At 41.7% G+C, this 57,671-nt stretch carries 55 protein-coding genes, 1 tRNA gene and 1 pseudogene (2 of these 57 running past the window's edge); 28 read left to right on the top strand and 29 right to left on the bottom strand.

Translation table 11 applies throughout. The annotated features are described in order from the left end of the window. Together ppc and AACU25_RS21490 are read left to right on the top strand one after the other, a co-directional pair. Positions 1-929: the 3' end of a phosphoenolpyruvate carboxylase gene (gene ppc / locus AACU25_RS21485; RefSeq protein ID WP_096579105.1), read on the top strand. The gene continues 2,134 nt to the left of window position 1, outside the view; only the last 929 of its 3,063 coding nucleotides appear in the window; the start codon falls outside the window, past its left edge; the stop codon is at positions 927-929. A 309-nt stretch (positions 930-1,238) separates the two neighbouring features. Next, a complete protein-coding gene (locus AACU25_RS21490; RefSeq protein WP_096579107.1) occupies positions 1,239-1,493 on the top strand; it encodes a hypothetical protein in 255 nt (84 codons plus the stop codon). Positions 1,494-1,624: 131 nt separating this feature from the next. Here the strand turns inward: AACU25_RS21490 and AACU25_RS21495 are convergent, their stop codons facing one another. Then, the gene (locus AACU25_RS21495; protein WP_096579109.1) at positions 1,625-1,831 is read right to left on the bottom strand and encodes a hypothetical protein; all 207 of its coding nucleotides are present in this window, start codon (positions 1,829-1,831) and stop codon (positions 1,625-1,627) included. Between the two features lie 145 nt (positions 1,832-1,976). Here AACU25_RS21495 and AACU25_RS21500 point away from each other — a divergent pair, with 145 nt between their 5' ends. From AACU25_RS21500 to AACU25_RS21510, 4 genes and pseudogenes are all read left to right on the top strand, one after another. Next, complete coding sequence (locus AACU25_RS21500; RefSeq protein ID WP_096579111.1) at positions 1,977-2,231, top strand: hypothetical protein; 255 nt, start codon at positions 1,977-1,979, stop codon at positions 2,229-2,231. Next, positions 2,228-2,533 carry a plasmid stabilization protein gene (locus AACU25_RS21505; protein ID WP_096579113.1) on the top strand — a complete coding sequence of 102 codons (306 nt, stop codon included), beginning with the start codon at positions 2,228-2,230 and terminating at the stop codon, positions 2,531-2,533. Before AACU25_RS21500 ends, AACU25_RS21505 begins: the two co-directional genes overlap by 4 nt. Before the next feature lie 413 nt (positions 2,534-2,946). Beyond that, positions 2,947-3,069 (top strand): annotated as a pseudogene (locus tag AACU25_RS37085) (helix-turn-helix domain-containing protein); the annotation flags it as partial. Between the two features lie 39 nt (positions 3,070-3,108). Continuing rightward, positions 3,109-4,170 (top strand): NB-ARC domain-containing protein, encoded by a 1,062-nt coding sequence (locus tag AACU25_RS21510; RefSeq protein ID WP_479688191.1) that lies wholly within the window; start codon positions 3,109-3,111, stop codon positions 4,168-4,170. Positions 4,171-4,700: 530 nt separating this feature from the next. Here the strand turns inward: AACU25_RS21510 and AACU25_RS21515 are convergent. Together AACU25_RS21515 and AACU25_RS21520 are read right to left on the bottom strand one after the other, a co-directional pair. Then, positions 4,701-5,171: a hypothetical protein gene (locus tag AACU25_RS21515; protein WP_339382055.1), complete on the bottom strand. Its 471-nt coding sequence runs from the start codon at positions 5,169-5,171 to the stop codon at positions 4,701-4,703. Positions 5,172-5,300: 129 nt separating this feature from the next. Then, on the bottom strand, positions 5,301-5,690 hold the full coding sequence (locus tag AACU25_RS21520; RefSeq protein ID WP_096579117.1) for a hypothetical protein: 390 nt from the start codon (positions 5,688-5,690) through the stop codon (positions 5,301-5,303). A gap of 225 nt (positions 5,691-5,915) precedes the next feature. Here AACU25_RS21520 and AACU25_RS21525 point away from each other — a divergent pair, with 225 nt between their 5' ends. Continuing rightward, positions 5,916-6,221, top strand: a complete 306-nt coding sequence (locus tag AACU25_RS21525) for a small RNA NsiR4-regulated ssr1528 family protein (protein WP_045872302.1) — start codon at positions 5,916-5,918, stop codon at positions 6,219-6,221. A 207-nt stretch (positions 6,222-6,428) separates the two neighbouring features. Further along, on the top strand, positions 6,429-6,713 hold the full coding sequence (locus AACU25_RS21530; protein ID WP_096579119.1) for a DUF427 domain-containing protein: 285 nt from the start codon (positions 6,429-6,431) through the stop codon (positions 6,711-6,713). Positions 6,714-6,850: 137 nt separating this feature from the next. Here AACU25_RS21530 and AACU25_RS21535 read toward each other — a convergent pair whose 3' ends face one another. The 9 genes from AACU25_RS21535 to alr form a co-directional block, all read right to left on the bottom strand. Further along, on the bottom strand, positions 6,851-7,429 hold the full coding sequence (locus AACU25_RS21535) for a Crp/Fnr family transcriptional regulator (RefSeq protein WP_411863263.1): 579 nt from the start codon (positions 7,427-7,429) through the stop codon (positions 6,851-6,853). Positions 7,430-8,485: 1,056 nt separating this feature from the next. After that, entirely contained in the window at positions 8,486-8,923 is a 438-nt protein-coding gene (locus tag AACU25_RS21540) for a TOBE domain-containing protein (protein WP_045872298.1), read from the bottom strand. 602 nt (positions 8,924-9,525) lie between these two features. Then, a complete protein-coding gene (locus AACU25_RS21545) occupies positions 9,526-12,600 on the bottom strand; it encodes a hybrid sensor histidine kinase/response regulator (protein ID WP_096579121.1) in 3,075 nt (1,024 codons plus the stop codon). Positions 12,601-12,707: 107 nt separating this feature from the next. Next, positions 12,708-15,536, bottom strand: coding sequence for a methyl-accepting chemotaxis protein (locus tag AACU25_RS21550; protein ID WP_096579123.1), 2,829 nt, complete (start codon positions 15,534-15,536; stop codon positions 12,708-12,710). A 61-nt stretch (positions 15,537-15,597) separates the two neighbouring features. Beyond that, positions 15,598-16,095: a chemotaxis protein CheW gene (locus AACU25_RS21555; protein WP_096579125.1), complete on the bottom strand. Its 498-nt coding sequence runs from the start codon at positions 16,093-16,095 to the stop codon at positions 15,598-15,600. Positions 16,096-16,099: 4 nt separating this feature from the next. Further along, a complete protein-coding gene (locus tag AACU25_RS21560) occupies positions 16,100-16,477 on the bottom strand; it encodes a response regulator transcription factor (protein WP_096579127.1) in 378 nt (125 codons plus the stop codon). 73 nt (positions 16,478-16,550) lie between these two features. Beyond that, on the bottom strand, positions 16,551-17,633 hold the full coding sequence (locus AACU25_RS21565) for a response regulator (protein ID WP_096579129.1): 1,083 nt from the start codon (positions 17,631-17,633) through the stop codon (positions 16,551-16,553). Positions 17,634-18,583: 950 nt separating this feature from the next. Further along, a tRNA-Leu gene (locus AACU25_RS21570) sits at positions 18,584-18,665 on the bottom strand. Positions 18,666-18,863: 198 nt separating this feature from the next. Beyond that, positions 18,864-20,051, bottom strand: coding sequence for an alanine racemase (gene alr / locus AACU25_RS21575; protein WP_096579131.1), 1,188 nt, complete (start codon positions 20,049-20,051; stop codon positions 18,864-18,866). 471 nt (positions 20,052-20,522) lie between these two features. Between alr and AACU25_RS21580 the strand changes: the two genes are divergently transcribed. The 4 genes from AACU25_RS21580 (at position 20,523) to AACU25_RS21595 (ending at position 24,987) form a co-directional block, all read left to right on the top strand. Then, positions 20,523-21,020: an HNH endonuclease gene (locus tag AACU25_RS21580; RefSeq protein ID WP_096579133.1), complete on the top strand. Its 498-nt coding sequence runs from the start codon at positions 20,523-20,525 to the stop codon at positions 21,018-21,020. Positions 21,021-21,810: 790 nt separating this feature from the next. Further along, entirely contained in the window at positions 21,811-23,094 is a 1,284-nt protein-coding gene (locus AACU25_RS21585) for a DHH family phosphoesterase (RefSeq protein WP_096579135.1), read from the top strand. A gap of 149 nt (positions 23,095-23,243) precedes the next feature. Further along, positions 23,244-23,738, top strand: a complete 495-nt coding sequence (sixA, locus tag AACU25_RS21590; protein WP_096579137.1) for a phosphohistidine phosphatase SixA — start codon at positions 23,244-23,246, stop codon at positions 23,736-23,738. Between the two features lie 112 nt (positions 23,739-23,850). Continuing rightward, positions 23,851-24,987 (top strand): citrate synthase, encoded by a 1,137-nt coding sequence (locus AACU25_RS21595; protein ID WP_096579139.1) that lies wholly within the window; start codon positions 23,851-23,853, stop codon positions 24,985-24,987. On the opposite strand, the gene AACU25_RS21600 is transcribed toward AACU25_RS21595, so the two are convergent. Next, on the bottom strand, positions 24,984-25,211 hold the full coding sequence (locus AACU25_RS21600) for a hypothetical protein (protein WP_190445987.1): 228 nt from the start codon (positions 25,209-25,211) through the stop codon (positions 24,984-24,986). The genes AACU25_RS21595 and AACU25_RS21600 overlap by 4 nt on opposite strands. A gap of 496 nt (positions 25,212-25,707) precedes the next feature. On the opposite strand from AACU25_RS21600, the gene nuoH reads away from it, so the two are divergent. From nuoH to AACU25_RS21635, 7 genes are all read left to right on the top strand, one after another. Then, the gene (nuoH, locus tag AACU25_RS21605) at positions 25,708-26,826 is read left to right on the top strand and encodes an NADH-quinone oxidoreductase subunit NuoH (RefSeq protein ID WP_045872286.1); all 1,119 of its coding nucleotides are present in this window, start codon (positions 25,708-25,710) and stop codon (positions 26,824-26,826) included. Positions 26,827-26,949: 123 nt separating this feature from the next. Next, a complete protein-coding gene (ndhI, locus tag AACU25_RS21610) occupies positions 26,950-27,534 on the top strand; it encodes an NAD(P)H-quinone oxidoreductase subunit I (protein WP_045872285.1) in 585 nt (194 codons plus the stop codon). A gap of 122 nt (positions 27,535-27,656) precedes the next feature. Further along, positions 27,657-28,307 (top strand): NADH-quinone oxidoreductase subunit J, encoded by a 651-nt coding sequence (locus tag AACU25_RS21615; protein ID WP_096579143.1) that lies wholly within the window; start codon positions 27,657-27,659, stop codon positions 28,305-28,307. Positions 28,308-28,357: 50 nt separating this feature from the next. Further along, on the top strand, positions 28,358-28,663 hold the full coding sequence (nuoK, locus tag AACU25_RS21620; RefSeq protein WP_006199065.1) for an NADH-quinone oxidoreductase subunit NuoK: 306 nt from the start codon (positions 28,358-28,360) through the stop codon (positions 28,661-28,663). Positions 28,664-28,669: 6 nt separating this feature from the next. Continuing rightward, positions 28,670-29,590: an NAD(+) kinase gene (locus tag AACU25_RS21625; RefSeq protein WP_096579145.1), complete on the top strand. Its 921-nt coding sequence runs from the start codon at positions 28,670-28,672 to the stop codon at positions 29,588-29,590. Between the two features lie 578 nt (positions 29,591-30,168). Then, on the top strand, positions 30,169-30,960 hold the full coding sequence (locus AACU25_RS21630) for a GNAT family N-acetyltransferase (RefSeq protein WP_096579147.1): 792 nt from the start codon (positions 30,169-30,171) through the stop codon (positions 30,958-30,960). A gap of 259 nt (positions 30,961-31,219) precedes the next feature. After that, the gene (locus tag AACU25_RS21635) at positions 31,220-31,843 is read left to right on the top strand and encodes a TenA family protein (RefSeq protein WP_096579149.1); all 624 of its coding nucleotides are present in this window, start codon (positions 31,220-31,222) and stop codon (positions 31,841-31,843) included. A gap of 110 nt (positions 31,844-31,953) precedes the next feature. On the opposite strand, the gene AACU25_RS21640 is transcribed toward AACU25_RS21635, so the two are convergent. The 3 genes from AACU25_RS21640 to AACU25_RS21650 form a co-directional block, all read right to left on the bottom strand. Next, positions 31,954-32,691 (bottom strand): intradiol ring-cleavage dioxygenase, encoded by a 738-nt coding sequence (locus AACU25_RS21640; RefSeq protein ID WP_096579151.1) that lies wholly within the window; start codon positions 32,689-32,691, stop codon positions 31,954-31,956. A gap of 77 nt (positions 32,692-32,768) precedes the next feature. Beyond that, positions 32,769-33,407: a hypothetical protein gene (locus tag AACU25_RS21645; protein ID WP_096579153.1), complete on the bottom strand. Its 639-nt coding sequence runs from the start codon at positions 33,405-33,407 to the stop codon at positions 32,769-32,771. Between the two features lie 337 nt (positions 33,408-33,744). Next, positions 33,745-34,086 carry a hypothetical protein gene (locus AACU25_RS21650; protein WP_096579155.1) on the bottom strand — a complete coding sequence of 114 codons (342 nt, stop codon included), beginning with the start codon at positions 34,084-34,086 and terminating at the stop codon, positions 33,745-33,747. A 161-nt stretch (positions 34,087-34,247) separates the two neighbouring features. Here AACU25_RS21650 and AACU25_RS21655 point away from each other — a divergent pair, with 161 nt between their 5' ends. Further along, positions 34,248-34,919 (top strand): response regulator transcription factor, encoded by a 672-nt coding sequence (locus AACU25_RS21655; protein ID WP_045872435.1) that lies wholly within the window; start codon positions 34,248-34,250, stop codon positions 34,917-34,919. Here the strand turns inward: AACU25_RS21655 and AACU25_RS21660 are convergent. Continuing rightward, positions 34,829-35,329: a coiled-coil domain-containing protein gene (locus tag AACU25_RS21660; protein WP_190445988.1), complete on the bottom strand. Its 501-nt coding sequence runs from the start codon at positions 35,327-35,329 to the stop codon at positions 34,829-34,831. The genes AACU25_RS21655 and AACU25_RS21660 overlap by 91 nt on opposite strands. 129 nt (positions 35,330-35,458) lie before the next feature. On the opposite strand from AACU25_RS21660, the gene AACU25_RS21665 reads away from it, so the two are divergent. The 5 genes from AACU25_RS21665 to AACU25_RS21685 all read left to right on the top strand — a co-directional run bounded on the left by AACU25_RS21665 (position 35,459) and on the right by AACU25_RS21685 (position 41,900). Beyond that, positions 35,459-36,964: a sensor histidine kinase gene (locus tag AACU25_RS21665; protein WP_321206858.1), complete on the top strand. Its 1,506-nt coding sequence runs from the start codon at positions 35,459-35,461 to the stop codon at positions 36,962-36,964. A 155-nt stretch (positions 36,965-37,119) separates the two neighbouring features. Beyond that, on the top strand, positions 37,120-38,553 hold the full coding sequence (locus AACU25_RS21670; protein ID WP_096579159.1) for a BCD family MFS transporter: 1,434 nt from the start codon (positions 37,120-37,122) through the stop codon (positions 38,551-38,553). Between the two features lie 173 nt (positions 38,554-38,726). After that, positions 38,727-39,533: an inositol monophosphatase family protein gene (locus AACU25_RS21675; protein WP_096579163.1), complete on the top strand. Its 807-nt coding sequence runs from the start codon at positions 38,727-38,729 to the stop codon at positions 39,531-39,533. 733 nt (positions 39,534-40,266) lie between these two features. After that, positions 40,267-40,845, top strand: a complete 579-nt coding sequence (locus AACU25_RS21680; protein WP_096579165.1) for a hypothetical protein — start codon at positions 40,267-40,269, stop codon at positions 40,843-40,845. Between the two features lie 98 nt (positions 40,846-40,943). After that, positions 40,944-41,900 carry an MDR/zinc-dependent alcohol dehydrogenase-like family protein gene (locus AACU25_RS21685; RefSeq protein ID WP_096579167.1) on the top strand — a complete coding sequence of 319 codons (957 nt, stop codon included), beginning with the start codon at positions 40,944-40,946 and terminating at the stop codon, positions 41,898-41,900. A 165-nt stretch (positions 41,901-42,065) separates the two neighbouring features. Here the strand turns inward: AACU25_RS21685 and ilvD are convergent, their stop codons facing one another. The 7 genes from ilvD to AACU25_RS21720 all read right to left on the bottom strand — a co-directional run bounded on the left by ilvD (position 42,066) and on the right by AACU25_RS21720 (position 46,897). After that, positions 42,066-43,754, bottom strand: coding sequence for a dihydroxy-acid dehydratase (gene ilvD / locus AACU25_RS21690; protein WP_096579169.1), 1,689 nt, complete (start codon positions 43,752-43,754; stop codon positions 42,066-42,068). A gap of 204 nt (positions 43,755-43,958) precedes the next feature. After that, positions 43,959-44,294: a XisI protein gene (locus tag AACU25_RS21695; RefSeq protein ID WP_096579171.1), complete on the bottom strand. Its 336-nt coding sequence runs from the start codon at positions 44,292-44,294 to the stop codon at positions 43,959-43,961. Positions 44,295-44,341: 47 nt separating this feature from the next. Beyond that, on the bottom strand, positions 44,342-44,677 hold the full coding sequence (locus tag AACU25_RS21700; protein ID WP_096579173.1) for a XisI protein: 336 nt from the start codon (positions 44,675-44,677) through the stop codon (positions 44,342-44,344). Continuing rightward, positions 44,665-45,081, bottom strand: coding sequence for a XisH family protein (locus tag AACU25_RS21705; RefSeq protein WP_096579175.1), 417 nt, complete (start codon positions 45,079-45,081; stop codon positions 44,665-44,667). The genes AACU25_RS21700 and AACU25_RS21705 overlap by 13 nt, the downstream gene beginning before the upstream one ends. Positions 45,082-45,302: 221 nt before the next feature. After that, the gene (locus AACU25_RS21710; protein ID WP_096579177.1) at positions 45,303-45,737 is read right to left on the bottom strand and encodes a hypothetical protein; all 435 of its coding nucleotides are present in this window, start codon (positions 45,735-45,737) and stop codon (positions 45,303-45,305) included. A 178-nt stretch (positions 45,738-45,915) separates the two neighbouring features. Beyond that, positions 45,916-46,182, bottom strand: a complete 267-nt coding sequence (locus AACU25_RS21715) for a hypothetical protein (protein ID WP_190445989.1) — start codon at positions 46,180-46,182, stop codon at positions 45,916-45,918. Between the two features lie 334 nt (positions 46,183-46,516). Next, positions 46,517-46,897 (bottom strand): endonuclease domain-containing protein, encoded by a 381-nt coding sequence (locus tag AACU25_RS21720; protein WP_096579180.1) that lies wholly within the window; start codon positions 46,895-46,897, stop codon positions 46,517-46,519. A 2,448-nt stretch (positions 46,898-49,345) separates the two neighbouring features. On the opposite strand from AACU25_RS21720, the gene AACU25_RS37090 reads away from it, so the two are divergent. Beyond that, positions 49,346-50,878 (top strand): CHAT domain-containing protein, encoded by a 1,533-nt coding sequence (locus AACU25_RS37090; RefSeq protein ID WP_479688192.1) that lies wholly within the window; start codon positions 49,346-49,348, stop codon positions 50,876-50,878. Here AACU25_RS37090 and AACU25_RS21730 read toward each other — a convergent pair. From AACU25_RS21730 to AACU25_RS21745, 4 genes are all read right to left on the bottom strand, one after another. Next, positions 50,875-51,204 (bottom strand): hypothetical protein, encoded by a 330-nt coding sequence (locus tag AACU25_RS21730; RefSeq protein WP_321206843.1) that lies wholly within the window; start codon positions 51,202-51,204, stop codon positions 50,875-50,877. The genes AACU25_RS37090 and AACU25_RS21730 overlap by 4 nt on opposite strands. 182 nt (positions 51,205-51,386) lie before the next feature. Next, positions 51,387-51,668 (bottom strand): hypothetical protein, encoded by a 282-nt coding sequence (locus AACU25_RS21735; RefSeq protein WP_096579186.1) that lies wholly within the window; start codon positions 51,666-51,668, stop codon positions 51,387-51,389. Between the two features lie 138 nt (positions 51,669-51,806). Continuing rightward, positions 51,807-52,856, bottom strand: coding sequence for an ABC transporter permease (locus AACU25_RS21740; protein WP_096579188.1), 1,050 nt, complete (start codon positions 52,854-52,856; stop codon positions 51,807-51,809). A 98-nt stretch (positions 52,857-52,954) separates the two neighbouring features. After that, the gene (locus tag AACU25_RS21745; protein ID WP_096579190.1) at positions 52,955-53,473 is read right to left on the bottom strand and encodes an adenine phosphoribosyltransferase; all 519 of its coding nucleotides are present in this window, start codon (positions 53,471-53,473) and stop codon (positions 52,955-52,957) included. 440 nt (positions 53,474-53,913) lie between these two features. On the opposite strand from AACU25_RS21745, the gene AACU25_RS21750 reads away from it, so the two are divergent. After that, entirely contained in the window at positions 53,914-54,540 is a 627-nt protein-coding gene (locus AACU25_RS21750) for a DUF3038 domain-containing protein (protein WP_096579192.1), read from the top strand. Continuing rightward, complete coding sequence (locus tag AACU25_RS21755) at positions 54,537-56,066, top strand: DUF4335 domain-containing protein (protein ID WP_096579194.1); 1,530 nt, start codon at positions 54,537-54,539, stop codon at positions 56,064-56,066. Before AACU25_RS21750 ends, AACU25_RS21755 begins: the two co-directional genes overlap by 4 nt. A 94-nt stretch (positions 56,067-56,160) precedes the next feature. Here AACU25_RS21755 and AACU25_RS21760 read toward each other — a convergent pair whose 3' ends face one another. Next, positions 56,161-57,671, bottom strand: the 3' portion of a protein-coding gene (locus tag AACU25_RS21760; protein ID WP_096579196.1) for a transglycosylase domain-containing protein. It continues 760 nt past the right edge of the window; only the last 1,511 of its 2,271 coding nucleotides appear in the window; the start codon falls outside the window, past its right edge — the gene reads right to left on this strand; the stop codon is at positions 56,161-56,163.

The following is a 57,671-nucleotide window of genomic DNA, read 5'->3' on the forward strand; positions in this document are numbered from 1 at the left end:
CAGCTTACGAAGCGATTTTAGCCCAACCAGGTCACAGCATTAATGGCAGAATCAAAATTACGGAACAAGGCGAAGTTTTAGCTTCTAAATATTCGCTGCTGGACTTGGCTTTGTACAATCTGGAAACTATCACCACGGCTGTAATTCAAGCTAGCTTGCTGCGGACAGGTTTCGATGACATCGAACCTTGGAATGAAATAATGGAAGAACTAGCAGCGCGATCGCGTTCTCATTATCGGGCTTTGATTTATGAGCAACCCGATTTTATTGACTTCTTCCACCAAGTAACTCCCATCGAAGAAATTAGCCAGTTGCAAATTAGCTCTCGTCCAGCGCGTCGCCCATCGGGTAAGAAAGATTTAAGTAGCTTGAGAGCAATTCCTTGGGTATTTAGTTGGACACAAACGAGATTTCTACTGCCTTCCTGGTATGGTGTCGGTACAGCACTGCAAGAATTTTTGCAAGCTGAACCAGAAGAACACTTAAAATTGCTGCGTTACTTTTACGTTAAGTGGCCGTTCTTCAAGATGGTGATTTCTAAAGCAGAAATGACCTTAGCAAAAGTAGATATGCAAATGGCACAGCATTACGTTCAAGAGCTATCTAATCCGGAAGATAAACCGCGATTTGAGAAAGTTTTTGAGCAAATTTCTAGCGAATATTATCTCACCAAAGATTTAGTGTTAAAAATTACTGGACACAGTCGCTTATTAGATGGCGATCCAGTGTTACAGCGTTCTGTGCAGTTACGCAATGGCACGATTGTACCTTTAGGGTTTATCCAAGTCTCTCTACTGAAACGCCTCCGCCAATCACGCAATACTGCCCCATCCGGTGTAATTCATTCCCGTTACAGTAAAGGTGAGTTGCTGCGCGGCGCATTGTTAACTATTAACGGTATTGCAGCAGGGATGAGAAATACAGGCTGATTTGGTAGTTGAGTCAAAAGTCAAAAGTCAAAAGTCAAAAGTCCAGAGTAGTTTGGCTTTTGACTTTTGAGCAAATAATTTATAATTCGTAATTCGTAGTTCTTAATTCATAATTACGGACAAAATTAATAATTGATTCATGCGAGTTTCAAGGCTCTAACTTTTAGTTATGAAAAACCTCGAGAGACGTAGAATTATATTCTAAGTTTCTGAATAAAGGAGATTAATTACGAATACGTAGGGGCGAAGCGGCTACCCGCAGGGTATTAGTAATTATGAATTAGAGCACAGCGATTTGAGCTTTAATATATGGTTAAAAATAGAATTTTAATTTGTACTTTAGTAGCGTTATCATCCGGATTTTTTGGCGGTTACATTAGTGGACAACTCACCCTGATGCTACATAGTCAAAAGTGCCAAAACCAAAATTGGGCTTTCAAACAAATATGTAACACTTGGGTAACACCAGGCGCAATTTGGCAAGGTAGCACTACTGGGTTGTGGGTAGGCTCAATTTTAGGTGCATTTGTTGGGGGTTTAGCAACAAACCAAAATCGTACTTAACCTAAGGTTGAGATGAGGAAAGGGAAAGGTAGCAATTCGGCGATGCGTTACGCTGCGCTAACGCATCCTACATAATTGGCGATCGCTCACAACTATCTCAGCTATGAGTGATCGCCTCTTGATCAATGGTTTTATTGTCCACTTCCTGGTTTGCAATCTGCAAAACCTAATGCTTCCGTATCCACGAAACTAGCGATCGCCATTTCAATGACGGCTTCGATTGGATACTCAATTTCAGTAGCACGAGTAATTAGAGCTGCTTGTATCCTCTCTAGTAAACGTCCTAAAATAACTTCGGCATCAGTACTTGTAAGTTGCTCTTGAAGTTTAGCTGACATAAGTTCACCTTTCTGGCGGAATTTGGACATTGTCAGAAGGTTCGGTAGCTCTCAGATATCTCAACTATGAGCGATCGCTTATGCAAATCCAGCTAAAAGAGCGATCGCTATAATAAAACCAGTATCACGCTCGGAAAAATCAACAATGTCCATTACACTCGATCTGCCACCGAAAATTGAGGCGCTGCTGCGACAACGTGCCCAAAGTACCGGACAAGATATTTCGCAATTGGCGATCGCAGTTCTGACTTTAGGGCTGAGTTTGGAAGATAATGATTTTTTTGAGGCTTTAAAGGGAATTCAACGCGGGCTTGATGATTTTGAACAAGGACAATTTTCGAGTTTAGAGGACTTTATTGCTGAACAAAACCAAAAATATGGATTATCTCTGGAAGCATGACCTACCGCATTGATTTCTCTAGTGTTGCGAAAGCCGAAGCGGATGCTGCTTTCTTAAGTTTTTCTCAGTTTACTACAGCCGATCGCGCCCAAACCTGGTATCAAGGGCTAATTGACGCAATAGTTTCTCTACAAGAAATGCCTCGGCGCTGTTCCATCGCTCGTGAGGATGCTTTCTTTAGCCAAGAAATTCGTCAACTTCTTTACGGGCAAGGAAAACAAACCTATCGCACCACGGTTAGAATTCTCCACCTTCATCATGCAGCACAGAAGACAATCGGTGAGCCGGAAGTAGCGGATTGATCATCTTGGCTTCAATTCATAACATACCTTGAGCGATGGCACTAGTCTTAAAAATTCAGCAATCGCTTACAACTATCCCAACTATGAGGGATCGCTTCTTGAACTCATGCTGAAATTGCGATCGCTCCTGATTTCATTTTGAATTGCGATCGCATCAAGGCTAGGTTAACGCTACAAACCCAACTTTGTACCTTGAGCGATCACACTAGCCTCAAAAATTCAGCGATCGTTCACAACTATCTCCAGCTTAGGCGATCGGTAATTCAGAAATTCGGAGATGCAGTATTTTCACCGCTAACACATCCTACAAGATCGGTGATCGCACTACGGTGATCAGCAATCATACTACCAAGGAATATTGAAATAACCTATATTGACATTGTCCTGTCGTTTGATGCCTAAACTGGGACTACGATCGCATTGCCGAGCGCTCGCGCTATTCCATTAACTACTTACAGCGAGATACTGGCCCTAAATTCTGGAAGCTTTTGAGTGATGCTTTGGATCGCAAAGTTAACAAAACAAATCTGCGCGGCATTCTTACCCAACTTAATGCACCCATCCCTAATTGCCAACTGCAAAAACAACCTTCCGTAGATTGGGGTAAGGCACCAGATGTTTCTAGCTTCTGCGGTCGTGAGGAAGAGATAAAAAAGCTGACTCAGTGGATAATTGAAGAACGCTGTCGCTTAATTGCCTTGGTGGGAATGGGCGGTATTGGTAAAAGTGCTTTAGCTACCAAAGTCTCTCAATTGGTACAAGCAGACTTTGATTTTGTAATTTGGCGCAGTCTCCGCCACGCTCCACTTTTAGAAACTTTGTTGGCTGAACTAGTACCTTTCCTTTCCCAGCAGCAAGACATCCAAGCTAAACCAGAACGGTTACTATACTGGCTGCGGACTCATCGCTGTTTAGTGATTCTTGATAATCAAGATACTCTCTTACAACCAGGTCAGCACGCTGGCAATTATCAACCAAATTTCCGCAATTATAGTGAATTATTTCATTTACTGGGGGAATCGAGTCATCAAAGTTGTATTTTACTGACTAGCCGTGAAAAATCTGCGGAAGTCGCATTATTTGCAGATTGGAATGGCAGAGTGCGATCGCTGTTTTTGAAAGGTTCCTGCGAAGCATCCCTAGCATCAATTGACTCGAAGGGATTGGTGGGAAGTGAGGCTGAAAAACACTATTTGTGTGAATTGTATTATTGCAATCCCCTGGCATTAAAAATGGTAGCTACCTCAATTCAGAGTTTGTTTGATGGGGCAATTACCACCTTTTTGCAAACAGAAACTCCAATATTTAATGGGATTCGTCGTTTACTCGATCAGCAATTTCAGAGATTATCGCCCTTGGAACAGATCATTATGTATTGTTTGGCGATTAATCGAGAATGGACTGCGATCGCCCAACTGCAAGCAAATATTGTGCCTGCTGTTTACCGTGCTAGCCTGCTGGAATCCCTGGAATCGCTGACCTGGCGCAGTTTAATTGAAAAGCGATCGGGCGAATATACTCAACAGCCGGTGATTATGGAATATGTCACAGATTGTTTAATTCGACAGCTTGCCACTGAATCAATAACGGTACAAACGTCATTTTTCAATAGACATATTCTAAAACTCACAAACTAATATTTACAAGGCTTTGAGACCAAACATTGCAGACTTTTTTTCAACGTCACAATCAGCATTTGATATGGTTATCGATACTTGAGATTTCAAAGATATAATACTCTAATGAATGCGATCGCCTCATTGCAGAAACCCGCATAATTAAATATTTAGTTATTGAAAAATGAATGCGACAGATTGTAGGGGTAAGGCATTGTCCATACGTGTCAACTTAATGTGAAACCCGCTCTTGTGCAAGGTTTCGCCCTCACCCCCAGCCCCTCTCCCACAGGGAGAAGGGAGCAAGAGATTTAGTTCCCCTTCTCCTGCGGGAGAAGGGGTTAGGGGATGAGGGCGCGAGGTATTTGTACAACGCCCGCCCTATATAGCTTTAAGCTTAAGTTGACACAGGTGGGCATTTTCCATTGGTGTCAACTTAATGTGAAACCCGCTTGGTTGCAATGTTTCGCCCTCACCCCCAGCCCCTCTCCCACCAGGAGCTACGGTGTACACACAAGTACTATCTGTAAGGGTAAAAAATATTTGATACATCAATCATGACTTTTCAAACATCCTCTGAGAATAGCCACTATTGAGTTGAGGAAAGCCGCTATTGAATTGAGAATAGCCACTATTGAGTTGAGGAAAGCCGCTATTGAGTTGAGGAAAGCCGCTATTGAGTTGAGGAAAGCCACTATTGAGTTGAGGAAAGCCGCTATTGAGTTGAGGAAAGCCGCTATTGAGTTGAGAATAGCCACTATTGAGTTAAGGAAAGCCGCTACTGAGTTGAGAATAGCCACTATTGAGTTAAGGAAAGCCGCTATTGAGTTGAGAATAGCCGCTACTGAGTTAAGGAAAGCCGCTACTGAGTTGAGAATAGCCGCTAATGAAATAGCCCTGGGGATTAAGGGCAGGGCCGTTTCATTCGTAAGGATATGTATTTTGTCAATATGATTGGCGATAAATATCAGGGCAAAAGTCATAAATTCTTGACCATGTTGATGCCTAATATTGAATGCCAAGCTTATTTTTCATCTCCTGAACTCTTGCATTTTCAGGACTTTTAGGGAATGAAACGGCCCTGGGATTAAGGGGGGTAAAACCCGGATCTCAAAATAACTCCGATTTGTGTGTACACCGTAGGTCATCAACTATGGACTATCAGTTGATGCAGTAGGCGCTTGCAAATTACTCACGTTTTTCCAAGAATGGGTACTCGTGTCAAAACAGCACCATTTTGCACTTTTGGGTTCTTGGTAGCAAAATAAAGTGCGGTCTTGACCATCCAGGTAGTCAGTTAAATAATAGACAATGCCTCGAAAAGGATAAGTTTTGCGGCTGAGTCGTTTAGCTACCGCTTGATTGGGACATTCAACCACGAAAACCGGTTTTCCATCCAGGTGCGCCAAAGAGAAGATACACATCCGCAAAATGGCTCTGAGCCAACTTTCAGAATTGTCAAAGTAATCATCTATGATTTTGTTAGTCAGAGCTTGTTCAAGGGTACGGTCTTTATTTTGGGGAGTTTGGGCTTCAGACATAGCATCACCTATTAGCTACACCGATGGTTTGAGATTAAACCAAAATATTGAAAAGTGACAAGGGTATAGGCAATTATTGTCTCTGTCCCCTTGTATCCCTTGATTAACACTGTCTCTTGTGAAATGCCAAGCGTCAAGCACTCCCTAAGACAGAGAACACCTACGCAATTTTTGGGAGTGAGCATGACTGGTAAAATATACTCATAGCTTTATGAGCGAATTGTCATGCCTGCTGAAACTAATGAAGTAAATCAAACAACCACTGGTGCTGATGCTATTGACGTAGCGATCGCAAAGGGAATTGATTTTGATGGTTCTCCTATTCCTACTGCCAAGCTGGAACTATACAACAAAGTCATGGCTCTAGAGGCAAATAGACAGCGTAGCGGCGTATCTAATACCATGCGATCGCGTATTGTCAGAATTGGGGCGAAGCACATTCCCCAAGCAGAACTCGACACCTTGCTCACAGAAGCTGGTTTTGCACCTTTGAAAGAAAAAGAAATTGCCTTTTTTTACGGCGGTAAGTAGTATATCTGCTGAATCTATCCTGTCTTTGTTAACTTGCTAGGCTAACAAGGACAGGTATTTTTAGGTGTTAAAAAATGATTGCGACAGATGGATCGCCCAAAAGCGCAATCAATTTAAAATCCTATAAATACTCTAAATGCTCTCGGCAAGCAAAAAAACTAGTTAGCAATCATAATGTATTTGTCTAGTTAATCACTAAACTTACTTATGCCGAAAGCAATTTGGAATGGAGCAACTCTAGCCGAGAGCAATCAAACTATTGTTGTAGAAGGTAACCATTACTTTCCACCTGACGCTATTAACAAGCAGTACTTTCAAGAAAGTAATACCCACACTACTTGTCCGTGGAAAGGCGTTGCTAGTTACTATAGTGTTGAAGTTGATGGGCAAGTTAATCAAGACGCAGCTTGGTACTATCCCAACGCCAAAGAGAGAGCTAAAAATATTGAAGGCTATGTTGCCTTCTGGCGTGGTGTCAAAGTCGAAGCCTAGTCAAGATTAATTTCTAGTTTATTCCTGAAATTTTTTGTTTTTCAGGTTATTTACACAAGCCAGCCAGCCATAATTCTACTGTTTTTATTGGTGGTTGATTAATATCAACCACCAGAATAGAGACATAATTTGTGGATTCATTTGTTTAGTAAACGCAAAATAATTTGGCGCTTTTGACGTAACAGCAATCCCTCCTCTTCAAACTGCTGTAAAAGTCTGGTTACTGTGACTCTAGTTGTATTCAGTACCTCTGCCATTTCTTGATGAGTGGCATTCAGGTCTATTAGTGTACCCTCTTCTACATCACGACCAAATTTTGTACTTAACCACACCAAAAATTGCCACAACCGCAGATACATCGGTTTACAATGCACTATACTTAGCAGTTCTTCTGCCTGTTGAATGTGAGAAAGTAACGCTTCCACATCTTGATACCAGAGATGAGGTGGCACAATACTTACTTCTACACTAGTCAAACATTCAATTTGGTAAGGCTTCACTTTAGACAATGGAGAACCGATTAAATCACCAGACCCCCAATAACCTAAAGTAATAAATGTTCCGTCTTCACTCCAGGTTAAGGTACGAACTGCACCACGTTCGATTCGCCACAATATATCGTTGCGTGGTGGTATCATTTCGCGCTTTGTAAATAAGCGATGAGGTATTTGTTCTTTGAGAACAGAGTTATACGACAAGTTGGCGGAAGACATCATAAGTACATCTTGGTAGAAAAAAGTGTGTAGTTGCTTGAGTACTGATCGGAATTATCTCAGATGCAAGAATTGACTTAGATTAAATTAATACTTGCAATTACAGCAGCAAAGGCAGATTTATCACAGATATCATCTATGTGTAAATATCGGGATAGTGGGGATAACCATAGTTAATGTCTAGTTACCCATGACACTCAAGTAAATCAATACCTATGCCTTTCTTATGAGATGGGGCGAAATTTATAAAAATTATTTACAAGATAGTATGCATATTATGAAAATATTTGCAATAGTAGCTTATACTCCAATACAGTTCAGTTAAGCTCATTAGGGATTGATTTATCACTTATCAAAGAAGCCAACTCAATTGGGGGATTCTCCCCCAAACCCCCGATTGGGTGACGGTTGCGTCCCCCAAACCCCCTCCAAAATGATTGTTCTGTTTTTTTTGTTGAGTAACTAGTTTTTTGGTTTTGTGATCAATTAATTTTCTGAACTGTATTTGCTTATACTCTTCTATATAAATCTGTACTTATACAAGTGCGCTAATTAGTATAAAAAAACACTCAATGTAAATTTACATGAGTGTGGTAATTAAAAATGGGTAATAGTTAAGAGGAAACAGAAAATTCCCTTATTAAAAGTTAGTCTCCTTGTCCCCTCTGCTCCAATACTGCTCGGTTAAGAATTTTCAACTCTTAATTTTGTTTGGGGAAAAGGTGAAAGGGTAAGGGTTAAAGGTTTTTTCTTACCCCTTTTCCCCTTCCCCTTTTGCCCTTAACCGACAAGTATTGCCCTCTGCTCACGCCAGTTGCTACAAAGGGGAGGCAGCCACACGTGCGGCTATGCCGCCGAGTGGACTGCCGTTAGCGTAGCGGTAGCGACGTAGGAGCGTCACCCGAAGGGGTTTCCCGACTTGAGCGGACTGCCGTGGGAACCTCCCTTCGGGTTCGCCAGTCGCCTGTGGAGGGAAACCCTCCCGCAGCGCTGGTCTCACCGCAACGCACTGGCTCCCCTGCTTCCTCATCTGCAGTTTTTAGTGGTTAAGGTAGCTAATTATTCTCTAGCAATCACAATATCGTTGGACTTAATTACTGCGTAGGCTTCTGTTCCCTCAGTTAAATCTAATTCCTCTGCTGAGACTCTGGTAATCATAGAAGTTAACTCTACTTTATGAACAATCTCTAGGGTTACTTCTGTATTAACTGCTCCTGTAACTACCTTTTTAACAACGCCTTTGAGAATATTGCGTGAGCTAACTTTTAAAGGTTTCTTTGAACTACTAATTTCTATCCCAGGTGTATAAGCATTTGGTATAACATCCTGCTGAGTTGGTGACGCTACTGCTGGTGAAGAGTATTTATTCAACCCACGTACCAACTCTCTTAAAATTTCTGTCTTGGTACGTTGAGACTGGTTGCAAAACTCTTCCAGTATTTTGCGTTCTTCTTCTGAGGTTTGAAATGTTACCCATCCTTGTTCTTTTCTAGGCATATTTTTACCAATTTAGTTGGTAGCTATTTTTGATCATGCTACGATCCTACCAAGGGAAATCCTCTGAAATAGAACACCCTAGAATAAGTTGAGCCGTATAAAAATAAAATAAACTAAAGTCAATGTTTCTTGTGACTTGTATCTGTTAGCCAGGTCGCATGGAGGTATTTAATAATTGATAGGACTTACGCAAGTGTCATATTTTTTTCGTTTAGGTTTGTCCAGGGTCAAATGTCAAGAGTCCAAAAAACCTTAATTTTTGACCCTTGACTCTTGACTATTGACTCTTATGCCAGAGGATCACTGTGCCAGTTGCGTAAGTCCTGATTGGGAAAGTGCGATCGCAACTATACTCCAGTATTAATGCAAGAAATTATACTAATTAAACCAGTATAATTTTTGAGCTTATCTATGCGATTAATTAAATAGATGGAAATCAGCAAAAGTAATTTCTGAGATTGCCAAAAAATATTTAGAAAGATTAATTAAACAAAACCCGCTCATCAATCAAATAAAATTGGATAGCTTGTCAGTTGTGAGTTATCTACCACAACTGACAGAGAGAAACTGACAGTAACCATTAATCATGGCAAATTATAAATTTAATTGTTTGATGTGCCATTACCATTGGTGGAATAAATTATTTGGTGTAACGTGCGGAGCAATTCTTGTTCGTTATAAGGTTTAGAGAAATAGGCTCTGGCACCCAACTGCATTGCTAGTTGGCGATGTTTATCGCTACTCCGAGAGGTCAACATCGCAATGGGAATATTTTTCATATCATCGTGGGATTTAATCCGACCTAAGAATCCATAACCATCAAGACGTGGCATTTCAATATCGCAAATTACGGCTTGAACTTGTAAGCCACTCTGAAGTTTGTCTAAAGCATCTTGTCCATCTTTTGCTTGTTCTACTTGATATCCACCTTTTTCTAAAGTCAAGGCTAAAAAGCGGCGAACATTAATCGAATCATCGACAATCAAAATCGTGCTTTTTTGATTCACAACAGATGATACTGCTGGTTTGTCTTCACCAGATATCAAAAAGGCAGTTTTTAATCGAGCTGATGGCAATTGATTATTTTTCGAGCTGCGTTGATTGGTAACGACTTTATACAGTAGTTCGTTAGCATTGACCAATGCTACTACCCGACCATCACCCAGAATCGTACAGTTACTAAAACCATCTGGTAGAGGAATATTACCCTCAACTTGGCGAATCGCAACTTCTTGTTCACCCCAACAACGGTCTAGTTGTACGGCCATTGGCTGATTACCGCTTTTAACAATTAATACACAACTAGCATTGATTGCTGGGGGAGTTTCTAAATCGGGGCTATTATAACGGGGGCCATTAAACTCTAAGTGTCTACTCAGGCGAATTAAAGGCAGCATAGTACCTTGCCAGTTGATCACTTCGCTACCTGCGATCGCAAACACTTGCTCGTTTTGCAGTAAGAAGATTTCTGAAACTACATCTGTAGGGAATGCTAACAGCATTCGGTTGCTTTCCACTAGCAGCACTCGTGCGACTGAAAGTGTAAATGGTACAGATAGGGTAAAGGTAGTTCCTACTCCGAGTTCGGTATCAACTTTGATATCGCCTCGGACTTGTTTGAGTTTGTTGCGTACCACATCCATACCCACACCACGACCGGAAAGTGCGGTCACATGGTCGGAGGTGGTAAACCCTGGCTCAAAAATTAGTGATAACAGTTCTTCATCGCTAGCACTAGCTAATAGTGAAGCATCTAAGCCCATCGCTAAGGCGCGGGCGCGAATTTTTTCTAGAGAAATACCTCGACCATCATCACGGATAGTAATAATTGTGCGGTCTCTACGGTGGGTAGCTTTAATTTCAATTAAGCCTTGTTCGAATTTACCGATGCTGCTGCGGGTAGCTGGATCTTCAATGCCATGATCGAAAGCATTCCTTAACAGGTGCATTAAAGGCTCATTTAAAGCTTCTAAAATGCTGCGTTCAATTAAAGTATTACCACCTTCAATTTTTAACTGGACATTTTTGCCATATTCCACATTCAAGTCGCGGATAGCGCGCGGAAAACGCTCGACTAAATCTGATAGCGGGCGCATCCTTACTTGGGTAAGTTTTGTTTGTAACTGCTTGGATGTTTTGTTCAGCTTCCGCGCAATTTGATCGGTGTCATCAACACTTAGCTGCACATCAGTGGTAACTTCTTGTACCTGAACAATGGTTTCCATAACTTCCTGCGATAGCAGGTTTAATTCGTTATAGCGATCCATTTCTAGGACATCAAAGTTAGTCTCAATGCCATCAGCTTGATGATTTTCATCAGCAAGCGATCGCATTCCCGAGCCGTTAAAAGTTTGAGTGGAAATTCTGTCGTAGGCGGCGCGTAATTCCTGGTTTTCTCGCTCTAGCCCTTGGACACGCTGGCTGAGATTACGGACGAGTTTACGCAACCTTTCCAATTGCAAATTCAGCCCATTGCGCTGAATAATTAATTCCCCGAACAAATCATTAATTTGCTCAAGTTGCTTACTGGGAACCCGGACTGTATTTTCTTGAATTTCCCGGTCTTTACCAATACCAACTGACTCGCCTTTACGCTCAAGAAATCTGTAATCTGTGGTGGGAATTTCTCTCGCAGTGACTAAGCTTGGCTCAGAAACTTCAACTGTATCTGGGGAATTGTTAGCAAACTCAATATCTAAAGTTTCAAATCTAGCAGCAACGATCGCATCATCTTCATCGGGCCAAGCTTCCTCCGTTTCTTCTGATTCCACAAAATCTGGTGAGAAGACTTCTGGTTCTAAGAAGTGCGCTGCATCTGTATCTGTAGCGAAAAATTCCGCAATTGCAGCTTGTTTAGATGGCTGCGTATTTGCCGAATGAAGAGCTGGAGCAGAGGTTAAATCACCCAGTTTGATTTCTGTAGGTAACTGATCGAGTTGATTTGTCAGCACTAAAGCTTGCGATCGCCGCCATGCTTGTAATGCTAACCGGGTAATTTCTTCTACTTGATTTGGGCTAGCAGCTTCTAAGTGGTGCGTGACTGACTCACAAAGCTGAGTAAAAGCTGGCAACTGGAGCATTTCGCCTAAGCCTGCTAGTTCCGCTGCCATAATTGCCACTTCTTCTTGCAAACAAGGCTGTTGTTCGTCTGCCACTACAGCTTCTAAACGCTGTAAACAGCCTTCTACTTCTGTTTCAAAAAGTAAGGGTATGATATCCTGTCCATCTTCGGGGGAAAGCATACTTGTAGCGTCTTCTGGCACCGGATCGCCCAAACGCTCGTGCAATTCATCAAATACCGGATAACAAAAGGTTTGTAACCATTGCTCTTCAATTACATTCCCTTCGGAGAGCAATTCTACGATTTGACGTAACCAGTCCACCCCAGATAACAGTAAACTTTGTAGCTGGGTGTCAATTTCTAAAGAATTTTTGCGCGTTTTTAAAACTTTAAAGGAATCTTCTAGACGATGAGCTAAATCACTCAGCGTGCGAAATCCCATCATTCCCGCCCCACCTTTAATGGAATGAGCGGCTCGGAGTGCCCCGTTAATCTTTTCTAAATCGATGCGATTACTAGTGTCGATTTCCAACAATACCGCTTCTAAGGTATTGAGATAATCAGTGGCTTCTTCCAGAAATTGCATCTGGATTTCCAGTTCTTTGTCCTGTGACATGATTTTGGTTAGTTGTTAAGCTAATGCGCGCCTAGTAGAGCACTTATTTTGATCTTTGTCATTTGTGCAGTTGGGTTTTAGCTCACCAATAAATGATGATGCCAAAACTAACTGATTTTGAAGGTTCCCACAGTTTCTTGTAACTCTTGGGAAATCTCCACAGTTTGTTGTAAAGATTGGGAAACTAGTCGGGAAGAATCGCTAGTGCGTTGTGACACAGCCACGATTTCTTTCATCAAGTGACTAACAGTTTGAGATGTTTGTACTTGAGATGCAGTTGCTAGGGAAATAGACTGCACTAGCTCGTCAATTTGACGTGATACATCCAAAATCTGCGCCAGACTGTGTTTTGCATCTTCAACGATGCGCGTACCTTCGACTACTTGGGTGGTTCCCACTTCCATCGCCTGTACGACTTCGCTGGTTTCCCGTTGGATATTTTCTACAATTTGTTCAATTTCTTGGGTGGCGGCGGCGCTTCTAACTGCTAGTTCGCCCACTTCTTCGGCAACTACGGCAAATCCTTGGCCTTCTTCACCTGCGCGTGCGGCTTCAATCCCCGCATTAATCGCTAGTAAGTTAGTTTGCACGGCGATTTGGTTAATCAAAGACACCACGCGGGAAATTTGTTGAGAAGATTCTCCTAACCGCTTCACTTTCTTGGCAGTTTCACCCACGGTTTCTCGCAGAGAAAGAATGTTTTGCACTGTCAAATCCATTGCTTGCCCACTCTTAGTTGCAGTGTGAGCGGCATGGTTAGCAATTGTCGCAGCTTGTTGGGCATTTTCTGCCACAGCTTGGATAGAATAAGTCATTTGATCAACGGCATCCAAAGTTCGGTTGATTTCAGATGCTTGGTTCATGGCTTCTTCTGCTAGCTGGCGGATAGCGCCTTCGTTGGAGCCAATGGCTGTATTTACTTGGGAAGCAGCTTCTTTGACTTGGGTGACAATTTCCCGCAGGTTTTCCACAATCGAGTTGAAAAAGTCGGCAACTGTACCAATTTCCCCAGCTGTCACATCAGCCCGTACTGTTAAATCTCCTCTAGCGGCACCTTCAACGTTACTCAGCAATTCTAAAAGTTGCATTTGTAATGCTTCTTTTTGTTGCCGTTCTTCTTTGGTGTCTTGTTGGGCAGCAGATTTAGCTGTTTCTAGTTCTTCTAGTAGCTTGGCTTGTTCTAGGGCATAACCAATTTGGGTGGCTACTTGAGTAAATAACTCAATTTCTGATTGCTGCCAATTGCGGGGGCTTTCGCAATGATGAGCAATCAACAAACCTCTCAAGTCATCTTGGAGGATAATGGGAGCGATTAAATTGCCTTGGACTGCAAATTTCTCGAGAATTTCGATGTAACAATTTGCTTCCGGTAAACCTGCCTCTTGATAAATATTGGCGATCGCTCTGACTCGTCCTTCGCGATAAAGTTGTACATGGCGTTCCTGAAAACAAGGATCGTCAATCTGTACTCCCATCATTCTCGGCCAAACACCAGTCACAGCTTCTGCCACCACAATGCCATCCCAAGTGTCTGGATTCAACTGGTAGACGATGACTCGGTCTACTTTCAGTGCTTGCTGGACTTCGTTAACTGCGGAGGCGTAAATATCTTCAGTTTTGAGATTTCTGCGAATTTCTAAGATAATATCTGCAAGGATTTTGGCTTTTTGTGCTTCTCGCTCTTGTTCTCGCAATAATACTTGCAATTGTTCCGCCATCTGGTTAATATTGGTACCCAGTATGCCTAATTCGTCTGCTCTTTGGACTTCAAGACGGGTGTTGAGTTGACCTTGCCCAAGCTTGTTTACCGCTTCTGTGGCATTCAAAATGGGCTTTGTGGATTGTTTCGCTAACCAAGCGGCGATCGCAGCGACAATTAAGGCGGTTAATGCCGTACCAATGGCGATCGTCCACAATAATTCTCTCTGGGGTGCAAATGTAATTTCTGTATCAGTGGCAATAATTGCATCCCATTTTAAATCTGGTAATCCGGCAATTTTGATTGAAGGTACATAGGTCAGTAATTGCTGTTTTTTGCCCTGTTTGTTAACTGTAATAAAACTATCTATTTTATTTTTGCTTTGCCTTTGACCTAAACCTGGGAAATCTGTTTTGGCATCTCTACCTTCTTGATTGTTTTGTGTCGCGAGAAAAATTTTCCCAGATTTATCTAGCAAATGATATTCATGCCCAGTATAGGCATAGTTTTTGATAGTTTCTTCCAACATTTTTACAGGTAGACGTGCCCTCACTACCCCAATATTTTGACCCGTTGTTTCATCTTTTACAGGTGCAGCAATATGAACGCTGACAGCACCAGTAGTTTTTGATATTTCTGGTTGCCCAATAACAGCTGTATTTTGTTTCAGTGCGTCTTTAAAATACTGACGGTCTTGATGATTTTCTAGCGTTTCACCACTAGATTGGACAATCACATTTCCTTGTAAATCAAAGAAAGCAATACTGTCATAAGCTTTGTAAGTTTTGACAATTTGATCTAAAAGTCCTTGCTTTTGTTGAGCAGATATGCTGTCCCTGAGTTGGGGATTTGTCAAAAAAGGTAGATCCGACAGTAGCTGTACATCTCCATATCTTCCCAAGATGTAACGGTTGATTTTGTCTAGTAAGCCAACTGTTTCTGCTTCTTGCGCTTGGGTAATTTGCTTGTAAATCGATTTATTAGCAAAGCTATAGGCGATCGCGCCAATACCTAAAGTCGGGAGAGTACCGATAGCGATCGCTAACACTGTAGCCTTTGTACCTAAACTTAGCCTATGAAAATAAGTAACTGCCTTATCCCAAGGAGAACTATTTGCAGTTTTATTAGTCAACTTATTTGATTGTTTAACTGTACTATTAGAAAGTTTTGCCGATGAAATTGGCAAGGAACCATTTTGAGTATTATTGCTCTTAGCTGTGTCAGTTTTATTAAACATAAATTAATTCTCCTGTTGGTGTGAATGAGAACCCTAAAAATCCCTTTTTTAGTAGTGCACCCTAATCACTGCGGAGAATAGAAGAATGGACAATAGCCTGTGCATCTAATACCAGCAGTACCTCTTGTTCTTGGACAACACATCCACATAAATAAGGTACTAGACTGGATGCTACTTGTCCTACAGGAGAACAAATTTCATCAGCTAAGAACTTAGCTGTACCTTTGATTTCTTGCACAATTAAGCCTAAAAGCAGCGATTCTACCCGCACAATGATGACATTGTACTGTCGCAGCCTACTGTCTAAAAATTCTAAATTGAGCATTCTCGGTAGATCTACCACCCAGATGATGCGACTCCGCCAATTCATTAGCCCTAGTATACAGGCAGGCATATTTGGCATTGAGGTAACAGACTCAACAGGCACAATAATCGCTTCTTGCGTGTGCTTCATTGATAAAATAGCAGATGTCTGTTGATTGAGTTGGAACTTAATGTAGCCATCTCCTAAGTTGTTGGGAATATCTTTGACAGGAATAATATTTTTTGCACTATTCATGAATTCAAGTTGCTACTGATTTGATAGCACGTAAAAGTTGCTCTCGCGTAAATGGTTTAGTTATATAGGCATCAGCGCCTTGCCTCATTGCCCATAATCGATCAATTTCTTGATTTTTAGAACTACAAATTACAATGGGAACTTTCTCTGTACTCGGATTTTTTTTCAAAAACCGACACAGTTCAAATCCACTCATACCCGGCATAACTACATCAGTAACAATCACGTCTGGTTGTTGTAATAATGCTTTTTGTAAAGCTTCTTTGGCACCAGTAGCTGGTATTACGTTGTAGCCACTTTCTGTGAGATAATAACTCATTAGTTCCAATTCACTGGGCGAATCTTCGACAATCAGAATTGTGCCAATCAAAGTAAGACTCACTACTAAAATCTCCTAAAAATGTTATTGGTTTTACTAAATCGGATGCTCGTTATATCCATGACCCCTCAGGAAATTAACCGATATGTTTAAAAACCATTTTTAGTAGTTCTGATTGTGTAAAAGGTTTGGTTAAATAACCTGAAGATCTGACCATTTTTGCCTTGGCTCTATCGATAAATCCTGTTCTGCCAGTTACCATCACAATCGGTGTATCCTTAAATTGTGAATGTCTCCGCAGTAAAGAACATAGCTCGTAGCCATCTAAATTGGGCATTTCTACGTCTAGTAGAATTAAATCTGGTTTACTTCGCAGTATTTGCATTAAAGCTTTTACTGGATCGTTAATTAGCACAACAGAAAATGTTTCTTCATCCAAAAAGTGTTTGATGGAATTTAGCACAGTCTGGCTATCATCAATACAGGCAATTGTATACAGCCCTTTAGTAACACGTTTTTGGACAAATGTATTCTTTTTTTCTTCCGGACGTGCAAAATTGTTTTGATTAGATAATTGTTGCCCAAACTGAATTGGAGACTGTGGCTGTGCTGGTGGCATCTGTGTTCCTGGCATCATTGAGGAACCGCCAGCCGCCGGAGGTAGTGGTGACTGTGATTGAATATTTTGCCGATTTCTAATCTGCTTTTGGCAGTGTTCGACTATTAACCGCAAATCCAAGCTACAAAACTTCGGCAATCCATCTAAAGTTGCTTCTGAGTTGAATTCGTAACTACCTTCTTTGAGGGCTAAAAACGGTTCCAGCACATCTTTAGCTAAATCCTCGATCAAGGTTCCTGCTTGCCTAGCAGTCAGATAATCTTGATCTACCAACCAGCAAATTGCTTGATAGTCTGAGTGGGAAATCGATTGATTTTCACTCATCGTTTCAAACATCAACCGCATCTGTACTCGAGTAGCACTGTTGAGGGCAGGAATTTGCTGACTCAACCGCCGCAAGTGATTATCTAGCCTTTCAAACACTTGATCTGAATGAGAGGCGTAAGTAAGTTTACCGTCTGTTAAATATATCGACCAGGATATTGTTTCCGTATATACTCTTAAGCATCCTGTAGCATGGCGGCTGGTTAGCTGCGCCAACAGCGATAGCGGATGTAGTTTCTGGAACAACCTGTAGCTACCTATAGGAGTTGTGCTCATTTTGCTTTTACTTCAGCTAAATTCAATACGTGTCAGCTAAACTTGTACATAGTTTTTCTAAGATACCAATTTAGCTATAAAATATTGGTGCTTTGTAGCATAACATACTAAAATACCGATACCCTTTTCTGGGTAAACTTAACTGTAGCTTTGTTTTCCGATTATAAAGCCTCAACTAATTGTGAATTTATTGTTAATTTACTTACTTATACTGAGATTATCAGACATCTCTGGATAATAAGTAAATAAAATTTAAAGAGTGGATGAAGTCATTGAAATCCAAGTAGCCTTTGTGGATATTTTCAAGGTAATAACACCCTTAGGCTACCAATATTTACCAATATTTTTAAGTATTTCCACGACTGAAAAAGCCATCTCAAAACTCAGTTTATTGTTAACTAAATCATCAGTAAGTTAATTTGAAAGTGATATAAATTACCTTGCTCGTTTAGTTGTTAATGTGGAACACAATATCTCTGCCAAAATTATTAAAGGGGTCAAACCCCTCACCCCTGAATTTATCTAAGTATATTTTGGGTCAAAAGTAATAATTATAGACGCGCTTTTTACAGAAATTAGCAGTCAAAATTTCCGCTTGAAAGGTATAGGGTAAATCAGTCGCTAACTTGAGCATTGAGTATTAGTCAGCGAATTGCCTTTCATTTCTCTAGACTGATTTGCACTTAGCCAGTAAATTATTTTTGACTGAGTGTCACTTCAGCGTTCATTAGCTGATTCTTTCCCAACCCCATCCTATTGTTTGCTTCCAATATAGAATGAGCATCTTGAAGCCATGATTTACGGTTTTCGATGTTAAAAAAATTGACGCTTGCTCCTTTATTTTTGGGGATTCATCAAGCGCCTATGCTTTGCTATTTGCATCCTCAAATAACTACCTAATAGCTGTCATATTCACAACTTATTAGGTAGAGGATGACTTTGATTTAAAGTGCGGATGAAAGGACTTGAACCTTCACTCCTCTCGGAACTAGAACCTAAATCTAGCGCGTCTGCCAATTCCGCCACATCCGCATTAGTAAAACATCATAGCACAACAATTTTTCTATGGGAATAGCTAGAAGCTGAAAAAGGGATGAATATAAAAATTTAATTTTTTTAATATATCGTAGGATACGTTAATAAAGTTTAGCCTAGTGTCCTAGATGCCATTAGCGGTGCGTTATGTTTTACTTGATAACGCACCTGAAAAATAAATTGCTTTTTTGACTACTAAGTCATTGATACGCGAGGTAAACGATGCTTAAACCCGCAGAGAATCTCCCAAGAAATAGTATCTAATTTCTTTGCCCAATCGTTAGCCGAGATTTTTTCTTTACCTTGTTGCCCTAATAATGTAACTACTTCTCCCTCTTGGATATCAGGGATGGTACTCACATCAACCATTAACTGATCCATTGTAATTGTGCCAATTTGGGGTATGCGCTGACCACGAATTAACACTTGCATATTGTTGGAAAGATGACGCGGTACACCATCAGCGTAACCAATACCCACAACTGCAATCCGGAGTTCGTGAGGCGCAATAAATTGATGTCCATAGCTAATACCAGTACCAGCACTAATAGTTTTTACTTGGGTGACACGCGCCTTGACTTGCAAAACTGGTTGGAGGTTGATGGTATTTTGTAAATGCTCAGAGGGGTAAAGTCCGTAAACCGCTAACCCAACACGCACAATGTTGTAGTGTAAGCTGGAATCTGCAAGAGTGGCGGCGGAATTAGCCAAGTGCAAGCAAGGTGGTTCAATTCCCATAGCTTTGATTTGAGCGATCGCTTCCTCAAATCTTCTATGCTGTTCTTTCATAACCGTAGTGTCTGGATCGTCTGCTGTTGCTAGGTGAGAATAAACGCTAGCAATGCTCAGATGGGGTAAACTTTTTACCAACCGCACAAACTCTCCTGTTTGTTGCCAATTAGTTCCTAACCGAGACATACCCGTATCTAATTTGATATGTACGGGTAAAGGAGAACTATGTTGTATTGCTTCTAGGGTGTTGGAAAATACCAAAGCTTGCTTAGGGCTACACAATGTGGGTTGGAGTTTCCACTGGGCGATCGCTTGAATTTGTTCGGGAGTTTGAATAGCACCTAATATTAGTATGGGAGCTTTAATACCTGCTTCTCGCAGTTGAATCCCCTCAGGAACTGTAGCAACTCCCAACCAACTAGCACCTGATTCTAATGCAGTTTTGGCAACACTAACCGCACCATGTCCATAAGCATCAGCTTTGACAACTGCCATTAGTTGAGTCTGTGAAGATAGTAAGCTAACTAATTGCCGGACATTATGCGATAACGCTGCTAAATCAATTTCTACCCAAGCACGTTGGCACAACCAAGCATAGGTATCACATCCACTCCCAGAGGCTACTGGGGTAATTTGTTTGCTACTTAACATATTTACTTACTCCTATCACACCATACAAGGCTTCTAGATAACCTAGATAATCTATGTATTCAACTTTTGGCAGATGAATCAGATTAATCAGGCAGTTTACCCTTGATTATGGAATTGTCACAAGACCGCTCAATGGTAAATTTGTGTGCCTTGTGTAGGAATTTTTAGCAAAATTCATTTTGTAGACCAAAGATAATGGTTTACAAAAATGCAACTTCATTTATTAGCTATCGGTTATGAGTAATTTTTGCTACTTAGCTTCAGTCAGCATTGCTCTGACTATTCTTATATCTCCACACCCAGCTAACCCAAGATAGCTGACTACTGTAGGGTTATGTTAATTGATACTTATATATTGAGCATTTATTGGCTATAGTTGGCAATTAGGGCAAAAGTATAATTTATTCTCATCACACAACTAGCATAGATCTGTGTTAATATATGTAAAACTAATACCTTGAGCGCTTATCAATGGGTAAGGTTTTAGTCCTCAATGCCTCTTACGAACCGCTCAATATCACGAGTTGGCGACGAGCTGCGGTTTTGTTAATTAAGGGCAAGGCAGAACGCATTGAACATAACGGTAAATTCCTGTACTCGGATTTTCCATTGCCAACAGTAATCCGGTTGCGTCATTATGTGCGCGTTCCCTATAAAGAAATTCCTCTGACTCGAAGAAATATCTTGCACCGCGATGGTCATACTTGCCAATATTGCGGTTATACAGGGGACGAGCTAACTCTGGATCATGTCCTCCCGCGATCGCGCGGTGGTGGAGATAGTTGGGAGAACATTGTCACGGCTTGTGTGCGTTGTAATGTCAAAAAAGGCAGTCGCACGCCTCATGAAGCCCATATGCTTTTACGCCATCCTCCCCGCCAACCATACAGCAGCCTCTATTTTGAGGTGAGCAAGCATTTAAAGAGTGGATTGCACAAAGAGTGGCAAAAATATGTGATAGGTCTTTGAGCTTCAGCATTTAAATCATCACGGTCGAGCATCATAACCTAGAAATGCGCTTGTGTCATTTTACCTAGGGTATGCCTTAATTTGTCTCTGGGTTGAGAGTAAGGGTATGGGCTAAACACAGTACTCTTCTATTGTTTTGCCTGCATAAATCTTTAGAGTATAGGCAAGCTCCTTATTGTACCTTATGGCATTCATAAACTGCAAGGCAGTGAGGGAAGTTAGCAGGATTATGAAAGTCAATGGGAAAAGGTCATTTTTCGTTAACAATAAAAATAAGGGATAAAACTAGGAGCTTGAGAATTATCCCATCACTCAATACCCGCGACCAAGTATGTAAAAACTGTAACCAAGCAAATACCAATTCCCAAAATGTACAAAAGCACTAAAAATATATGATTGGCGGAGTTACTGGGTAAAAAATCTGGATACCAGCAAGTCTAGACCTCAATAAGTTTGGTGCTTTTAGAGGTCAGCTATTAGCCCAGTGATCAATATCAAAAGTTATGTTTATTTCTCTTTAAAAGAGAAAAATAAAGAAGATGAAAAAAAATATATTATCTTGATAATGTTTTTTAAAATACTCAGTAAGATGTTTGCCAGAGGCTGTTTATTTTGGTAGTAGAAATTGGTAGATGGTGACTGTTTGTTTTGATAAAAAATAGACCGAGATATATAGTGCTATGCCTCTATATTTTTGCGAAGATCATTATGTGTGGCGAAATCAGTGAACATCTGATTGTAGTATTTTCCAACGAATTCATGGAGCCTCACGCTTACAACAACATTCCCTATGCAATCGAATTCTTCCTTGATGCAGTTTGAGAGTTTATCATTGACCACAGAGCCGAACCAAGAGGATGCTGAAATAGACCCAGTACCTGTTGAGGTGCCACTTGCTAAAACCTCCCTACCACCATCGGCAAGTGACGGAGGTATTTATCTAATTCAGCGTAGTAATTCTCTGGTGTCTCAAAAGTCAGAGGAACTGCAAAAAACCCTTTTAGCGCACCGACATGAGCGTCAGTTGATCATCTTACAAGACTTTCCTGACCCTGATGCCCTCTCTTGCGCGTGGGCATACCAGTTAATCGCCCAGCAATACGATATCAAGTGTGAAATTATTTATGCTGGGACTTTAAGCCACCAAGAGAACATTGCCTTAGTCAAGCTGACAAATCTACCAGCCCAGCGTTGGACATTGCAAAACCTCAAAACTAAAGACTTGTCATCTTACCAGGGTTTCATCTTAATTGATAACCAAGGCACCACAAGTCAACTATTGTCAGCAGTGCAGCAAGCAGGAATACCGCTAGTTGCAGTTATTGACCATCACAGCGTACAGGCGGATCTCAAACCAGAATTTATCGATGTCCGTCCTTATGTACGAGCAACAGCAACAATTTTCACCCAGTACCTACAATCAGGATTACTGACCTTAGATAGCAGCATCAATCAGCACGTTAAATGTGCCACAGCCTTGATGCATGGCTTGCGATCGGATACAAATCGACTGATGCAAGCACAAGAAGAGGATTTTATGGCTGCTGCATATCTGAGTCGATTTTATGATGCCCAGTTGCTAAACGCCATTTTACAGGCGAATCGGTCTAAGCGGGTAATGGATGTAATTGAGCGAGCGCTCAAAAACCGCATCGTACAAAATAACTTTTCCATCGCTGGTGTTGGTTATTTACGTTATGATGACCGCGATGCTATCCCCCAAGCAGCAGATTTCCTCGTGACGGAAGAAAACGTTCACACCGCTGTAGTTTACGGTATTGTTCACGATGAAGATGATGAATTAGAAGTAGTTATTGGTTCTCTGAGAACCACTAAACTGACTCTCGACCCTGATGAATTCATCAAAGAAGCCTTTGGACAAGATAGTAATGGGCGCTTTTTTGGTGGTGGAAGAACAGGTGCAGGTGGCTTTGAAATCCCGATGGGATTTTTATCTGGCGGTAACGAAAATTCCGCTTACGCAAAAATGAAATGGGAAGTTTTCGACACTCAAATCAAGCAGAAATTGCTGAAATTAGTTAATCCCAAAGATAACCCAATTCAGTCAGAGTAAGGCAGGAGATAAAATTTAATAGATAGGTGAAGACTATTACCTCAGCCAAAAAATGGTAATCATTCATCTTTAATTCATTTAGATTTAAGCCAAGGAATTTTTATTTCTTGGCTTAAATCTAATAGAACATGTTAACAGTATAAACAAATATGGAATTATATCTGATTCGTCATGGTATAGCCCAAGAGAGGACTGCCAATATTAAAGATGAAGAGCGAGTTCTGACCAAAGAAGGAAGACAAAAAACAGAGAAAATTTCCCAGCGCCTAGTAAATTTGGGTTTGCACTTTGATTTAATTGTTACAAGCTCCTTAGCTAGGGCACGCCAAACAGCAGAGATTTTGAGTGCAGCCGGATTAAGTTCTCAGATAGAAGAATCTCATCACCTGACACCTGATGGTAATATCGATAATTGGGTGAAACAGTGGTTAGAGCCAAGAAATTATGCCCCAAATACCCGACTTGCCGTAGTAGGACACGAACCTAATTTGAGCCAATGGGCAGAAATTCTTCTTTGGGGGGAAGTCAAAGCAGGTTTAGTCTTGAAAAAAGCAGGTATGATCGGGATAAAACTACCAGAAATAGGCTCTCCCCTGGGTTGTAGTCAGATGTTTTGGTTGACACAACCCAAGTACTTGCTTTAACAGTTTTTCACAGTTATGAAAGGACTTAGATTATAACTGTAAACTGTTCTTGCAATAACGATTTCTGGTAAGTTAGCCTGAGCAAATCTTTCACAAAGCAGATGGTGTTGCCATGTCGGTGTGCGAATATAAGCCCGGGTTGGAAGGCATTCCTGCTGCCCAATCCAGTATCAGCTATGTTGACGGGCAAAAGGGAATACTAGAATATCGGGGCATCCGAATTGAGGAGTTAGCAGCAAAAAGTACATTTTTGGAAACTGCTTATCTCCTAATTTGGGGTGAATTGCCAAGTAAAGAAGAACTAGCAGCATTTGAGGAGGAAGTTCGTCTCCACAGACGAATCAAATATCGCATCCGGGACATGATGAAATGCTTTCCTGAAAGCGGACACCCTATGGATGCTTTACAAGCCTCAGCTGCTGCATTAGGCCTGTTCTATTCTCTTCGGGATTTACATAATCCCGCCTACATTCGAGATTCTGTGGTGCGCTTAATCGCTACTATTCCCACAATGGTAGCGGCGTTCCAGTTGATGCGGAAAGGAAATGACCCCGTGCGCCCACGGGATGACTTGGACTACTCCGCTAACTTTCTGTATATGCTCGACGAGAAAGAACCCGATCCGTTGGCGGCGAAAATTTTTGATATATGCTTGATACTTCATGTCGAGCATACGATGAATGCTTCTACCTTTAGCGCTAGGGTGACGGCTTCTACCCTCACAGATCCCTATGCCGTGGTTGCAAGCGCTGTGGGAACCTTGGGTGGCCCGTTGCATGGCGGTGCAAATGAAGAAGTCATTCAAATGCTAGAAGATATTGGCTCTGTAGCTAATGTTCGTCCCTACGTTGAAGACCTGATACAGCGCAAAGCGAAAATTATGGGCTTTGGGCATCGCGTGTATAAGGTGAAAGACCCCAGAGCCACGATTTTGCAAAACTTGGCAGAAGAGCTGTTTTCCAAATTTGGCGAAGACAAGTACTATGAAATCGCCCAAGAGATGGAACGGGTAGTAGCCGAAAAACTAGGTCACAAAGGGATTTATCCTAATGTTGACTTTTACTCGGGATTGGTGTATAGAAAGATGGGCATTCCCACCGACTTATTTACACCAATTTTTGCGATCGCCCGTGTTGCTGGTTGGCTAGCTCACTGGAAAGAACAGCTAGAAGAAAACCGAATTTTCCGTCCCACTCAGGTTTACAATGGTCAGCATGAAGCTCCTTATATCCCCATTGACCAACGCTAATTAACTGTCAACATCCCCGGTCTTTGGCACTGTTTGGTAGGTAGGTAACGTAAAAAAGCGCTATGGCAGGGGAAATAATTTTCAAGTAACTCCGCTTTAGCGTTGGCGATCGCTTTTTTGTAGAAGCAGCTGCAGCCAGAGGCGATGGTAGGGCTGATACAAGCTTTACTAGTAGTCCACCAAAGCCACTCTGCTATTTCTCTTTCTTCCCGCTTTTTTGACAATCTTTGTTCCCCATCTGGCTGAAGCCTTAGCTACGACATTAGCAACCAAAGCAAAGCCCACTAACCTGTCTACGCAATTTATTTCTGTACCTTCACAGTTGGGTTGGTGGAGTACTAGTAATCCCAGCCCCCATTTCTGGCAAATTATCAAACTTGTAGAAAGCGAAAACCGTTGCCACAATGGAGGCGGAAACATTTGTGCTGAATTTAGTGGCAGTATGTGCCCATATTGCTGTGCAACGCTTCTCTCCTAAGTTTTGATTTTAGCCAAGTAAATGGGGGTTTGTGATTTGTAAATCCCAATCCCAACCATAAGTAGATCTTGATATTTGGGTTGAGAGGGCTAAAACCATCCAACGATATACTAAACATGGGAATTGGCAAATCATCATCAATTAAATGTAATCATCCAAGGATCAAGGATGAAGGCTGAAGGCTGAAATTTTCTTATTCATACTTCATACTTCACACTTCAGTTGACTTAAAGAGCGGAAACATGAATTCAGGAATTGACCTCCAAGGAACTTTTATTAAATCCCTCACGGATTTAGGATTACCACCAGACGCAGCCAAAGCGATTTGGATGCCTCTGCCGATGATACTGATGCTAATTGGGGCAACAGTGGGAGTATTAGTAGCGACTTGGCTAGAGCGGAAAATTTCCGCTGCAGCTCAACAGCGGATTGGCCCGGAATACATGGGGCCTTTTGGTTTGCTGGTACCAGTCGCAGATGGTTTGAAGCTCGTCTTTAAAGAAGATATAGTCCCAGCCAAGTCCGACCCCTGGCTGTTTACTCTCGGCCCCATCATTGTTGTAATTCCAGTGTTTCTGTCGTTTCTGATTGTGCCCTTTGGACAGAATATTGTCATTACAAATGTTGGCATGGGGGTCTTTTTGTGGATTGCCTTATCTAGCATTCAGCCAATTGGCTTATTAATGGCTGGCTATGCATCCAATAACAAATACTCGCTCTTAGGGGGCTTAAGAGCCGCAGCACAGTCAATTAGTTATGAAATTCCCCTGGCGTTGAGTGTGTTAGCGATCGCAATGATGTCTAACAGCCTCAGCACCGTTGATATTGTTAATCAGCAATCTGGTTACGGCATTTTGGGTTGGAATATTTGGCGACAACCAGCAGGTTTCTTAATCTTTTGGATCGCCGCCCTAGCTGAGTGCGAACGCTTACCCTTTGACTTACCCGAAGCCGAAGAAGAACTAGTAGCAGGGTATCAAACAGAATATGCCGGGATGAAATTCGGTTTATTTTACCTGGGTTCCTACGTTAACTTAATCCTTTCTAGCTTACTTGTTGCTATTTTATACCTCGGTGGTTGGGATTTTCCCATCCCCATCAGTGCGATCGCTAATTGGCTAGGTGTTAGTGAACTCAATCCAGTATTGCAGGTTGTCACTGCATCTTTGGGTATCATTATGACCGTACTCAAAGCCTACCTACTAGTATTTGTCGCCATTTTGTTGCGCTGGACAGTACCCCGGGTACGGATTGACCAATTGTTAGATCTAGGATGGAAGTTCTTACTACCAGTTGGTTTGGTTAATCTGTTATTAACCGCAGCCCTGAAACTAGCTTTTCCCGTCGCCTTTGGAGGTTAGTGATCAGTCATTTGTCAACTTCCCAATGACAAAGCGCAAAGTCTGAGCGGAGGAAACCTCAGCTCAGAACTTTGTAAGAGATGACTGATGACTAATAAAGAACAACAGAGAGAGTAAAACACAATGCTAAAGTTCCTGAAGCAAGTTGGCGATTATGCCAAGGAAGCAGTACAAGCTGGTCGTTACATTGGTCAAGGGTTATCTGTAACCTTTGACCATATGCGTCGGCGGCCAATTACTGTACAGTACCCTTACGAAAAATTAATTCCTGGTGAACGTTTTCGCGGCAGAATTCACTTTGAGTTTGATAAATGTATCGCTTGTGAAGTTTGTGTGCGCGTTTGCCCCATCAACTTACCTGTAGTTGATTGGGAATTCGATAAAGCCAGCAAAAAGAAAAAGCTCAATCACTACAGTATTGACTTTGGAGTTTGTATCTTCTGCGGTAACTGTGTGGAATATTGCCCAACCAACTGTCTTTCCATGACAGAAGATTACGAGCTATCCACTTATGATCGCCATGAGTTGAACTATGATAACGTGGCCTTGGGACGCTTACCTTACAAGGTAACCAACGACCCAATGGTGACACCACTGCGCGAATTAGTTTATCTGCCTAAAGGTGTCATGGAACCCCACGATCTACCTGCTGATGCTCCCCGTCCTGGTGCGCGTCCAGAAGACCTGGTAGAACAAACAGAAAAATAAAAGTGGTGAGTCAACCGTCCAAAGTCAAAAGTCCAAAGTCCAGATTTGGTCAATTGACTCTTGACACTTGACTCTTGACACTTGACTTTTGACCAACGACAAGTGATTGAGGACAAAAAACAGTGAATCTAGCAGAAGGAGTACAGATTGTTTCCTTTGGCATACTGGCTGTAATGATGATTGGAGCAGCATTAGGCGTAGTGTTGTCTTCTAGTATCGTCTATTCAGCCTTTTTGCTGGGTGGGGTGTTCATCAGCATAGCTGGGCTGTATCTATTGCTCAATGGCGACTTTGTAGCAGCAGCACAAGTGCTGATTTATGTTGGTGCAGTTAACGTGCTGATCTTGTTTGCGATCATGTTGGTTAACAAGCGGCAGGATTTTGCACCTTTTCCTAGTGCTGGACTACGGAAAATCTTTACTGGTGTAGTCAGCTTGGGATTGTTTGGGCTGTTAAGCACAATGATCTTAGCTACCCCTTGGGCTTATGCAACTAATCCCGTAACTGGCGAAAGTTCAATAGTTGTGATTGGCCAGCATTTCTTTACGGATTTTCTCCTACCTTTTGAATTAGCTTCCGTTTTGTTGTTGATGGCGATGGTGGGAGCAATTATTTTGGCGCGTCGCGAATACTTACCAGATGCAGACACTACCGAACAGGCACAAAGTGTTTTAACTTTGCCAGAACGTCCGAAAGAAATGGCAGCAATCGGTAGCATTCGCAATGACTCTGGCGATACTCCCGTATATCGTGGCAGTTCTCGCCGCGAATAAGGCAAAGCAACAACTAACAAACGATATCTCAATAAAAACTCCAAAGATTCATGCAACTCCAGTACTTTTTATTACTTGCAGCTGCTTTATTTTGTATAGGCATCTACGGTTTAATTACCAGCCGCAACGCTGTGCGGGTACTGATGTCAATCGAGTTGCTGCTAAATGCTGTTAATTTGAATTTAATGGCATTTTCCAACTTCTTGGACTCAACATTAATTAAAGGTCAAGTGTTCACCGTTTTTGTGATCACCGTGGCCGCAGCCGAGGCGGCGGTAGGTTTAGCGATCGTGCTTGCCATTTATCGCAACCGTGATACCGTCGATATGGAGCAGTTTAATCTCCTGAAGTGGTAATTTTGCGTGCAACTCAAGCAGGTAATCATTGCTTATAAGGCACGGGATGCCCAAAGTAAACGTTGGGCAGAAATCTGTGCTAAACAACTAGAAAATCGCCAGTGTCATGTGTTGATGGGGCCTAGCGGCCCAAAAGATAACCCTTATCCGGTATTCTTAGCTTCCGCAGGTCAACCAATTGATCTGGCATTGGTACTTGGTGGTGATGGCACTGTATTAACAGGTGCCAGACATCTCGCTCCAGCTGGCATCCCCATTCTGGGAGTGAATGTGGGAGGTCATCTGGGGTTCTTGACTGAATCCGTTGAAGAATTTCAAGATACGGAAAAAGTTTGGGATCGACTATTTGAAGATCGCTATGCTATCCAGCGGCGAATGATGTTGCAAGCGGCAGTTTTTGAGGGTTATGGCCCGAATTTAGAACCAGTCAGCGAACGCTATCTGGCTTTGAATGAATTCTGTGTCAAACCCGCTTCTGCCGATCGCATGATTACCTCAATTTTGGAAATGGAAATTGACGGTGAGGTAGTCGATCAATATGTTGGCGATGGGTTAATTATTTCTACTCCCACGGGTTCCACTGGTTACACCGTTTCCGCCAATGGCCCAATTATGCACGATGGTATGGAAGCGATTACCATCACTCCCATTTGCCCCATGAGTCTTTCTAGCCGTCCCCTAGTCTTACCCCCTGGTTCTGTGGTCAGCATTTGGCCTTTGGGGGATTATGATTTGAGTACTAAGCTGTGGACAGATGGGGTTTTAGCTACTTCAATTTGGCCAGGACACCGCGTTGATGTGCGGATGGCTGATTGTCGAGCTAAATTTATCATTTTGCGGGAGAACAATTCATATTATCAAACGTTGCGAGAGAAGTTACTTTGGGCAGGTACTAGGGTTCGCTACAGTAATAATCACCGCAATTAATTGTCTGATATCTGGACAATTACGCATCTACCAATTGCCAAAGTGATACTTTTCACTGATTCTTGCCTATCTTAAGGGGTAAGAAAGATGATGGAAATATAGTGCGTAGGCCTAGCCCATCGTAGATATCGCACTATTAGTCATCCTAACTATTGTGGAAAATTTGTCATTGACAAATGATAGATAATTCAATGGTCTTTATCAGACCTGTAAAAAATATACAAGCCCCCGGATAATTCCGAGGGTTTTTTATCTCTCTGTGGGAATGTTATGCCAAAGCTATGAATGCATAACATTTATTAAAAATTTTGTATCTTATTGCCAGATTTTTTTAGCAATTCTGTTCATAATACAAACAACCTATCTCATACCATTTTGGATTTTAGATTTTAGATTTTGGATTGGGAATTACTATCTGTATTACAGTCTTACTAATCCATCTATCGCCTTCTTTTTTCAAATTGGTATCAAAACTCTATAATCTTTAAACTTCTCTTAACATCAGGAAGCGCTTTTGATGTTTAATTGTTGATTTTTTTACTACTAGGATACTTTTCCAATTTCCCGTAGGAAGACAGATGGAAATCTCTTGCCATAACATCTATCAGCCACTTAGTCCTCCTTTATTATTTCAAGATTTTCCAATTTTACAAAGCCAAAATTATATTTTAAAACTTGCTTCAACAGAAGCAGAATTAGAATCTATATTTCGTTTACGCTTTGAAGTTTTTAATCTTGAGTTAAATTTAGGTTTCTCTAGTTCTAACCTGAGCCAAATGGATAGAGATAGGTTTGATAATGTTTGCCATCATTTAATGTTGGTTTCTAAAGCTACTGGTAAAACTATAGGAACGTATCGGATGCAAACCTATACTATGGCTTCCAAAGGATTAGGTTTTGATGCTGCTGATATATTTAATCTTAATGGTATTCCCGAGTATGTGCTGCAAATGTCTGTAGAAGTTGGACGTGCTTGTATAGCTAAAGAATACCGCAATAGTCAATCACTTTTATTACTATGGCAAGGGCTAGCAAATTATTTGATTCTTAGCGGCTGCAAATATTTTTTTGGATGTGCATCACTGCTTACACAAAACCCTTGGCAAGCTACTTGTGCTTATCATTATTTTCAGCGTCATAATTTAATGCATCCGAGCATTTTAGTATATCCAAATTTACAATACTCTCTAGAAATTAGTTCAGATTGCCTAGATTCTTGTAATGTAAATATTCCTAATATTTTACAAGCATATTTAAGTATTGGTGCAAAAATATGTAGTCTTCCAGCTATTGATAGGCAGTTCAAAACCATTGATTTTTTAACTATATCGAGTATAGAAGAGTTTATTAAATGGCATTTGCCCAGTTAAGTCAGTAGCGTGGTATTTTAATTATGAATATTAAGCAATAATTTATCTTTAATCAAATAGATATGCTGAATTAGGAGAATTTATTTTTATATTAGAAGGTGCGTTGCGCTACGCGACAACACACCCTACATTTATTAATACCAATTTAAAAAAAGAATGCGAAAGATTGTAGGGGCAAGGTACTGCCTTGCCCTCTAAAATATATTGATATGTCGCAAACATTATTTGAATTGGTATAAAATCCTGAATTTTTTGAACGATGACTATATCTAGTGAATTATGGATAGCAAATCAAGATTTAGCTCAAGCTTGTTTAAATCATCCTTTTGTGCAAGGTATTGCTAAAGGTACTCTGGAGCAAGAAAAATTTGCTTACTATGTCGGACAAGATGCTTTTTTCTTAGAAGCTTTTGCTCGTGCTTACAGTATCGCCGCAGCTAAATCACCAGACTGGCAAGGATTTACAACATTTCATAGTCTAGCTGATGGGGTGTTGCAAGAATTGCGGCTACATGAAGGATATGCTGCTGAGTGGGGAGTAAATTTGCATTCTGTACAACCAGGAGCAGCAACTCGTCGGTATACTGACTTTTTATTAGCGACAGCTTGGGGTGGAGATGTGGGTTTAACGGCTGCGGCAATGTCTCCTTGTATGCGTTTGTATGCATTTTTAGGAGAACAATTAGCTAAAGATGGCATTCCGGATCATGTTTATGCAAACTGGATTCGGACTTACAGTAGTTCAGATTTTCAACCCTTAGCAGCACAATTAGACGCTTTAGTTGATAGTTACGCCAGTGCTACAACGTTAGTAGACTCTACTTACCGTTATGCTATGTTCTGTGAACGTGACTTTTTTCAAGCGGCGTGGGAAGGTTTGTGAGTGGGGTAAGGGGGAAAGGGGAAAGGTAACGACAAATCCTTTACCATTTCACCTTTTCTCTCAACTAGTGCGATCGCTCTTATTATTGGGGCAAATATACAAAAGCCGGCTCAAGCAATTTGCATCCCAATATCGAAAGTTGCGGCGTAACCTTGGCTGGTTTTGGTGAGGTTGAGCAATAATTGCTGTCCACCATTGTTGAAAATTCCGTCTTGGGCATTTTTGAGTGTGCGCTGTCCTTTGCTGGCGTATGGTGCTTGTGTATATACGCGATCGCTAATGGCATCATCAAAATATAGTTGTGAGGTAAATTCGTAACTCTGGTTTGATGTCCCTTCTGTGCGTACTTTAAAGTGAATATGCACTGTTCTACCTTGATACCAACCGGGATAGATGGTTGTGAACTGCACAGTTCCGTTTACGTCTGTTACTTGATATCCGCGCAAAAACTTTTTACCAATGGTATTGAAGCGTGGATCTTCCACGTCTGAATATAGTCCTAGCGCGTCACAATGCCAAATATCTACGATCGCATTTGCCAAAGGCTGACATTGAGTATTATTAACTTGGGAAACTCGCAGTGTCAGTTGTAGCGGTACACCTTCTTTCACCGAACCATCTGCGGGATCGGATCTGATGTCAGAACGTTTGAGTTTTTCATCTACAAAATACGGGCCTTCGGTCTGTTCTGGACTAATTACACACCCAGGTAAACTGGATTGTGCTTGTACAGATTGAAATTTTCTGGGGAGACATCCTACAAGGATTGCAGTTCCAGCTACTCTAAATAAAGCTAGTGTTTGTCTGCGATTCAAAATCCAATTTAGTTGCTGATTGTTGTTTTTCACGTTCTTGTTGTTGACTGTTGACTGTGAACTATCAACAGTCAAAGATATACAATGATGTGGTTTAACTGAATACTAAACTATCTATTTTCTTCAGGGCGATCGCCTGGAGGATTGGCGGGAACTCCTAACGCATCCTTTAATTGTTGTTCTGTAACGCCTAACTTAGCCGCCGCCGCTTTAAAATCTGGTCGAGGTGGACGCTGCTGATTTCCGCCTTGTCCCGGAGTAGGGGGATTGGCGGGAACTCCTAACGCATCCTTTAATTTTTGTTCTGTAACACCTAACTTAGTAGCCGCCGCTTTAAAATCTGGCCGGGGGGGACGCTGATGATTTCCGCCTTCACCTGGAGGATTAGCGGGAACTCCTAACGCATCCTTTAATTTTTGTTCTGTAATACCTAACTTAGCCGCCGCCGCTTTAAAATCTGGTCGAGGTGGACGCTGCTGATTACCACCTTCGCCGGGAGTAGGGGGATTAGCAGGAACTCCCAAAGCATCTTTTAGTTGTTGTTCTGTAATACCTAACTTAGCCGCCGCTGCTGCAAAATCAGGACGAGGTGGTCTTCTTTGCCCATCTTGGGGTTCGTTGGGGGGTTGTGAATTTTGAGCAATGTGCTGAAATTTATTAGCAGCATCTACTTGCTGAAGTGAAATCAAACCAACTGTACCCAACAAAACAGGAATCGCTGTGATAACTAATGCTTTACGAAATTTCATGATCTTCCTTCCATAGAGAGATTGTTTATATTTCTGATTAAGCCGACCTAAAATTACAGTTCACCCTGGTGATTGATTACATTTTTGTAATTTAGACAGCTTGAAAGACTGCAAAGAATAAAATGTCCAATTGGGAATTTGCGTTAGGGAAAAGGTTACAGGACTTACGCAACTGGTACACCAAACTTCTGGTTTAAGAGTCAACAGTCAAGGGTCAAGGGTCAAAAATTCAGGTTTTTTGGACTTTTGACTCTTGACAGCCTAAACGAGAAAAATGTGACACTTGTGTAAGTCCTAGGTTAAATATCTTTTCTGTCCCCTTTCCCAGTTTTCCCCTTTACCTTGGTTGATTTAAATTACCAGTGTTGTGATTGTTGGGTTCTACCTGAATTTGTTCTAAACCCAAATTATTTGCTTGCGGAGTTTGGGGATTTTTGTGATTTTGGTGTGGCTGGGGGCGTTGGGGAGAACGCTTTTTCTGTTGAGGACGGGGTTTTTGATGCCTAGCCTGTGGTTTTTTATTAGGTTGTTGCTGTTCAGTAAGTGGTCTATCGGTTTGTTGGGCTATTTTTTCATGGGGATGGGATGGCGCTTCAGCTTTGGCTTGACTAGGTGCAAATGCAAACGAACCAATTACAAAAGGAATCGCTGCTACGGCTAACATTTGACGAATTTTCATAACAATCAACCTTTAGAAGTAGTGGAGTGGTGTTGATATTTATGATTTAGCCACCCCAAAATTACAAACCACTTAGTTTATGAATTACAGTTTTGTAATTTGAGCTACAGGGTAATCAATCTAAAATGGAGCCATCAGTAAACTAATGAATGCTTGTACTTGTGAATGTTCTGTTTGTCGAAGATGAAGCAAAAATTGCTAACTTCGTCCGAGATGGATTGAAGGAGCAGGGATTTGTCGTAGACTATTGCGACAATGGTGATGAAGGATATCTCAAGGCATTAGATAACGAATACGATGCCCTAATTCTCGATATTATGGTGCCGGGGAAGGATGGGCTATCGATTCTCAAACAATTGCGGCAGAAAGGGCGGAATACGCCTGTAATCTTGTTAACAGCTCGGAATGAACTAGACGATCGCTTAGAAGGTTTAAACTTAGGGGCTGATGATTACATAGCCAAACCGTTTTTTGTGGAAGAGTTAGCAGCCAGAATTCATGCAGTAGTGCGCCGGAGTTTAGGCGATCGCCAAAATTTACTTTCTGTCGGCCCCATCAAGCTAGATCGCATCACCCGGGAAGTTACTTGTGATGGACAGGTGGTCGAACTTACCACCCGCGAATTTAATCTTGTAGAATACCTGATGCGTTCACCAGGGCGAGTTTTTACCCGCACCCAAATTTTAGAGCACGTCTGGGGCTATGATTTCAACCCCAACACCAATGTCGTTGATGTCTGTATTCAACGCATCCGCAAAAAGATTGACTCAATAACTGGCTTAACTTGGATTGAAAGCGTGCGCGGAGTTGGATATCGGTTTCGGAATTCTTGAGTAATGGGTAATGGGTAATGGGTAATGGGTAATGGGTAATGGGTAATGGGTAATGGGTAATTGGTAATGGGTAATGGGCAATTGGTAATGGGTAATGGGGAAGGATTGCGAGGCCAAGAGTTAAATTTCAGGCTCAAAGCCGCAACATCCAGCCTCAGAACCTCAACATCCAGGCTTAAAGCCGCAACTTTCCGGCTCAAAGCCGCAATTTCCAGGCTCAAAGGCGCAACTTTCAGGCTTAAAGCCGCAACTTTCCGGCTCAAATGTGCAACTTCCAGGCTCAAAGCCTCAACATTCAGCCTCAAAACCTCAACTTCCAGGCTTAAAGCCTCAACATTCGAGTTCAAAACCTCAACTTCCAGCCTCAAAACCTCAACTTCCAAGCTTAAAGCCTCAACATTCGAGTTCAAAACCTCAACTTCCAGCCTCAAACTTTCAGATATCGCCTTTCGTTTATAAAAGAATTTGTTCCTCTTATCTCCTTTCTCCTCCAATTACCCATTACCCATTACCCATTACCCATTACCAATTCCCCAACCGTGAAAATCCGTTCCTTCCGTCTCCGAATCGCTTTGTTATTTGCCATGCTAGCTGGTGGTGCGCTGGCGGGGTTTGGTAGTATTTCTTGGTGGCTGATTCATGAGGCTAAGGTTAGCCGACTAGATGCAAAGTTAGAAGCTTTATTGAGTCGTCCTCACCCGCCTAGAGAAGATATTTTGCAGTCTTATTTGCCATCCTTTGAACAATTATTACCGCAGGAGTTGGGGACAGGTAAAGAAACGCCAATCGCTTTATTAGTTAGAGAGAGAGATGGTAAAACGCTGTATCAATCTGAACTATGGTCTGCTGATTTTAATTTAAATGGTTTGTGGCCGTCACAACCCAAGTTTTTACCATCTCAATTTCACCGCCGCGATCGCCAAAGACCACCCAATACTCCCGGAATATCACAACCGCCTTTAGACAGGCTTTTTCCTCTTGAACCTCCACTGGATAGACCACCACCGCATCCGAAATTAGTAACTCAACGCACGAAAACAGGAACTTGGCGCATCGGTGCGATCGCTTTTCATGAATCCCAAATTGCGATCGCTGTCAGTTTGCAAGGTATTGATCGGGAGATGGCGATTATCCGTGATGTTTTCTTAATTTCTATACCTATTGTCTTGTTGATTATTACTACTAGTGCTTGGGTGCTGTCTTATGGAGCTTTACGCCCCATCCGGGAGTTAGTCGTCGCCATCCGGCAAGTTACGGTGAAAGGATTGGATCAACGAGTGCCAATCGCAGCTACAGATACGGAATTTGTAGAATTAATTCAGGTGTTTAACCAGATGTTAGAACGCCTGGAACGCAGTTTTAAACAGGCTTCCCGCTTCAGTGGAGATGCAGCCCACGAACTGAAAACACCGATAGCAATTTTACAAGGTGAACTGGAGCGAACTTTGCAAAAAGCCGAACCAGGTTCAAAGTTACAACAAAATCTCAGTAATCTTTTAGATGAAGTGTCTCGACTCAGTGGCATTGTTCGCAAGCTGTTGTTGCTGTCTTTAGCTGATGCCGGCAAAATGAATTTACATCAAGTGGAAGTAAATTTGTCCGAGATATTAGCCGAGATGGTAGAGGATATGGAACTGCTAGCACCTCATTTACAAGTGATAGCAGAGATTACTCCGAGATTAAAGGTAAAAGGCGATCACGATTTACTGACTCAGGTATTACAAAATTTATTTAGCAATGCGATTAAATATAATCTTCCAGAAGGCTGGATGCGAATTAATGCTAGGCAGCAAGGAAAGACAGTATTAGTTACTATTAGCAATTCATCTCCAGAAATTCCCACAAGCGATCGCGATCGCATTTTTGACCGCTTCTATCGTGGAGATCCAGCCCGAACTAGAAAGGTAGAAGGAACAGGGCTAGGACTGAGCCTAGCAAAGGAAATTACTATTGCTCACAATGGAAAACTTACTCTTGACTCAACACCGCCTAATCAAACTTCTTTTACTTTGAGCTTACCTGTGAGAGCAATTCGTAATTCGTAGTCAAGCTTAAGGTGAGCATTTGTACTCTTTTGGAACACTTTTCCCTTGCCCCTTCCTGATGTCATTTTTTCTTGAAAAAAACTATTAGTAATTGAGGGTAGAATTCGGTTTATCTTTAAATTAAAAGATGAATTTCTCCCTATGAAAAATTAGCTATGGCAAGCAGTGAAGCCTTTGATTCTCGAACAAACTCCGTAGCTGTGCCAAGGGTCAATCTGCTGACCATGTTTAGGCTAGGCTTGTTTCAAATGGGGTTGAGCATGATGTCAATCCTGACTCTGGGGGTACTGAACAGAGTCATGATTCAGGAAATTGCAATTCCCGCAACCTTAGTGTCGTTAGTGCTAGCACTACCAGCTTTCGTTTCGCCTTCGCGGATTTGGTTTGGTCAGATATCAGATGCTAAACCTATGTGGGGTTATCATCGTACAGCTTATGTTTGGGTGGGAGCAGCAGTATTTGCGATCGCCGCATTTTTATCTGTGCAGGTAATGTGGCAGTTGGATTTTGCTGCCGAAGCTGCTGGCGGTTGGGTATGGACAACTCAAACTCTTGGCTGGACAGCGCTGCTGTGCTTGGTTTTTGCTGTCTACGGTCTAGCAATTTGTGCTAGTGGTACTGCTTTTGCTGCTTTGTTGGTGGATATCTCGGAGGAAGATAACCGTTCCAAAGTGGTTGGTGTTGTCTGGTCAATGCTGATGGTAGGGATTATTGTTGGCGCAATTATTAGTTCCAGCTTACTGAAGCAGTTAACACCAGGAGCCAGCATAGCGACTTTACAAGCAGCAGTCAACAAGCTGTTTATGGTTGTGCCAGCTATTGTATTTTGTTTTGCGATCGCCGCTACATTGGGTGTAGAGAAAAAGTATTCCCTATATTCCAGACGTTCTCAAGTAGTTAATCGCGAAGATAGCATCAGCCTACGTAACGCATGGGAAATCTTAACAGCTAGTCGGCAAACAGGCTTGTTTTTCACGTTTTTATTAGTGATGACTATCAGCTTGTTTATGCAAGATCCGATTGTGGAACCCTATGCTGGGCAAGTGTTTAATATGCCTTTAGCTGAAAGCACCAAGCTGAATGTGTTCTATGGCACGGGTATCCTCATTTCCTACGGCGTAACAGGCTTTGTCATTGTGCCGCGTTTAGGTAAGCGTAGGACTGCCAAATTAGGCTGCATATTAGTAGCTTGTGCTTCGCTATTGTTAGGCTTCTCCGGCTTTTCAGCGAATCCAGCCTTCTTGAAATTCGGTTTAGTTTTGTTCGGTTTAGCCACTGGTTTTGTCACCACAGCAGCAATCAGCTTAATGCTAGATTTGACAGCCGCCGAAGCCGCAGGTACATTTATTGGCGCATGGGGGTTAGCACAAGCAATTTCTCGAGGGATTGCTGTAGTAATTGGTGGCACAGTCTTAGATATAGGACGTAATTTACTACCCAGCTTAGAACTAGCCTATGGACTAGTCTTTGTTTTAGAAGCCATAGGAATGTTGGTATCAATTTGGTTTCTTAATCGCGTCAACGTCACAGAATTTCAAACCAGCACCAAACAAGCGATCGCTTCTGTATTAGAAAGTGATTTAGATTAAGTGGGCATTGGTAATGGGTAATGGGTAATGGGTAATGGGTAATGGGTAATGGGTAATGGGTAGTAAATAATTTCCCCTTTCTCCCTTCCCCTTTTCCCCCTGCTCCCTGCCCCCCTGCCTTTTCCCAATCCCCAATGCTTGGCTGAAAGCCTGGTTTGCGCGAGAATGTATCAATGAATGATTTTTGGAATACTATTCTTGATTTTGCCCAAAGCACCACTACCAAAGTGGGGAAGCAATTAATGCAGGATTTTGGGCGGGTGCAAGCTTTACATAAAGCTGATGGCACTTTGGTAACGCAAGCTGATAAATGGGCAGATCAAACAATTAGAGATGCGATCGCTTCTACTTTTCCTGAATACGGTATTTTAACCGAAGAGAGTGACCGAACTTTCCCCGGTACAGAATGGTGCTGGGTAATTGACCCTTTGGACGGTACAACTAACTTTACACGGGGTATTCCTATTTGGGGGATTTCTCTAGGTTTACTGTATAAAGGAATTCCAATTTTTGGCTATGTTCATGTACCACCGTTAAATCAAACTTTTCATGGTTTTTGGGCTGGTACATCGGGATTAGCAACACCAACTGGAGCATTTCTCAATCATCACCCCATTCACACCAGCCCTGATGCTCCTAGTAATAATCACTTTTTTAATCTCTGTTCTCGCAGCACCGCCGCAATGCAGCCAGATTTCCCCAGCAAAATTCGGATGCTGGGTGTAGCTAGCTATAACTTTCTCACAGTTGCTAATGGTGCAGTTTTAGGTGGGATGGAAGCCACGCCGAAAGTTTGGGACTTAGCAGGCGTTTGGGTAATTGTTCAAGCTGCTGGCGGTACATGGTTATCTTTAAAATCAGAGCCGTTTCCCCTTTCAGCAGGAGTAGATTATAGCGATCGCTCTTTCCCTACTCTTGTAGTTAGTCGCCCAGAATTAGTATCCGTATTTACGCCGTTTTTGTCTGCTGTCAAAATTTAAACAGCTTGCCTAAAAAAATTATTCTAGTTAGAGAATATACTGATAAAACCCTTGTTGAGCGAGGGTTTTGTCATATTTGCCTATAGTCCCTAATCTAAAATCTCACATCTAAGATCTAAGAGGTTGTTTGAAAAGTTTTTCCCTGTGATTTTAATTGCACTGTTACCCCCCTTAATCCCCCCTTGGAAAGCAGGGCTGTTTCATTCGTAAGGATATGTATTTTGTCAATATGATTGGCGATAAATATTAGGACAAAAGTCATAAATTCTTGACCATTTTGATGCCTAATATTAAATGCCTTGCTTATTTTTCATCTCCTGAACCCTTGCATTTTCAAGGCTTTTAGGGAATGAAACAGCCCTGCCTTGGAAAGGGGGGAGATCGGAAAATCCAGTTCCCTCCCCTTTCTAAGGGGAGGGCTAGGGTGGGGTAAAAAATATTTGATACACTACTACAGACTTTTCAAACATCCTCTAAAACAATACTGCTCGGTTAAGGATGTTAAACTCTTAATTTAGTTTGGGGAAAAGGTGAAAGGGTAAGGGTTAAAGGTTTTTTCTTACCCCTTTTCCCCTTCCCCTTTTACCCTTAACCGACAAGTATTGAGATCTAAAATTATTTGACCCTGGGCAACATCTGCAAAAATTTGACACTTGCGTAAGTTTTAAACTCATTTATACTGTGTTGTCATTCACCTATTTTTGCATTTAGCTTACTGAGTATCAAAAAAGTCATGTTGTCCAATATAGAGTTAATGCGAGTATTTGTTCATAATTCCATCCAAAAACAGGAAGTATTGTTGTCAAATTCTGTGTTGACAGCGCAAACAGTATATAGAAGTAACCAAGTAATGACAAAAGCCGAAGGAGTGATTGCTACAGCCGAACTCGCGAAGGAGCCAGCAACATTCTCAATTAATGCTACTTCATCCCATTGGGAAGTGATGAACGAAGCATTAGCTGATTACAGTTATATTTTGACGGGAGAAATAGATCATCGAGGTTTCTATGAGTATCGATACTGTCAAATACCCAGTGGCTATAAAATGCATGGCACTAAATCTGTCCATTTATGGCGTGCTTGGTGGAAATACCGTAAATATGCCTTACAGTTAGGTTTTTCTCTAGAACTCCTAATCAGATACAGAAATGCTTGGTATCCCATTAGAGATTTAACTATTAGTGACGGACTTCTCTATATCAAAACCTTAGGTAATGAGATAGCAGTCCATTCAGAGGATCTAGTAATTTGGCTAAGTAGAACTCAAGCAAATAATCATGAAGGCTCTACTGTAATTCAAGACAAAAAATAAGAGTAATTTTATACTTCACACTATTGAAATAATTAACCAGCACAATAATTGATACACTCTCAAACTTAGAATATATCTGTTATTGCGGCTTAATCACCATGAAAGGAATTTGGCTCGAAAACAACCAATTGCAATTACGCACAGATATCCCAACTCCAGAACCGCCACCAGGAGAAGCGCTTGTGCGTGTATTGCGTGCAGGTATTTGCAACACCGATTTAGAACTGCTCAGAGGCTACTATCCCTACAGTGGAATTTTAGGGCATGAATTTGTTGGGGTTGTGGCACAAGGGCCAGAAAACCTACTAAATCGGCGGGTTGTTGGCGAAATTAACGCAGTCTGCGGACATTGTCGATTTTGCCGCAGTGGTAATTCAACTCACTGTGAAAACCGCACTGTATTAGGAATTGTGAACCGCCACGGAGCTTTTGCAGAATACCTCTGTTTACCAGTTGAGAATTTACATCCTGTACCGGATAATGTATCTACAGAAATAGCAACATTTACTGAACCCATAGCCGCAGCCTTAGAAATTCAGCAACAGGTAGCTTTAAGTGCAAATCACAGAGTCCTAGTAGTTGGAGATGGTAAGCTAGGACAATTAGTAGCACAGACAATAGCGTTAACAGGCTGTGAACTTTTAGTAGTAGGTCGTCATCCAGAAAAACTGGCTAATCTGGCAGCGAGAGGAATTAAAACAGGTTTAGCCAAGGATGTCAAAGATAGATTTTTTGATATTTCCGTAGAGTGTACTGGTAATCCCGAAGGATTTGCGATCGCTCGCCGCGCTCTACGTCCTCGCGGTACATTAGTACTCAAAAGTACCTATGCAGGCAATCTCAACTTAGATGTTTCGTCTTTGGTAGTAGACGAAATCACGCTCATTGGTTCCCGTTGTGGCCCCTTCCCCGCCGCACTACAATTACTAGCCAGCGAACAACTAGACGTAACACCCTTAATTCATGCCCGCTACCACCTCAGCGATGGGCTTGCAGCCTTTGAATATGCTCAAACTCGAGGTGTTTTAAAAGTGTTGTTGGAGATTGGGGATTAGGGACTGGGGACTGGGGACTGGGGACTGGGGACTGGGGACTGGGGACTGGGGACTGGGGACTGGGGACAAGGGGACAAGGGACTGGGAATTGAGGGATGAAGAAAATTACTCATTACTCATTACTCATTACTCATTACCCATGCCCAATGCCCCATGCCCCATGCCCTATTCAAACAAATCCAAATCTGTTACAGCGCCGAGGCTGCTAGAAGCAACTAATTTGGCATATTTTCCAAGCACACCTTTGGTATAACGAGGTTTGTGAGGTTGCCAATTGGCACGACGGCGGGCTAATTCTTCGTCGGAGATGTTCAGCTGTAATAAACGTGCAGGCGCATCGATTGTAATGCTATCGCCTTCTTCAACAAGAGCGATCGCACCACCAACTGCTGCTTCGGGTGCAACGTGCCCCACTACCATACCGTAGGTACCACCAGAGAAACGCCCATCGGTGATTAATCCCACAGAATCACCCAAACCAGCACCAATAATTGCTGAGGTGGGAGCTAGCATTTCGCGCATACCGGGGCCGCCCTTCGGCCCTTCGTAGCGAATAACTAGAATATCACCCGGCTTAATTTTGCCTACCAAAATTGCATCTAAAGAAGCTTCTTCTGACTCAAATACTCTTGCTGGCCCGGTAATGATTGGTTTTTTAACTCCGGTAATTTTTGCTACTGCACCTTCCGTTGCTAAGTTACCTTTCAGAATAGCCAAGTGTCCTTGAGGATACATTGGGTTATTCCAAGGACGAATTACATCTTGATTAGCAGATGGTTCTTCTGGTACATCTGCCAAAACTTCAGCGATAGTTTGACCGCTAATTGTGAGAGCATCACCGTGAATTAAGCCATGTACTAGTAGCATTTTCATGACTTGAGGAATACCACCAGCTTTGTGTAAATCCGTAGCTACATATCTACCGCTTGGTTTTAAATCACACAGCACAGGTACACGCCCACGGATAGCTTCAAAGTCATCAATAGTTAATTCCACCCCAGCAGCGCGGGCGATCGCTAAAAAGTGCAATACTGCATTTGTGGAACCACCTACAGCCATAATTACGGCAATGGCGTTTTCTATAGATTTGCGGGTGATGATTTGCCGGGGTAGGATTTGTTTACGAATTGCTTCTACCAAAACATCTGCTGATTTTGCTGTACTATCAGCCTTTTCTGCATCTTCAGCTGCCATTGTGGAAGAATAGGGTAAACTCATCCCCATAGCTTCAAAAGCCGAAGACATAGTATTAGCTGTATACATCCCACCGCAGGAACCAGCACCAGGACAAGCGTTGCGTTCGACTTGTATTAATTCATTTTCGTCAATTTTGCCGGCGCTATATTGCCCAACAGCTTCAAAGGAACTAACAACTGTTAAATCTTTACCGTTATAATGTCCGGGTTTAATCGTGCCACCATAGACAAAAATAGCAGGAATATTCATGCGGGCGATCGCAATCATTGCCCCTGGCATATTTTTATCACAACCACCAATAGCCAGTACACCATCCATACTTTGCCCGGTAACTGCAGTTTCAATCGAATCTGCAATTACTTCTCGAGAAACTAGGGAATATTTCATCCCTTCAGTTCCCATCGAAATCCCATCACTAATAGTAATTGTGCCGAAAATTTGCGGCATTGCTCCTGCAGTTTTTACAGCAGCTTCGGCTCTTTGTGCGAGCTGATTAATCCCCATATTACAAGGGGTAATAGTGCTGTAACCATTGGCAATTCCGACAATGGCTTTATTAAAATCTTCATCCTGAAAACCAACTGCACGCAGCATTGCTCTATTAGGCGAACGCTGCACCCCTTGCGTTACAACTTGGCTTCTTAAATTCTCCGACATCTTTTTTCCTTCCGTGCCATCATCGCAACTGTTGCGATTGTCTTAGTTGATCTTCTCATGCATAGTCGGCACATAAGAACATGAATCATCACTGATTAGTTATTAGTTATTAAACTTAGTACAATATTGCACAAGTTTATAATTCGTTAATTTTCAGCATCAATTCCGGGGCTTGTATCCTTTGAGTTTGCGGCCACTGAGAAATCAAGCGATCGCAAAATCAGTGTATTGTCTAACATCCTCTGGATGAAAAGCTAAAACAATTTTATCTTTGGGAATTCCTGCGGCTACGAGTTCATTAGCAATCCCATATTCAGTTCCATCGCGCTGAATCCAAATTTTTCCATCAATAATTTCAATATGGATAATACAACCATGAACTCGTTCTTCTCTTTCCCATCCTAAAGTCATTACTATGTAATGAGTAGCTGTGCGATCAATGATGAGTTTTATTTCTAATTGCCGATTGGCATAGGGTATTTTTATATATTCAGTTAGAATTTCTTCGATAATTTTTTGATATTTCTTTAAGGTATCCATTGCACAATTACCTCTTGCTTTGGTTCAAATACAAGTAAACTTGTTATTTAACTCACAGCATAATCTGTAAATTGGCGTTTAAATGGCGAATGAAAGCCGATGACAATATCCTGCTTGGGGATACCTAAATTTGCTAAATCTTCTCCTATTTCATTCTCTGTACCATTGTGTTGTACCCAAACCTTATCATCTTTAATATCTAAATGTAAAAAACAACCATAAACACGACGTTGATTTTTCCAGCCGACATTTACAAGTTGATAGTGGTGATGTTCTGTATCAAAAATTAATTGGGTTTCAATTTCTGGGTCTTGACTAGAGATTGCCGCATATTCTTGGAGAAGTTGCTGAATTATTTGTTGGTATTTTGTTAGTTTATCCATTCAATAATATCCTCCGTTGCAGGCTGATAAGTAATCAATTTAAGTTGATATGTTTTAATAATATTTTGCACAAGTCTGATAGTAAAAAAGGAAGTATATGTATCGATGGGAACCGCTAAATAGAGAGTACGGTCTGGTTCTTGTTCAGATAATGCTAGTCGATAGTTAATAAACTGTCCTAAAGCTGTGTGAAATTCAGAAATCGCAGATGTTTTAAAAAAGCTTTTAATTTCAACAGCAATTTTTTCACCCTCTCTTTCTGCTGCTAGAATTTTTTCTGCTCCTAAGTCGATGTACATATCCCCTAACTCAAAACTGACGGGTAAGGGATCATGGGTAATTTTCCACCCTTCTTTTTCTAGTCCTTTTTTGACTGCGTTGTGAAAGATATCTCTTGCTGGCATACCTATTATAAGCGCAATATGCTTTTGACTGTATTTCGACAGACGTTTGTGCTAATGTCGCTAATACTTGGAAATATAAAGTGTGATTTTATACGATTTTATCTATGATAAAGCAAAATGTTGGCGACAAAAAGATCCCCGACTTTTTTGAAAAGTCGGGGATCTAATTTCTTGTTTAAGTAGCTATTATGAGGATTTAAAAATTTCTGACGGTAGGTGGATTATTGCAGCACAGGAGTTGTATCATTACCGTTAGTTGACGCACTCGCAATTGCAGCTTGAGTTTTTTGAGTAGCAAGAACTGCTGTAACTGGAGTCACGTTTGAACTAGATTTACTTCGTCTTCGATTAGAGCCGCCAGCCTTGGAATACTCTACACTGTTTCTGCCGTAGACAGTTGCAACTCCACTTAGCATTCGTTCAGACATTTCGGAGAGAGCTTTATCCATCTGAGTGATTGTTTTACGCGATTCTTCAAGATTAGACACCAGCATATTATGAGCTTCTACTACAGCACGGGTAGAGTTGATTAAGTGGTTGTAGGCTTCAATGGTTAACCCATGTCCTAAATCCAGATTGTCATCAATGGATTTAAGCAAGGCGAGACGAAGTTGAGCTTTGTCAACAGCAGCCGAACCACGAGTTCTTAAAGACATGACATACCCTTTTTTTGATAATCCTGTTTCAAAGTAATGGAGTATCCTTTTGCCTGAGATGGGTAGTTTTATGGATTTATTTGATTAAAATTTCAAAAAAATAATTACGAGTATGCCTGTATTTTTACTCATTTTTCATATCAATTTGTTGTTTAAGAATGAGTACAATCAACAACAGTCACCGCCGATATAGCAAATGCGATCGCCGATATAGTAATTGAGTTCGCTGATATAGTAATTGAGTTCGCCGATATAGTAATTGAGTTCGCCGATATAGTAATTGAGTTCGCTGATATAGTAATTGCGATCGCCGATATAGCAATTGCGATCGCCGATATAGTAATTGAGTTCGCCGATATAGTAATTGAGTTCGCCGATATAGTAATTGAGTTCGCCGATATAGTAATTGCGATCGCCGATATAGTAATGGGAGGTGTATACACAAATCGGATTTTCTTTCTAGATCCGGGTTTTACCCCCCTTAATCCCCCCTTGGAAAGCAGGGCTGATTCATTCGATAAGGTATGTATTTTGTCAATATGATTGGCGATAAATATTCGGGCAAAAGTCATGAATTATTGACCATATTGATGCCTAAGATTGAATGCCAATTGAATACCTTGCTGATTTTTCATCTCCTGAACCCTTGATTTTTCAAGGCTTTTAGGGAATGAAACAGCCCTGCCTTGGAAAGGGGGGAGACAAGAAAAATAAGTTCCTTCACCTTTACAAGGGGAGAAATTAGAAAATCCAGTTCCCTCCCCTTTATAAGGGGAGGGTTAGGGTGGGGTAACTTCCCTCAAGCTACAAATAACTTCCCTAATCTTATCCACCACACTATCAATATCTTGATAAACCTCTTGATTTGTAAATCTCAAAATCCTCGTGCCTTTTGATTCCAAAAATGCTTGGCGATCGCGGTCATATTCTGGAACTCCATCTTGATAGTGACTATCACCATCAATTTCTATGGCAAGTCTCAATTCCGCAGAATAAAAATCCACTACAAATCTGTCAATACTGTATTGTCTGCGAAATTTACAGCTTTCAATTTGTTGATTTCTCAGTTTTGCCCAAACTATTTTTTCACATGGAGGCATATTGTTTCTGAGAGTTTGCCGTTTTTGCTTTTCTGAGGTTTGGTTATACAGTTTTGTCATCAGCGTTTTCATATTCTTGGACTGTGCTGATTATTCCCAGAATTACCCCCCTTAATCCCTCCTTGGAAAGGGGGGAGACAAGAAAATTAAGTTCCTTCACCTTTACAAGGGGAGAAATTAGAAAATCCAGTTCCCTCCCCTTTATAAGGGGAGGGTTAGGGTGGGGTAATTCAATTGATTCCCAGAATTACCCCCCTTAATCCCCCCTTAGAAAGTGGGGAGACAAGAAAATTAAATTCTTTCACCTTTACAAGGGGAGAAATGAGAAAATCTAGTTCCCTCCCCTTTATAAGGGGAGGGTTAGGGTGGGGTAATTCAATAACTTGCTTGTACACCGTAGCCTTTTTAAGAAAAAGCTAAAACTTTTTACCCCCTCATTTTTCAGAAATTGAGGATAATACTGTTGAAGCTTCATCAAGATGCTTCTAACTACACCTGCTCATGAACGAACAGCGCCTACAAGCTTATTACCAGCTAATCGAAAGCCTGCTAAATTGCACAGATGGAAAAGAACCAGAAATTTTAGCAGCAAACCAAGAATTACTTGATGCTGGCTTTGTGCAGACAGTAGAAGAAGTAGCACAGATGTGTTCCCAAAGCGGGGATGAGAATACAGCGAATTGGTTGCAAGGTTTGGCAATGCAACTAAGGGAAGTATTAAATCTAGATACTAAAGTAGATTTGCAATTTCTCAGTGAGGAGGAGATACAGACATATTACCAATTCTTGATGGAAGTACTACAAGCAACCGCAGACAGTAGTGGTAATTCCCAGGTAGTTTACCCCTTGCTGGCAAAGAACACAGACAAACTCGACGGAGTTTTAGCAGAAATATTGCGCCGTTGGGGGACAAATAGACTTGGGGAAGCGAAAGCAGATGAAGCGGAATATTTAGCAGCAGTTATTGATGAATTTAGCAATCTAATTCAGCAATTTCCCTTGGGTAGCAAAGCCAGCAATATGGAAATTGCTATTACTGGCTATGAAGTCGCGTTAACTGTCAGAACCAGAGAAGCTTTGCTTTTTGATTGGGCAATGACACAAAATAATCTCGCAATTGCCTACGGGGATAGAATCAAAGGAGACAAGGCAGAGAATATCGAAAATGCGATCGCTGCTTATACTGCTGCTTTAACTGTCTACACCAGAGAAGCTTTGCCTCAAGATTGGGCAATGACGCAAAATAATCTCGGACTTGCCTACGGGAATAGAATCAAAGGAGACAAGGCAGAGAATATCGAAAATGCGATCGCTGCTTATACTGCTGCTTTAACTGTCAGAACTAGAGAAGCTTTGCCTCAAGCTTGGGCAATGACACAAAATAATCTCGGACTTGCCTACGGGAATAGAGTCAAAGGAGACAAGGCAGAGAATATCGAAAATGCGATCGCTGCTTATACTGCTGCTTTAACTGTCAGAACTAGAGAAGCTTTGCCTCAAGCTTGGGCAATGACGCAAAATAATCTCGCAATTGCCTACGGGGATAGAATCAAAGGAGACAAGGCAGAGAATATCGAAAATNCGATCGCTGCTTATACTGCTGCTTTAACTGTCTACACCAGAGAAGCTTTGCCTCAAGCTTGGGCAATGACGCAAAATAATCTCGCAGCAGCCTACGGGAATAGAGTCAAAGGAGACAGGGCAGAGAATATCGAAAATGCGATCGCTGCTTCTACTGCTGCTTTAACTGTCTACACCAGAGAAGCTTTGCCTCAACATTGGGCAGAAACGCAAAATAATCTTGCAGCAGCCTACGGGGATAGAGTCAAAGGAGACAGGGCAGAGAATATCGAAAATGCGATCGCTGCTTATACTGCTGCTTTAACTGTCTACACCAGAGAAGCGTTGCCTCAAGCTTGGGCAATGACGCAAAATAATCTCGCAATTGCCTACATGGAGAGAATTAAGGGAGATACGGCAGAGAATATCGAAAATGCGATCGCAGCTTTTACTGCTGCTTTAACTGTCAGAACTAGAGAAGCTTTGCCGCAACATTGGGCAGAAACGCAAAATAATCTTGCAGCAGCCTACGGGGATAGAATCAAAGGAGACAAGGCAGAGAATATCGAAAATGCGATCGCAGCTTTTACTGCTGCTTTAACTGTCAGAACTAGAGAAGCTTTGCCGCAACATTGGGCAGAAACGCAAAATAATCTTGCAGCAGCCTACGGGGATAGAATCAAAGGAGACAGGGCAGATAACATCGAAAATGCAATCGCAGCTTATACTGCTGCTTTAACTGTCTTCACCAGGGAAGCTTTGCCTGAAGACCATGCAGAATCTTTGGGGAGACTCGGAATTGCTTACCAAAACAGTAACCAGTTTACCTCAGCTTACTATCAGTTTAAATCTGCCATTGACACAGTAGAATCTTTACGGTCAGAAATCGTTTCTGGGGAGGAAAGCAAGCGCAAGCAAGCGGAATCCTTTAACCAAGTTTATAGCCGCATGGTAGAAGTTTGCCTAGAATTAGCTAATATCACCGAAGCAATTGAATATGTTGAACGTAGTAAAACCCGCAATTTAGTTGAACAAATCCTCGAACGTGACTCTAAAACCATCTTTTCTCCAGAAGTATTCACTCAACTAGAAAAATACAGGGATGAAATAGCCGTAGGACAATATCAAATCCAAAATGGCAAAGCTGAAAATCCCAAATTCCTTGCACAACATCTCCAACAGTTGCGAAAGCAGCGTAATGAATTGCAAAACCAATACTTACCTGTCGGTTATGGTTTCAAATTCGACTCATTTCAAGCTTCTTTGGATGAGCATACAGCTATTATCGAGTGGTATATTCTCAACGATAAAATTCTGGTGTTTATTGTCACAGCTACAGGAGAAGTTACTGTTTGGCAATCACAACCAGAAGACCGAGAAGCTTTATATGATTGGGTAAATCAATATTTACAAAACTACTACTATCAAAAAGACCAATGGCTGAATAACTTAGGGGAAGAACTCAAAGAATTAGCTTCGATTCTGCACATTGATGAAATATTAACCCAGATACCAAAGCACTGCGATCAACTCATCTTAATTCCCCATCAATTCCTGCACTTATTCCCCCTTCATACACTCCCAGTAAATCAAAATTCTGAAAATTCGTCTTGTCTTCTAGATTTATTTGCTGGTGGTGTCAGCTATGCACCTAGCTGTCAACTACTGCAACAGGTACAACAGCGCAAACGTCCTGATTTTCAATTCCTATTTGCAATTCAAAACCCCACAGAAGACCTGAATTACACCGATTTAGAAGTACAAGTTATTCAAAGTTACTTTAATACTGCCAACGTCCTGAAAAAAACAGCAGCGACACTCACGGCTATTAATAATTCTGACTTAAATACTTATCACTGCGCCCACTTTAGCTGTCACGGATATTTTAACTTCATAAATCCCAGTCAATCAGCCCTAATTTTGGCAAATGCACCCGTAGCTGACACAGTTCCACAAGCAAATACAGAACGTTATCTGAATTTACGGGCAGGGGAAACCCACGATTTAGACAAATGCCTTACCCTAGATAAAATCTTCAGTCTCAAATTAGAAAAATGTCGCCTCGTCACCCTTTCCGCCTGCGAAACTGGATTGATTGATTTTCAAAATGCCAGCGATGAATATATTGGTTTACCTAGCGGTTTTCTGTTAGCTGGTAGTCAAGCTGTAGTTAGTAGTTTGTGGACTGTCAGCGATTTATCTACAGCATTTTTGATGATGAAATTTTATGAAAATCTGCAAACAATAAATACTGTCTCTTTAGCACTCAATCAAGCACAGCAGTGGTTGCGAAATTTGACAACAGAAGAATTTGAAGCACTGTTAGTTAAATATCATCCACAAATCAAAGAAATTTTTGCTCAACTTGAAGAAGATGAGCAGATACTTGCTGAGGAATATTTATTACAGGCTAAAAATCGTAAGCCATATCCTTTTAAAAATCCTTTCTATTGGGCAGCTTTCACCGCCACAGGAGTTTAAGATTCTGAATCGGGAACCTGGCAAAATTTTTTTACCCCTATTTTAAAAGCATAAATGGCAACTACACTTGCCAATCCTGGAGGAATAGCAGCACTTATTGCTAAGGGTTCTAGAACAATAGGTATTATCCCTGCTGCCAATACCTCTCTAAACTCTTCTTGGCAGATTATCTTGCGGGACTTTTCTAACAAATCGTCCAAAATATTTGATTTTCTGGATGGTTCATAACCAGCCCTTATTGCCAATATTTTAGCTGCTGTCTCTAAATTTCCATTACGCTGCTCAATGAGATCAAGAGTATCAAGAGCATCTTGATTATCCGCCAACTGACTGCGAAAATGAGTAATTTCCTCTGGTGTTAAGGTAAGCATTTAAGAGTTTTAAATAGTAAATATACGGAATAATCAGCAATTATACATCTCATGTCTAATCTACAGACATGGATCTGACACTACATTAACAATAGGAACAACTTTGCTGTGCGATCGCGGAAATTTTTGCACATCCGTTAACCTGGCTGTAAAAACTCAACTTTGGGTAACAAAGGATCAGTCACAATACCGATACCGTTAAAACCCCAACGCTTGAGTAAACTATTTATCTGTGTACCAGGAATAGATTCTACAGAAAAGCGATTTGCTACCTCTGCGGCGTGGGTATTGAGATAGCTAAGAGCATCAAAGTTTTCTTTAAATAACAACAGATAACCCGATGCTTCAGCATTGGGACGAGCCGTTAAATAACGACCATCAGATTTAGAACGTACCAAATAATAAACTTCGGAAAGCATGGAGACGGAAGGGAAGGGGGGACAAGGAGGAAGAGAGTAGGGGAGCAGAGGAAGCAGGGGAGCAGAGGAGAAATCCTTTTACCAATGACCAATTACCAATTACCAATGACCAATGACCAATTACCAATTACCAATTGCCTAATTTAAATTCTCTAGGCGAATGCGTGGATCTGCAGCTTTGAGGAGTAAATCAGCGGCTAAATTCCCGATAATTAACAGTACTGCGCCCATGACTAAGCTTGCCATTAATAAATACAAGTCTTGAGCTTGTAAAGCCTGTAAAGTCAATCTTCCTAAACCAGGCCAGTTAAAAAACTGTTCGGCAATAAATGCACCGTTTAATAAGCCAGCTAACTCAAAACCCAACAAGGTAATTAAAGGGTTGATGGCATTACGCAGCGCGTGAACGTAAATGACTCGGTTTTCTGGTAATCCTTTGGCGCGTGCCGTTTGAATATAATCTTGACGCAGAACATCCAATAATTCGCCGCGAGTGATGCGTTGCAAACCAGCAAAACTGGTAATTGACAGTGCGATCGTTGGTAAAATCATGTGCCAAGCAACATCGAGAACCCTGCCAAACCAATTCAATTCCCAGTGATTGATGCTAGTCATGTCACCCACAGGAAAAATAGGTGAGGTGACTTGGGCGACAATCAGCAAGAATAGGGCAGTGATAAAACTGGGGAATCCTTGCCCAGCATAGCTAATTACCTGTAAAACCCGGTCAACCAGCTTATTTTGCTTCACTGCAGCAACAATCCCTAAAGGAATAGCGATCGCCCATGTCACAATTAAAGAAGCGATCGCTAATAGCAACGTTGCCTGTATGCGTTCTCCTAACAGCGAAGCTACCGAGCGTTGGTACACAAAACTTGTGCCAAAATCACCTTTGCTAAAGATGCGCCACAGCCAAAACCCAAATTGCTCCGGCCAGGACTTATCCAAACCAAACTGGCGCTTGATTTCCTCGATTCTTTCCGGGGAAATTTTAGGGTTTTGCCGTAATGTATCTACATAATCCCCTGGAGCCAACTGAATAATGAAAAATGACAATGCAGATGCCAAAAATAAAGTCAGTAGCGCCTGTAATAGCCTTTTCATTACATAAATAAAAGTCTCGCTCGTGACTAGCCTAATTAGCCAGTCTCGACTTGTCTCCAGAGAAATTTTTGTAGAAGATGTCATATGTTAGTCAAAGGTATTGGGATAAACCCCAATTAGAACAAGTGGTGTTCAAGAGTCAAGAAGCTGTAATTTTGATAATTTAGACTTTTGACTCTTGACTAATATTCAATCAAGGAGATAATCGGCACATCTGGCAGATATTTACGTCCTTGTAAATCTCTTAGCTCGATAATAAACCCAAAGCCTAATAATTCGCAGCCAATCTTCTCGACTAATTTTGCTGTTGCACTCGCAGTTCCACCTGTGGCTATCAAATCGTCCACAATCAAAACTCGGCTACCTGGAGGTAACGCATCCTGATGCACTTCCAACGAATCAGTGCCGTACTCCAAATCATATTCAACGGAGTGAACTGCTGCTGGTAACTTCCCCTTTTTCCGTGCGGGAATAAAACCAGCGCCTAATTTGTAAGCTAAAGGAGAGCCAAAAATAAAACCGCGTGACTCCATCCCCACAATGTAATCCGCATTCAGTCCATTGTTGATGCACTGTAGGGCAAAGAAGTCAATAGTGTAGCGTAAACCGTCAGGATCGCGCAGCAGCGTCGTGATATCTCGAAAGACAATTCCTGGTTTGGGAAAATCTGGTATTTCACGAATTAGAGACTTTAAATCCATAAAAATCGCTCTTAGGGATTAATAATTGGGCATGGGAGATGGGGCATTGGGCATTGTTGATTTCTTTCTTGACTATTGAGCGCTGAGATCCCCTACTTTTTGTAATTCCTCATCCCTAGTCCCCAGTCCCCAATTCCCGATACCTGACAAATCGTACACTATAATGTCATACGCTGGGGATCGAAGCTCAAGCTTGGCGATCCATTGACGATAACTTGAATCTAACTCAAGCTAGGGATGGAATTGCACTACCAAGTGAGGTTGATACACTTATATGTTAAAAACATAAATTTAAGTATACGGAAACCTTGGAGTTCAAGAAGTAAGTAATGTATATATCAAGCATTACTACGACTGCTACAAGCCTTATGTTTTTGTATGGCTATTTATCTTAAATTAGTTTTACCTAGTCTGTCGGAAGCGCACAAGGTATCTATAGAATGAATGTCTCCGCTAGTTTAACGCCGTTTAACAGTCCTACTCCCTCGTCATTGCCTATGATTCTGGATACCTTACCCGATCCGGCGACAGAGGGGCAACTATGTCCCCGAAGAACTCGGGTACAAATCGATTTAATTTTACTGGCAATTGAAGCTTTAGAACTGGGTGGTTCGGAAGCTATTTTGGCTTTTGCAGATGAATTGGAATTAAAAGGAATTATCAAAGATAGGGTAAATTTATGGCGAATGCGTAGTTCTAACCCGCTACGAAGAGCGCATATGCGTCGCCCTTTAACTATTATGGAAGCAAAAGCATTGGTAGTAATTGCTTGCTATATAGCTAGACGTTTAACAGTAGTTATTCGTCAGTTATTGATGATTTATCAACAAATGAATGAAAAGCAACTACCACTGGAACAAAATCTTAGACTATCTAATTATTTAGAGCGGTTTAGAACGCATTTTAAGAGTAGGATGAGTTCCCGCCGTTCTGGTTCATTAGCATTAACTTCTGACGAGAAATTAGATGAGCTAGCGATAAATTTATTAGGACAACTACTCTTCTGTACTGGCACAGCTGGAATGCAGCGGTTCTGGATCAGTCTTTTTGATGGGGAAGTAGAATGAATATTCAACGTAAGTACAGTCTACCTAATTGCACGTTGCTTTTAGAAGGTTTAAGCGATGCCAGCCGGGCTGCACATTTTCAAGAAATGCGCCCGGAATTATCAATATTGGTCAATGCAGAATGCTATTTATCTAGTTATAATCAACCCCTAGTGGGAGGAAGAGAATTTTTTGAAAGTTTGGTGAGAGCAGTTAGTGGCTACGCTCAAGAATTCCTGAGTAACGTCCCCAATCCCCAAGCTCATAATCAAGATTCAGAGTTAGTAGAATTACAAAAACTAGACATTAACCGACACAGGTTAATAGTGCATTCTGAGGATGAATCTCAAGGTTTTAATTCTAACCCTAACAATAACAAAGAGCCGATTCAAATTGATTTAAATACAGTACAGTTATTCGATTTAGTAGAAGCGGTAGATCAGTTTTTTGCTGACACCCAAACTTTACCAGAGCTATCTCTAGAATTACAACCAGTTACAAGAAGAAATAGTGTTGCTAATCAAGCTGTATTAAAGCAGGCAGTGCCTGCTACTATAGGGGTTTCGAGTTTGGCTGTTGCAGCACTCACCTTAAGCTTGATTCCATCTCCGCAACTACGTACACCAGAGTCAAATACACAAAATCCCACTAGCTCCACAACACCTAACGTTACACCCAGCGCTACACCTGCGGCGGCTGAAACTACCACACCCGCAGCAGCTGTTACGCCTACAACTTCCCCCAATGCAACATCTACACCAATAGCGGCGGTAACACCAACACCCTCATCAGAAATTACACCCACACCAATAGCGGCGGTAACACCAACACCTACTCCTACAACAACACCTGAAGTTAAAGATTTAGAAAAACTTTTAACTACTGTACCGGAAATTACCGATCCATCGAAACTACGGGCATTGAACCGTCAATTGTATAACCAAATTAATCCGGCTTGGACTAATCGTGCTGAATTATCAGAGGATGTGGTTTATCGTGTAGGTGTCGCAGCCGACGGTGCCATCATTGGCTATAAAGCCGTGAATCAAAAGGCAAATGACGAAATACAAAAAACTCCTCTACCCAACCTACTTTACAATCCTGCTACCCGAGGCGCGATTCAAAACGAACCAATTGCTCAATACAGAGTTGTGTTGACAAAAACAGGAGTACTGGAAGTTAGCCCTTGGCGTGGGTATGCTAAAACACCAGAGGTTGTGGGGGCAAAAATTACTGATGCTAAGACAGTTAATGATTTAAGCCAGAAGTTATATGGCACAGTACGGCAAAGCTGGGGAGGTACCCCCACCTTTGAAAGATATTTGAAGTATCGGGTGGCGGTCAACAAAGATGGTGCGATCGCAGACTATGAGCCGCTCAATCAAGTCGCCTATGATTATGCTCGGGAAACTCCCCTACCTCAATTGCTACAACAGGCTCAAGGTTCAAATTTAGTTGCACCTAACACCAAAGAACCTCTAGCCCACTTCCAACTCATATTTCAGCCAAGTGGCAAATTAGAAATCACTCCTTGGCGTGGATATTAATGAGAAAGGAGAAAACAGTGAACAGAAAAGACAAGGTAAGGTAAGGGAGACAAGAAGGAGAACTCTTGACTTTTGACTTTTGACTCTTGACTCTTTACTTCACAATTCGTCCCATATAATTCCCCCATAGCTGGGCTGCTTGAGCGCTACTACCAGAAGTGGGGGAATTGTTGTCGTTTCCTAACCAAATACCAGTTACTAAGCGACGGCTAGGAATAAAACCGATAAACCACAAGTCAACGTTTTTATCGGTTGTACCTGTTTTACCAGCTTCTCCTAATCCCAAAGCCGCACTTCTACCTGTACCTCTAGTAACTACTCCGCGCATCAAAGTTGTCATTTGATCGGCTACGTCATCAGATAGTACTCGTCTATTGGCATCAGGATCTTGGTCAAAGGAGTAAATTACTCGACAGGTTTTTAAATCTTTGCGATCGCGGCAATCGCTACTGTCTAAAATTCTACTAATGGCATGGGGGCGATTCCATACTCCCCGATTACCAATTGCGCCAAAAGCACCAGTCATTTCCAAAACATCAACGACGCTTTGACCTAGCACTAAACCGGGAACAGGATCGAGTGGTGACTTTACCCCTAAACGTTGGGCCATAGCTACGACTTTATTTAAGCCAATTTCCCGCGCCACCCGCAAAGCAATCGGATTTTCTGAAAGAGCCAAACCTGTAGCTATATCTAAACTAGCACCAGCACCAGCACGACAAGGTTTATAGGTAAAGCCTTGCCAAGTTAAAGGCGCGCAGGAATAGCTTCTATATGGTGAAATTCCTTGCTGAATCGCCGCGGTGTAAGCAAAAATTTTAAAGGTGGAACCTGGTTGTCTTTTAGCTTGAACTGCACGATTAAATTGACTTTTTTTGTAATCCGTGCCTCCTACCATTGCCAAAATTCCACCAGTACTGGAATCCAAGGTCACCATCGCCCCCTGAGAAAAGCCAAAACTAGCACCTGAGTTATTGACTGAATTGCGTAAGGAGGCTTCAGCTTGCGCTTGTATTCCCAGATCTAGCTGGGTTTCAATAATATAATTGCCCTCTTTTGCGGCTCCCTCCCCCAAAATTTGTTCTAATTCTTGGTAGACATAGTTATAAAAATAAGGACTGAGAGTTTTAGCTTGCTGTTCGCAGACTTTAGGGCTAACCTGCACAGTGGAACGTCTAGCGCGGTTAGCATCCTCCGTTTTAATTTGGCCCATTTCCACCATCCGCTTAATCACGCGATTGCGGTATTCAGCAGCTTGCAGCTTATTTTGACCATCGCCACAAAAATCAAAAGCGTTAGGGCCGGGTAAAATTCCTACCAAGGTTGCTGCTTCTGCCAAAGTTAAATCTTTAGCCGACTTCTCAAAGTAATATTTAGCAGCATCCTCAAAACCGGAGGTATCCCCACCTAAAAATACGCGGTTTAAATATGTCAGCAAAATTTCGTCTTTGCTGTAAAAAGTCTCTAGTTTTAACGCTACTACTGCTTCCCGCAATTTCCGTCCCAGAGAATCTTGCCTACCTACATAATCACGGAATAAACTCCGGGCAACTTGCTGGGTAACAGTACTCGCACCTTGCTGCACATCACCACTGCGGCTGTTAA

This window comes from Tolypothrix tenuis PCC 7101 (assembly GCF_963874875.1).
Lineage (GTDB): Bacteria > Cyanobacteriota > Cyanobacteriia > Cyanobacteriales > Nostocaceae > Aulosira > Aulosira tenue.

Coding starts and splice junctions, on each gene's coding strand:
- AACU25_RS21490 (WP_096579107.1), top strand. CDS start 1,239: ATGGTTAAAAATAGAATTTTAATTTGTACTTTAGTAGCGTTATCATCC.
- AACU25_RS21495 (WP_096579109.1), bottom strand. CDS start 1,831: ATGTCAGCTAAACTTCAAGAGCAACTTACAAGTACTGATGCCGAAGTT.
- AACU25_RS21500 (WP_096579111.1), top strand. CDS start 1,977: ATGTCCATTACACTCGATCTGCCACCGAAAATTGAGGCGCTGCTGCGA.
- AACU25_RS21505 (WP_096579113.1), top strand. CDS start 2,228: ATGACCTACCGCATTGATTTCTCTAGTGTTGCGAAAGCCGAAGCGGAT.
- AACU25_RS21520 (WP_096579117.1), bottom strand. CDS start 5,690: ATGTCTGAAGCCCAAACTCCCCAAAATAAAGACCGTACCCTTGAACAA.
- AACU25_RS21525 (WP_045872302.1), top strand. CDS start 5,916: ATGCCTGCTGAAACTAATGAAGTAAATCAAACAACCACTGGTGCTGAT.
- AACU25_RS21530 (WP_096579119.1), top strand. CDS start 6,429: ATGCCGAAAGCAATTTGGAATGGAGCAACTCTAGCCGAGAGCAATCAA.
- AACU25_RS21535 (WP_411863263.1), bottom strand. CDS start 7,429: ATGATGTCTTCCGCCAACTTGTCGTATAACTCTGTTCTCAAAGAACAA.
- AACU25_RS21540 (WP_045872298.1), bottom strand. CDS start 8,923: ATGCCTAGAAAAGAACAAGGATGGGTAACATTTCAAACCTCAGAAGAA.
- AACU25_RS21545 (WP_096579121.1), bottom strand. CDS start 12,600: ATGTCACAGGACAAAGAACTGGAAATCCAGATGCAATTTCTGGAAGAA.
- AACU25_RS21550 (WP_096579123.1), bottom strand. CDS start 15,536: ATGTTTAATAAAACTGACACAGCTAAGAGCAATAATACTCAAAATGGT.
- AACU25_RS21555 (WP_096579125.1), bottom strand. CDS start 16,095: ATGAATAGTGCAAAAAATATTATTCCTGTCAAAGATATTCCCAACAAC.
- AACU25_RS21565 (WP_096579129.1), bottom strand. CDS start 17,633: ATGAGCACAACTCCTATAGGTAGCTACAGGTTGTTCCAGAAACTACAT.
- alr (WP_096579131.1), bottom strand. CDS start 20,051: ATGTTAAGTAGCAAACAAATTACCCCAGTAGCCTCTGGGAGTGGATGT.
- AACU25_RS21580 (WP_096579133.1), top strand. CDS start 20,523: ATGGGTAAGGTTTTAGTCCTCAATGCCTCTTACGAACCGCTCAATATC.
- AACU25_RS21585 (WP_096579135.1), top strand. CDS start 21,811: ATGCAATCGAATTCTTCCTTGATGCAGTTTGAGAGTTTATCATTGACC.
- sixA (WP_096579137.1), top strand. CDS start 23,244: ATGGAATTATATCTGATTCGTCATGGTATAGCCCAAGAGAGGACTGCC.
- AACU25_RS21595 (WP_096579139.1), top strand. CDS start 23,851: ATGTCGGTGTGCGAATATAAGCCCGGGTTGGAAGGCATTCCTGCTGCC.
- nuoH (WP_045872286.1), top strand. CDS start 25,708: ATGAATTCAGGAATTGACCTCCAAGGAACTTTTATTAAATCCCTCACG.
- ndhI (WP_045872285.1), top strand. CDS start 26,950: ATGCTAAAGTTCCTGAAGCAAGTTGGCGATTATGCCAAGGAAGCAGTA.
- nuoK (WP_006199065.1), top strand. CDS start 28,358: ATGCAACTCCAGTACTTTTTATTACTTGCAGCTGCTTTATTTTGTATA.
- AACU25_RS21630 (WP_096579147.1), top strand. CDS start 30,169: ATGGAAATCTCTTGCCATAACATCTATCAGCCACTTAGTCCTCCTTTA.
- AACU25_RS21635 (WP_096579149.1), top strand. CDS start 31,220: ATGACTATATCTAGTGAATTATGGATAGCAAATCAAGATTTAGCTCAA.
- AACU25_RS21645 (WP_096579153.1), bottom strand. CDS start 33,407: ATGAAATTTCGTAAAGCATTAGTTATCACAGCGATTCCTGTTTTGTTG.
- AACU25_RS21650 (WP_096579155.1), bottom strand. CDS start 34,086: ATGAAAATTCGTCAAATGTTAGCCGTAGCAGCGATTCCTTTTGTAATT.
- AACU25_RS21670 (WP_096579159.1), top strand. CDS start 37,120: ATGGCAAGCAGTGAAGCCTTTGATTCTCGAACAAACTCCGTAGCTGTG.
- AACU25_RS21675 (WP_096579163.1), top strand. CDS start 38,727: ATGAATGATTTTTGGAATACTATTCTTGATTTTGCCCAAAGCACCACT.
- AACU25_RS21680 (WP_096579165.1), top strand. CDS start 40,267: ATGTTGTCCAATATAGAGTTAATGCGAGTATTTGTTCATAATTCCATC.
- AACU25_RS21685 (WP_096579167.1), top strand. CDS start 40,944: ATGAAAGGAATTTGGCTCGAAAACAACCAATTGCAATTACGCACAGAT.
- ilvD (WP_096579169.1), bottom strand. CDS start 43,754: ATGTCGGAGAATTTAAGAAGCCAAGTTGTAACGCAAGGGGTGCAGCGT.
- AACU25_RS21695 (WP_096579171.1), bottom strand. CDS start 44,294: ATGGATACCTTAAAGAAATATCAAAAAATTATCGAAGAAATTCTAACT.
- AACU25_RS21700 (WP_096579173.1), bottom strand. CDS start 44,677: ATGGATAAACTAACAAAATACCAACAAATAATTCAGCAACTTCTCCAA.
- AACU25_RS21705 (WP_096579175.1), bottom strand. CDS start 45,081: ATGCCAGCAAGAGATATCTTTCACAACGCAGTCAAAAAAGGACTAGAA.
- AACU25_RS21710 (WP_096579177.1), bottom strand. CDS start 45,737: ATGTCTTTAAGAACTCGTGGTTCGGCTGCTGTTGACAAAGCTCAACTT.
- AACU25_RS21720 (WP_096579180.1), bottom strand. CDS start 46,897: ATGACAAAACTGTATAACCAAACCTCAGAAAAGCAAAAACGGCAAACT.
- AACU25_RS37090 (WP_479688192.1), top strand. CDS start 49,346: ATGGTAGAAGTTTGCCTAGAATTAGCTAATATCACCGAAGCAATTGAA.
- AACU25_RS21735 (WP_096579186.1), bottom strand. CDS start 51,668: ATGCTTTCCGAAGTTTATTATTTGGTACGTTCTAAATCTGATGGTCGT.
- AACU25_RS21740 (WP_096579188.1), bottom strand. CDS start 52,856: ATGACATCTTCTACAAAAATTTCTCTGGAGACAAGTCGAGACTGGCTA.
- AACU25_RS21745 (WP_096579190.1), bottom strand. CDS start 53,473: ATGGATTTAAAGTCTCTAATTCGTGAAATACCAGATTTTCCCAAACCA.
- AACU25_RS21750 (WP_096579192.1), top strand. CDS start 53,914: ATGAATGTCTCCGCTAGTTTAACGCCGTTTAACAGTCCTACTCCCTCG.
- AACU25_RS21755 (WP_096579194.1), top strand. CDS start 54,537: ATGAATATTCAACGTAAGTACAGTCTACCTAATTGCACGTTGCTTTTA.